Raw genomic sequence first — 43,169 nt, 5'->3', positions numbered from 1 at the left:
GGTACCGTCATGGCCTGCCATAGCGGGGGAGCCTGCCATAGCAACGGCGCTGATGGCGAGGGCGGGTACTGCGAGGAGGCGCATCTTCTTGTTCATGGGATCTATATCCTTCACTGTGCGACGAGAACGAGTCCGGATCCGGACACGCACTAACTGTGATTCGGAGCACTGCGCCGCTCGGATGGCTCCCCCAGAAAACCGATTCCTACCAGAACGTCCTGGCGCGTCGTTGTGCCTTGTTCCTGCCTGCTCACCATAAGCACGCGCGGCCCATAATAGAAAGCCTACGTATGAAATGCCGTGCTACCGGTGGCACGAAGAGAACCTCGTGTCAGGGGACTCGCGACCTCCTCCTCAGACGGTCTCAGGCATCGACCAGTTCGTACCGAGCAACTCGATCCGAGCACTTCATAGCCGGCAAGAGCACCTCTCGACCATCCACGGGAAAACCCAAAAAACGCGCGGAGTGATGGTGCGGGACGGTCTTCAAAGAACTGAGCTCCAAGGCATGAGATACCGCGATTCCGCACGGTTACCAGTGAGTAGGTTTGTGCGGGTAATTAACAGGTGCGGCCTGTACGGTCCTTCTCATCTTCACGTGCGAGTGATGATTGACCCGGTTCGCCGGGTTCGAGCGCCGACGATTATTCCTGGGACTTCCATCCCCGATGGTCGTCGGCGCTTCTTTATTTCCCTCCCGGTTGCAGGTGGAGGGATTGCGGTCTCTTACACCCGGTTATTGCCCCACAAAGCCCCATCTGGCGTCGGACGGGCTGCCACTCCTCCATGATTTCGGCACAGAATGTCGAAACAGGGGCTCCCAGACCAATCCCCGCCTGCCGGTGTGACGAATCTCATATGTCGGGGTTGTGGCATCGGTGGCTTACCTCGACAAGCCGCCGGTTCCGGTGCCTCCCTAATCGTCGGCAAGCTTGGCCGATGCCCTCACCGAAGCCACCAATCCACGAACTCTCTCGGAGGAAATGATGAAAACCACCAAGCATGCTCTACCCGCACTCGTACTTGCTGCTGCTGTTGTCATGGGATCGGCCGCCTGCTCCTCCACAGCTGAGACACCAGCGGCTGATACCGCCAGTTCCGCGGCCGCCGCCCCGACTACAGCCCCGACCGCGGCCTCGTCCGCAGCTCCCACTGCAGAGGCGTCAGCTGGTGCTGGTATGGCGGAATCCGCTGACGCCGCGCCCGCCGAGGAAGCGATGATTACGATCGCTGACTTCGAATACCAGATGCCCGACAGCATCGCTCCGGGCGCCGAGGTGACGGTCATCAACGAGGACGACGCTCCTCACACGGTCACCGCTGAGGGGGGTGGGGAGTTCGACGTGGAGGTGGGCCCCGGTGAGACGGTGACCTTCATGGCCCCTGAAGAGGCCGGGGAGTACGAGGTCATCTGCACCTATCACCCCGAAATGTCCAGCACGCTGGTCATCGGATGACACCCCGCGAAGGACCCCCGAATACCGGCGGCCACGGCACTAATCCAGTAGTTGGCCACCACCGCTCATCTATTGATGTGTCAGGACGCAGCCAAGCGAGAACCGCAGATAGGCGCCCGGCGATGCTGGTCCTGCGGATCCTCATCGCGGTCGCGCTGATCGTCAGTGCCGTCATCCACTTCCAGTTAGCTGCAGGGTTCCAGCAGGCAGCACCGGACGGGATAGGAGGCGGCAACCTCTTCCGTATCCAGGGCACCGTAGATGTCCTGGCCGCACTCTACGTACTGGTTAGAGGCACACCACGGTCTTACCTTCTTGCCGCGCTGGTGGCGCTGGCATCCCTGGCAGCGGTCCTCGCCTACCGATACATCCAGATCCCTACCATCGGGCCGATACCGTCCATGTACGAGCCTGTCTGGTACACCGCCAAGACGATCACCGCCGTCGCCGAAGGACTCGCACTCATTTTCGCCCTCACCGCGTACGCCCTCCCCCGGAAGTCACACCGCTGACCGGAAGCCACACAGCCAGGTCAAGGCCTGGCAACGAAGCGGGCAACAAGCCGTGCACGAAAGAAAGCCGAGCTCGATGCTCGAGCGGATCCCTTCAGCGGCGGGAGTCCGCCGGGACTAACTAGGAGCAGGAGGTCCGGTCCACGGTGATGTTCAGCGGGTGTGCGACGGAGTACTCACGGGCCGGGGAACTGAAACCCACCGCCACATTCTCCGCAGTGCCCCGGTCCGCTGCTTCCTCCAGGGCGACCTTCACGACGATGTCGATATGCGCGCCAGGTTCAAAGACAAACCCTTCGACCGGCACCGGTTCCACCTCGAAAGTGCTGGGCTCGGCCTCTGTCTCCGCAGGGGACGGTACCGCCTCATGCTCGGCATGAGCTGGTCCAGGAGCGGCACCATGGTTGCCATGGCCTTCCTTGTTGGCGGGCGTTACCTCGGCCGACACGACGCTCAAACCCTCAGGGGAACCGAGTTCAACGTAGGTGAACGTGAAGGTTTCCAACGTCGGGTTGTGCAACAACAGCGTGTACTGCTGAAAGCTTTTCTCCGGCTGCACCCCGCACAACGTCGCCCCGTCCTTGGTGATCCCCAACGGATCATCGCCCCAAGCGTCCCTCGCCGGCGCTCCCTCGGACGGGTTCTCATCCACGAGGGCACCTTCCTCAGACCCAGCAGCGGATTCAGTCATGGGCGCTGACGAGGATCGGTCTCCGTTCACATTCAACGGGTTCTCATCAACCGTTCCACACCCCGCACTCACTAGGGCACACACCATGACCGACAGGACGAGACCGGTCCTACGTCGTTGTGTCGAACCCACGAAAAACCTCCAACATCTCCCAAATTGCGCCCGACCGGACGGTTCTGACAGATCAATGTCCAACAGCTTAGATTCCGGCTCAATTACGGCAGGGTTGAATCTTGTTGTGCTTGTGGTTCATTCGTCGCGGGCGGTCCACCAGCTTGGGATGCCCGGCCCTGGGCACAAGCCCTTTGAATCCACCCGGGTCACCTTTCCGAAAGACAGCATGCTGACGAATGGTTAGGGTTGATATGACGGTGAGGCGGGATGATCAGTTCCTCCCGCAGCCATGCCGTACTGCTGCCGACAATCTGGAGGTCACGTAATGACGGAGATCATCGCCCACCACGGGCTGTTCAAGGACACGAACCTGCACGTCGACGACACGGGAGGCACCGGCCGTCCTGTGGTCCTCATTCATGGTTGGCCCTTATCCGGTGAGGCATTTACGGCACAGGTCCCGGCACTGCAAGCGGCCGGCTACCGTGTCATCACCTATGATCGGCGCGGTTTCGGGCGCAGCGATAAGCCCGCGAAGGGATACACCTACGACACTCTCACCGAGGACCTGCATGCCCTGCTCGAGCAGCTCGACCTGACCGACGTCACCCTCGTCGGGTTTTCCATGGGCGGGGGAGAAGTAGCGCGCTACTCCAGCAAATACGGCACTGAGAGGCTCCGCAGTGTCGTGTTCGCCTCCGCGGTCCCGCCCTACATGATGCAGACCAAGGACAACCCGGACGGCCCGCTCACCAAGGAAGCGGCCGCCGAGATGACCGCTGACCTCACCAAGGACGAAGACTCGTTCTACGACGGCTTCACCCAGGAATTCTTCTCCGTCAACGGGGAGCTGAAGGTCACCGAGACCCAGCGCCGGGAAGCACTGACCCTGTGCAAGCAGGCCGACAAAAAGGCAGCCCTGGCGTGCATGGAAGCCTTTGGCTCCACCGATTTCCGGGAGGACCTGCTCAAGGTCACCGTCCCCTCCCTGATCCTGCATGGAGACGGCGACACAACCGTTCCGTTCGAAGGCTCGGGCCAGCGCACCCACGCAGCCCTGCCAGGCAGCGACCTGCACGTCATCAAGGGCGCACCCCACGGATGCAACGTCAGCCACCCCGACGAATGGAACCAGGCCCTGATCACCTTCCTCGCCAAATAGGCATCGTGAACCGACCCGGGAGGGGGTAGGTCCTGGTGCAGCGGATGCTGCTAGCTGCTTAGAACAGCAGTGCGGCCCCGAGATGATCGGGGCCGCACCACTGACGGGCGTGTAAGCCCTTCCGGCCTTGTTATGCGCGCCTGGAGGTGTGCCGCTTGTGGTCGCGCGTGAGCAGCAATGCCAGGGCGATCATGCGGACGCCGAGGAGGAAGTGCAGCCAGTTGTCCGCACCGTAGGCCGAGGAGCAGGGCTCCGGATTCGTGTCCGGCGAAGCTGAGGTGGCCGTATTGACTGGTGATGCCGGGGATGAAACGGCGGCTCGCCGGCGCACCTGCCAGGCTTCGGCGGCGGGAGCGGGAGCGGGGACGGGGACGCAGGCGGGGACTAGGGGTTGACTGCTGCCGGGCGTCGTCATCCGATCAAGCCCGGTGACAAACACAGAGGTCACCGCGCGTGGGATGCGTCGCGGCCCTCCGGCCCTATGCGCTGCGGGCTAGGGTTGTCGGGTGCCCAAGGAAACCTTCGACCTCCGCGCGATCGCCGTGGGCGCCTACGGCCCGTCGCTGCTGTACGGGGTGTCCACGGGCGCCATCCTGCCGGTGATCGCCCTGACGGCGCGCGACCTCGGGGCGGACCTGGCGACCGCGGCCCTGGTCATCACACTGTCGGGCATCGGATCGCTCGTCACCAACGTCCCGGCCACCCTGATCGCCACGCGATTCGGGGAGCGGACAGCGCTCGTGGGAGCCGCGCTCTGGTGCGCAGCGGCGATGTTCCTTGCGCTCGCAGCGCCCACCCTGCCGGTGTTCGCCGCTGCCGTGTTCATGGTGGGCATGGCCGGTGCGGTCTTCGGCCTCGCGCGCCAGAGCTACCTCACGGAGGCGGTGCCGCCCCACTTCCGTGCTCGCGCACTGTCCACGCTGGGCGGCGTCACCCGTATCGGCGTCTTCGTGGGGCCCTTCGCCGCGGCCCTCGCCATGAGGCCGCTGGGGCTGGACGGCGCCTACTGGGTGGGGGGAGTCGCGAGCCTGGCAGCGGCAGCCCTCAGCTGGCGGGTTGCCGAACTCCCGTCCCGCGGCAGGGTCACCCCCTCCGTGCAGTCACCGATCGAAGCCGCGCTCGCGCCGCCCGCGCCGCCCGCGCCGACGGTGCGATCGGTCCTGCGCAGCCACGTCCGGGTGTTCGTAACCGTGGGTATCGGGGTGCTGCTGATAGCCGCGGTACGGGCCACACGGCAGGCAGTGCTGCCGCTCTGGGCCGAGAACATCGGGCTGGACGCCTCGACCACCGCCCTGATCTACGGGCTCTCGGGCGCCATTGACATGCTGATCTTCTACCCGTCGGGCAAGATCATGGACACGAAGGGGCGCCGGTGGATCGCGGTGCCGTGCATGATCATCATGGGCTCGGCGCTCACGCTCCTTCCCCTCACAGGGGACTCCATAGGCCTGCTCCTCGTCGCCCTGCTCATCGGCTTCGGAAACGGCATCGGATCGGGCATCGTCATGACCCTCGGCGCGGACCTGTCACCGTCACCCGGACGCCCCCAGTTCCTCGGGGTCTGGCGGCTGCTCACGGACATGGGCACCATGGGCGGGCCGGCACTCCTCTCCCTCGTGACAGCCGTGGCCACGCTCTCGGCGGGGATCTGGGCGACCGCCGTCCTCGGGTTCCTCGGCGCGGGAGTCCTCTGGTACTGGATTCCGCGGGCGGCCCCCGGGTCGGCGGAACCGGCAGCGCCGCGCCGGTAACAGGGCATCGGTTCGGCGCGATCAGCCGACGGCGTGCGGCGGGCCCCTCGTGACAGCCCGCTCCGCACCGACCTCAGTGCCGGGCGCGCCGGACGATCGCCCTCGCCACGAGGACGGCTCCCGCCGTCGCCGCCACCCACGGACCACCGACGACGATCGGGTCGAGCCACTGGTGGTTCACGTCGACGCGCCGCTTCCCGACCCGCGACGCGATGCCGTGCCGGCGTCCCTCGGCCAGCACTCCCGTCTCGGTGATCGGGTTGTCCGGACGAAGGGTCGCGAAGGATTTTGCGTGGGCACCCCAGGCATCCACGCGGTCGCCGAGGAGGAGGATGAGCCAGTGCGCGGCGCGGCCCTCTCCGTAGCGGTAGGCGTAGCGCCGGATGCTCCCGGAGACCCCTTTCAGCGGAGCGCTCGTGCCGAACACCGGGGTCAGCTGCCCGTGCTCGATCGACCGTTCGCGGCCTTCCCGCCCCTGCTGCTCGTCCGGGTAGTCCCAGTGGGCCCCCGTCCCGGCGGGGTCGAACACCTCACGGGGGTAGGACGGGCGGTCCTTCGGGTCGAGGTCCACGCCCCAGCCGGGGATCCTCGCCCGGAGTGCTTCCGGTGTCGGGATGTCCTTCGGCTTGTTCGCTATGTATGGCGTCGACGGCATGGAGGTCTCCTAGCTGGGGTTCGCGATGACGAGGGTCTTGATGCAGTTGTCGAGCTTCGCGGAGAACATGTGGTAACCCTCCGCGATGTCCTCGAGCGGGATGCGGTGCGTCACGATGTCGTTGGGCTTCAGGTAGCCGTTCTGGATGTGCTCGAACAGGCGGGGCCACTGGCGCTTCACCGGAGTCTGGTTCATGCGTAGGGTGAGCCCCTTGTTGAGCGCGTCACCGAATTTCACCGCGCTGAAGATCGGGCCGTAGGCGCCGACGACCGCCACCGTGCCGCCCTTGCGTACGGAGTCGATGGCCCAGTTGAGGGCGATTGCAGACCCTCCCTGCAGCTTGAGCTTGGTGCCCGTGACCTGCTGGATGAAGTTGCCGTCGGACTCGGCTCCCACTGCGTCGATCACGACATCGGCGCCGAGGTAGTCGGTGGTCTTCTTCATCTCGACGATGATGTCGTCGTACTCCGCGAAGTTGAAGGTCTCGGCATGGGCGAAGGTCCGCGCCTTCTCGAGCCGGTACTCGAGGTGGTCGATGACGATCACTCGCCCGGCTCCCATGAGCCAGGCGGACTTCGCCGCGTACAGGCCGACAGGTCCGGCGCCGAAGACCACCACGGTGTCACCCTCGACGATGTCACCGAGCTGTGCCCCGAAGTATCCCGTGGCGAGCGCATCCGTCAGGAGGACTGCGTCCTCACTGTCCATCCAGTCAGGGATGATCGTGGGTCCGACGTCGGCGAAGGGCACACGGACGAACTCCGCCTGTCCGCCGTCGTACCCGCCCGTCGTGTGCGAGTAGCCGTAGATGCCGCCCACCGCCGTCGCGTTCGGGTTGACGTTGTGGCAGTTCGAGTACAGGCCGCGGGCGCAGTAGTAGCAGGATCCGCAGTAGACGTTGAAGGGCACCATCACGCGGTCCCCACGCTGGAGGTTCTGGACGGAAGGGCCCACCTCCTCGACAACACCGATGAACTCGTGGCCGAAGGTGTGGCCGATCCGGGTGTCCGGCATGAGCCCGTGGTAGAGGTGGAGGTCGGAGCCGCAGATAGCCGCTGTCGTGACGCGGATGATCGCATCGTTCGGGTGCTCGATCTTCGGCATCGGTTTTTCCTCGACCCGGATCTTGTAGGGCCCGCGGTACACCATGGCTTTCATCAATCGCCTCTTTCATCGCTGGTCCGGCCAGCGTTTCACCCGCACGGTCGGCTCTTCAACGGGCGGAGCGCGGGTCGAAAGGACGTGCGGGAGCGGCGCGGGGATGTTACGGCCGCTGCTCCTGGCGCGGGGTCACGCGGGCCTGGGCGGAGAAGAGCCAACCCGCGGCCGCCACCAGGGTGAAACCCGTGCCGACGATCCACGCGAGTCCCGACCAGAAGAACAGCGGCACGCTCGCGGTCCCCGGTTCCGGGGCCGGGCCGATCGCCTGGACATAGGCGTACAGGGCGGCGCACAGCACGAGGCCGCCGAGTCCCAGGATCCAGCACAGCACCAGCCAGATCCGGGAGGATGCCCAATACGCCCCGAACCCGGCCCACCTGTTCCAGTGGTCGCCCGTGCGCATGATGACCAGACCGCCGACGAGTGTCCACGTCCCGACCACCAGAAGCGCTGCGACGACGTCCGCCGGGCGGTGCCAGAGGTTGATGAATGTCGCCGCGCCCGCGAGCACTGAGTAGGCCCCGCCCGCCGCCGCTGCGAAGGGTCGCCACCGCGGCGTCGCGATGATGAACACGGCAGCGGCAGCCGAGGCCGCGAGCGTCGTATGCCCGGACGGTAATGAATTGAATGCCAGGGTCGCAACCCCGCGGTCCGGCCGGTCGAAGACGAGGTTCTTCAGCACCTGCGTCGTCAGGTTCGAGGTGCCGATGACGGTGACGGCGATCGCCGCCGCCGCGTACCGCCGCCGCCAGAAAGCCACGAACAGGATCGCGACAGCGGCGACGACGATCGAGATCATGGGCAGGGTGTCGAGGAACCGGAGGAAGGGGAGCTGAGTATCCGGCGCTGCGACGCCCGCCTCCCGCCATGCGGACTCGTCCGCGAACTGGCCGGTGGTGGTTCGCACGAAGGCCCAGTAGGTCCAGCCGAGCGCGGACGCACAGGCCACGGCTGCGAGCACGAACAGCAACGGCGAGCGGGCTGCCCGCCGCGATCGGGGAGAGATTCGCTGCGACGTCATCCCTCCAATCGTTCCACACGTTCCTGGGGATTCCGCCACCGTCCGGGCCGGGGATGCACCCCCTGCTCCCGTAACCTGAGGTCGTGCATCCGAGTCCGACACCCCAGCCCGCCCCACCGCCCCGGCCTTCGCTCGAGGAGCTCGCTGCCTCGGCGCACGTGGTGTCGATCCCGATGCGCGTCAGGTTCCGCGGAGTGCTCGAACGCGAAGCCCTCCTCGTCCGCGGCCCTGCCGGATGGGGAGAGTTCTGCCCGTTCCTGGAGTACGACGACGCCGAGGCCTCCGCATGGCTCGCGAGTGCGGTCGAAGCGGCCTGGCAGGGTTTCCCGGCTCCGCTGCGTGACTCGGTGCCCGTGAACGCGACTGTCCCCGCCGTAGGACCGGGGGAGGTTGAAGGGGTGCTGTCCCGCTTCGGCGTGGTCCACGCCGTCAAGGTGAAGGTCGCCGAGCGCGGCCAGGTGCTGGCGGACGACGTCGCCCGCGTCTCCGAGGTCCGCGCGCTCCTGCCCGACGCGGGCATCAAGGTCGATGCCAACGGTGGATGGAGCGTCGCCGGCGCCCTCGAGGCCCTCGAGGCACTCGAGCAGTTCGACCTGCAGTACGTGGAGCAGCCGGTTGCGGACATCCCTGGGCTCCGTACCGTGCGGTCCGAGTTGCGGCGCCGGGGCAACAGGGTGCTGGTTGCCGCGGACGAGAGCGTGCGGCGCCAGGACGATCCGCTCCTCGTGGCGAGGGAGGACGCCGCCGACCTCCTCGTCATCAAGGCACCGCCCCTCGGGGGCGTCCGGAGGGCGCTCGACCTGATCGAGCGGGCCGGTCTTCCCGCCGTCGTCAGCTCGGCCTTGGACACCTCAGTCGGAATCCGCGCCGGTGTCGCCCTCGCAGCCGCCCTCCCGGACCTGCCCTATGCGTGCGGGCTCGCAACGGTGTCGCTCATGGCGGGGGACGTGAGCGAATCTTCCCTCGTTCCACAAAACGGAGAACTTCCCGTGCACGACGTCGACGTGTCTGACCGGAAGCTTCGTCAGTTCGCCGCATCGCCGGAGCGGACCCGGTGGTGGCTGGAGCGGCTGGAACGCACGCACGCAGCCCTCGAAACCTCCCGGCAGGAGCACTGATGCGACTCATTCTGCCGACCCCACTCAAAGTAAGGGGTCGATGCCGGTAGGCGTGTGCCCCTATTCTCGTTCCCTACGTTCCGTTGATGACGCAGTCAGGGCACACTTCCGCGCGAGGTGAGGGTTCGATCGCGCTGATCAGCCGGTGCGTGGGTCCTGTTGGGACACCCATGCTCGCGCGACGTGATTCAGGAACGTGGAGTAGCAGGCCTGCACTTCTTCGTCGTCCGGCTGGTCGTCGCCCGATGTCAGATCCGCTGACTGATCTGACGCTCGAGTCGCTCGAGGTCGGCCGCGACCAAGTCGATGTCCCGAGCGAACTCATCGTCGTCGAGCTCGATCTGGCGAACTGTGAAGATGATCTCGGCTCCATCGGGATGCGGCAGAACCCGGACAGGATTCGTCACCACGGTCCCGGACGGTAGCGTCACATCATGGTCGAGTACGCCAAAGCGGTTTCGTTCGACGAATCGGACCTCCACCCGGCCCATGGGGGATTCCACGATGAGCCGGTCACCATCCCGGACTACCTCGGTCCGAGCGAGCCCGGCCGCCCACTGCGGGAGGTTCCCGACATCCGATGCGTACTCGTACACGACTTCTGGCGACGCGGTGATAATTCGGCTCACGTGCTGACTCCTCATGACGGAATCATGCGCCGCACGAGATCGGGCAATCAAGTGCTCAAGGCTGCCCGATGGCTCACCCTCCGCGACTTCGAGCACTGGCGCAGCACCAAGTGCCGCCACGGACAAGATGTGCCACCATACGCGCAATTCGTCGGCACCCATCGATGATCTCGAGCACCGTGGCGTGCACTCCCGCAGCATCAGCACGACTGGATCGATGAGTCGAGCCAGGCTCACTGTCATGCCTGCTTTCGCTCAACTCGAGCGGGATCAGCCCGCTGTGCGGACCATGCTCAGGTAGCGGTGTACCGCTACCTGAGAATGGGCGCCGCCGACGACGTATGACGGGAACCTTCGTGACCAGCCTTCACCCCGAGTGGTGTCATTCGGCGGGGTATTGGGAGGCACGGAGTGTACGGGCGAGGTGTGCTGCGTTCCGGGCGAGGCCTGCGTTGGTCGACGCGACAGGGTCTGGGACCTTGTCGAGGTCGATGAAGTCCACCGTTTGCATGGCTTCTCCCACCCAGTAGGTGCCTCCTTGTGCGGGGAGGGTGAAACCGACGTCGTTGAGTCCTTGCATCATGTCCGCAATTGTCTTGTGAGCTCCGTCCTCATTGCCGACGACGGCGACGGTAGCAACCTTCCCGTACATGATCGGCCGTCCCTGGTCGTCGGTCTCGGACAGTTCCGCGTCGAGGCGTTCCATGACCTGCTGCGCGACACTGCAGGGGTGTCCCATCCAGATCGGGGTCGATAGCACGAGGATGTCCGCGGCCAGGATTTGCTCTCGGATAGCTGGCCATTCGTCCCCATCACCCATGTCCGTGAGGACACCGCGTTTGACATCGTGGTCCACAACCCGGACCAGGGACGTGTCGGCGCCTTGTCCCTTGAGTTGGTCGAGGATGTGCTGAGCCATCAGCTCACTGCTGGAGGGCGCGGGGGAGGCGGTGAGGGTGCAGACAAGAGCGAGAGCTGTGAGATCGGCCATGCGAGTCCTTTCAGAAGAGTGATACAGAGTTACCGGCGGGCCGGTAGGCGTCATTCCGACGAGTACGTGTTCTTCATGTTGCCCAGGGTCCTGCCTTGCCATGTAGGGGCAGGACCTCCATGGCAAGGATTACCCGTCCTGGTCGTTGTGGGCAAACGCCATGAGGGCTGCGGATTCCATGAAGCTGTAGCGGATCGTGAGGTAGTCAGTCACGGGTTCGTTCCCGTGGATATCCGCAGGATACGGGCTTCAGGCGAACGTAGCATCGGGCATGCGGCGGGTGTTCGTCATCGTTCTGCTCGTAAGAACGGGTCACAAAGTTCTGTTGTTGACTACCCTCAGGAGTGTTTCGGTGGTGACCCCGAGCACGAGATGGGCGATCAGGCCGCGGGCATGTGCCTGCCAGGGATAGCTGGTTGGTCCTGATGCGATGCCGAGCAAAGGTGCGACGGTTTCATCCATGACTGCGAATAGTGCCAGCCCGTAAGCCGCTCCGCCTCCTGCCCGCAGTGCCGGAACGCGATTGCGTAGAACGCCGTAGAGAGCTCCGGGTAGGACACCCAAGGCGTAGTGCACAGCGATTCCTGCCGCGTTCGGTTGCTCCGGCGGTCGTGTATGACCCATGAGCATGGCGACTTTCTGCACGGCGGCGTGTGCCACATCGACGCTTCCTGGGCGTGCGTGGTATTCCTGTTGCAGGGCCGCAGGATCTTCGTTGCTGTACATGAACCAGCCGACCCGGTCCATTACCCAAACGCCGACAGCACCAGCAGCGGCCCCGAGCATCAGGTCCGCAGCACCGATACCGCTGGATGAGTCAGTGGGAGAATTGCTGCTTGTTGCGGCTCGCTCTTCACCTGACACCGCTACGTTGCCGGACTCGGACTGGTTGCTTTCCGTCACTTGGTGTTCCCTCCAGCGTGGGTCTGCTGCAATGTGGCTTCACGCTACCTGACACTCGGTTCTCACCTATGCCCTGAACTCAGGTCGGCGCATCATTGACACCTGCACCTCACGTATCTGCCAGCTCGGCCGTCGACTGTCAGCACTCGAATGCCGAAACCCGTCCGTTTCGCTGATGTGGGGTGAGCGTGAGGCATTCCTTAGCGTGAAGGGGTCGGGGTTGTAGTTACTGGGGTGGGTGGTGGTGTTCGGTGGCGGGTTTCGGCTCGTAGTCCGAGGTAGGTGCCGGTGATAATGAGGCCGGCTCCGATGATGCCGAGGAGGTGGAGTGCTTCCTGGCCGATGCTCAGTCCTATAAGGACCGCCCAGACGGGTTCGGTGCCCATGAGGAGGCTGGCCCTGGACGCTGAAGTTTGTTGGATGGCCCAGGTCTGTACGAGGAAAGCGAACACGCTGCACGCGAGCCCGAGGTAGAGGACACCGACCCATTCTCCCGTGTCGAAGTGCTGTACGGCGTGGAGTACGCCTTGGTAGTCGGCGAGGGTATAGATGACCGCGCAGACCGCGCTTTGGATCAGGGTCAGCGTAAGCGCGCTGTATTCGCGGCCTCGGGTGAGCGCTGAGACCGCGGTGACGTGGACGGCGCGCACCAGTGCGGCGGCGAGGACGAGCATGTCCCCGACGGTAGGGGCCACGAATCCGTCCCCGGACACGAGGAGGCACACTCCGACGACCGCGACAATCCCGGCGATGAACACCATACGAGGCAGCGGGACCCGGAAGGTGATGCTCTCGGTGACGGGGGTGAACACGATGACGAGACTGATGATCAGACCCGCGTTCGTGGCACTGGTACCGGCGATCCCATGGGTCTCCAAAATGAGCACGGCGGCCTGAGTGAGACCCAGGACAACCCCGACCAGTGTTTCGCGGCGTGTGGCCCGGCGACGGTTCCACATCAACCAGATCACCACCAAGGCCACCGTAGTGATCAAGAACCGCAAGGAAAGGATGACCGCGACACCGACGGTGTCGGTAAGGGTCTTCGCCGCCAAGTAGCTGCTGCCCCACACGAGCGCGACCAGAAGCAGGAGCAGATCCACCCTGCGGGTAGCCACAATCTCGCCGAGGGCGCCTCGGTCTCCGACGGAAGAGGACCCCGGTGTCCGGGACGAGGAAAGGGAAGGCACTTCTCGAGTCTGCGGGTCATTTACTGGTAAGACGAGAGGGCACTTAATGAACTGGTGGTTTAGGATCTGCTTATGGATCTTCACCAGTTACGGTTGCTCCGCGAGTTGGGTGAACGGGGCAGCCTCGCTGCGGTGGCGCGATCCCAGCACGTGTCGGCGTCCGCTGTGTCTCAGCAGCTCTCGGCCTTGCAACGCACGGTCGAGGTTCCCCTCACAGAGCGGCGGGGCCGGAACCTCGCGTTGACCGGTGCCGGTCAGGCCTTGGCGTCAGCTGCGGTGGACATCAGCGTCGCAATGAGCTCCGCGGAGCAGGCCGTCAGCCGCTACGTGCAGGACCCGACAGCCACGGTGAGCGTCTCGGCGTTCACCAGTGCTGGTCTGACCTGGTTCGGACCTCTCCTGCGCGCCCTCTCCAGGGAAGGAGACCCGCGGCTGGTGCTCCACGACCGGGACGTAGGTCAGGACGCTTTTCCCGCCCTGGCCGCCGATTACGATCTGGTCATCGCGCACCGCCTCGAGCACAGCAGCCCGTGGCCGGACAATATTACCGCCCTACCGCTGGTGCGTGAGCCCCTGGACGTCGGTATGTCGGAAAGGCACCGGCTCGCTAGCGCCTCGAGCGTCGGTGTCGCTGACCTTCTCGATGAGGAATGGATATCCGTCCAAAACGGATTCCCGCTCGAATCAGCCCTGCAAGCCATCGCCGTGCACGCCGGTAAACCCCTCAACATCAGGCACCGCATCAACGAGTTCTTCATCGCGGCCGCGACCGTCTGCGCCGGTTCGACCATCGCACTGATGCCTCGCCACACCGCACCTCCACTATCCGGCAGTGGGATCGTCCTGAAACCGCTCCACGACCTGCCGCTTGCCAGGCACGTCGACATACTCTGCCGACCCGAAGCCCTCCACCGCGCCGCCGTCCAGAAAGTAGTCTCCACACTCCAACACCGGGCAACCAGCAAAGACTGCTGAGAGATCCTCTTATGGCCGGGCGTCGTCGGCGACTGGATTGAGGACGCTTCGCGCGGATCCAAGGTTCAACGGGGCGCTCGACCGTAGAGTCGAATCATGGGGAACAGATACGGCGGTGCACACCATCGGGGCCACAGAGATCTAGGCCGATGGGTAGGCGACATGATCCTGGCCGTATCCGCTTCGGTGCTCTTCTACTTGTTCGTGGCGCACGTGGACCATGGACAGTTGGAACTGGAACCAGAAAGCATGGCTGCAGTGTGCCTCGAAGAGAATGTCCCAGAGGAACACCTTGGCGCTCTGTCCCAAGAATCGATGTGGCCGGCCTACGGGGAGGGTCGCCTCTTTCCTCTTGGACGTACATGCACGTTCGCGATGGCAGACGGATCAGAGGTAGTAACGAGGCATACCTCATGGGCGCTGTTTGTGTTCGGGCTGGTTCCACTGACGATCACGGGCGTTGCCGGAATACGTACCCTGCCACACAGGAGAAAGCCTCACTAGACGATCGGTTACCGGGTCATGCTGCGGAGGGTGTCTTCGCTCAGCTGCGGTCTCCTGCGCGAACGAAGCCTTCGGCATTACGCTCGAGCGACTAGATGATCAATCACGGGGGTAGTTGTGCGTTTAGATGGGTTCGGCTTTTTCGTCATCCTCTTCATCATGTGGGTCGTGGTGCCGGCGGTCATCGGTTTCGTCCTATACCTGATCGTCCGACTGGGCGTGAAGGATGGAATGCGGGCTCATGATACTGGGAAGAATGAAGGAACTTCTTCCGCGGAGTAAGTCAGACTTCTTGTTCCCTTGAGGATCCACTCAAGGACGGCGTGTACTTCACTGGGTGTTGACTCACCCAGCTGCAGCGTCAGGGCTGGCGCTCAGGAGTGGTCGGGAGACTCGCGGACGATCTGCGAGTCGCGTTTCCCGACATGACTGGGCTCTCATAGAGGAACCTGCAACATATGCGGGCTTTCGCTGCAGCCTAGGCGAACCAGCCGATTGTGCAGCAGGCTGCTGCATAACTGCCGTGGGGCCACATCATGGTCCTCATCGATAAGCTCATTGATAGCTTCGTCACGCAGGCACCGCCTCGCGGGGCGATTCGCGGCGTACAGGCGGAGGTTAAGGGGTATGGATTTGGGAGAGAGGGCGCGGGCAAGATGAACGAAACTACGGCGAAGCCCGACTTCACCGACGCCGAACTGCAGTTCCTGGATTCGGTTTTCGAACTCGCAAGGGAAGGACACACCGGTGAGCTCATGAGTCTTGTGAGTTCGGGTATACCGGTGAACCTGACGAACTCTCGAGGCGACACACTGCTCATCCTCGCGGCGTACCATCGACGCGCGGACACGGTATCGGCGCTCCTCAGTGCAAGCGCGGACACCAGCCGGGTCAATGACATGGGTCAGACCGCACTCGCTGCGGCGACGTTCCGCTGCGATGCGGGCATAGTCAGCGCTCTGCTCCTAGCCGGCGCAGATCCACACCTCGGATCCCAAAGCGCGGTCGCTGTCGCCCAACAATTCGGTCTAACAGATATGGCGACCCTATTCACTTGATCGCCGGTGCAAGAACTGGGCATCGCCAGGAAGTGTTGACTGTTTCTAACCCTCAGCCCTCCCCGGCGGTAATATCCCTGCTAGTGCGCGCAGGTGGATCCGTCTACGGCAACCTGTGTGGCATGTTGGTTGCCTGATGGTCTGAAAGCTTGCTTACACATAGACCGAGGTTCCGAGCCAGTCGAATGGGGAGTTTCAATGACTGTGGAGAGTGCCGCCGCTGATCATCTCGATGTGCTGGTGTACCCGGTCGCTGATCCGAAACAGCAGCGCGGGCTCAAGTGGATCACGGCCACCGTGGCCGCCTCTCTCTGGGGGCATCCCGTCGGCGCCTCATTGAACCAAGTTGTTGTGAAGTACAAATCATCCGGCGAGGAAGCCATGCGCATCGACGGCGGGGCACCTGATGACACAGCAGTACTCGTCACTCGCATTGAACAAGACCTGGCACGGCTGCAACTCGATGAGTTCCTCGCGACATGGAGTTCATCCGCTACCTAGTCGGGCATGCCTCTACTGCAAGGCCAACGCCCGGTGGGGATCTTGCAGCGGGCACTTCCGCGTCACATAACCTCGTCAGCGTTCCACGCATCCCCAATGATGTCGAGTCGCAGAGCCGCTTTGGGTCGCCCGAAGCTTAGATACCGACGCCCGACGCCGAGGTAGCGCCTAAGACGGGGTCGCTCTTGAATAGCAACAAGGGCCAGGTCCACGATCTCCTCCACGGACTCTTCTGATACTTCTCCGCTGTCGAATGGCATGCTACCCGCAACCCCATCTGGCCCTTGGTAGACAAGGTAAAGCGACCATGGATCCAGGACGTCGATGCGCACCAGGGGCTCATCGCTGACTGTCACGGCGTGGAATGTGCCAGGTCCATAACCATGCATGCGGTCCGACTGAGGATTGAGCTTCTTCGCGCGCGCACGGTCTATGAGTAAGGCGACGAAACTATCTTGATCAAGATCTGGCGCGGAACTTATATCCATACCTCTTCGCTGTCTTGGCTTCGAACTGAACCCTAAGGCTGCCCGCTCAGGGAACCTCACCGCACTTCTCTGGCTGATCTAAGCTTCAGTGATGCGGCTTATCGCCAGTCCTAAACTGACTCAATGACTACACGGGGGGTTGCTCGGTTCTGGGATGACGAGGAAGGCTGGGGGGTCATTGACTCTCCAGCCACACCCGGAGGGAGCTGGACCCACTTCAGCTGCGTCTCAGTCGCCGGCTATCGAACACTAACTCCAGGTAGCGCCGTCTACTTCGAGTGGGAGTCCGTAGATCAAGATGGTTATGCCTACAGGACAGTGGAGGCACGAACCGCCGTAACTGACTAGCCGGTCGAGCCGACCGCAGCTGACCGTAGGGGGATTGGCTGCCGGACGGCCAGTCCCGCGGCGATGATGAGGTGCATGTCGCCTACACGGAGTAGCAACGCCAAACCCGGGGCCATTGCTGCCGGTCGACGTCATTCGATCGGCGTCCGCACCGATGGGACCGTGGTGTCCGCCGGTGACTCGCGCGCAGAGGAGTGCCAAGTGCAGGCATGGGAACGCGTTGTCGCAGTCGCGGCCGGGAATGTCCACACGGCACCGAACACGGGACGTTCCCATACCGTCGCACTCACCGCGGACGGCACACTCCTTGCGACCGGGTGGAATGGCGACGGTCAGTGCAGCGTCGACTCTTGGACAGAGGTTACCGCTGTCGCCGCAGGGTGGCGGCGAACACTCGCAGTCCTGGCGAATGGCACTGCGCGAGCCGCGGGCCGCCGAAATGAGGGAGCATGCGACATCGAGTCCTGGACCAACCTTCTCGGGGTTGCCGCGGGCGACTGGCACTCGATCGGACTCAGGAGGGATGGGACTGTCCTGGCCGTCGGCAACAACCGCCGCGGCCAGTGTGACGTCAGCGGGTGGACAGGTATTCGAGCTGTCGCCGCGGGCTATCTCCATACGGTTGCCTTGACTGAGCACGGAAGGGTCCTCGGTGTGGGTGACCGCACAGCAGGGATCAATGACCTCGCTCGTTGGAGAGACATGGTCTCGATCGCGGCGGGCAGCCACCACACAGTCGGTGTGACGGCCGAGGGGCGTGTGCTTGCTGCCGGCGACAATTCGAGAGGCCAGTGCAACGTCAGTGCTTGGCGCGATGTTGTCCAGGTCTCCGCTGGCTCCCTGCACACTCTTGCGGTGTGCACCGACGGGAGCGTTCTCGCTTCGGGAAGCAACGAGACCGGCCAATGCGACGTTGTCCATTGGTCCCTGACGGACTCATCTAGTCCGTCTCGATAGACGATCGATCACCCGGCGCTGGGTGTGAGCCCTCTAGGATCAAGGGATGATTCCTGCATCGTGGGTGGCGTACTACCGGGAAGACGACGGGGAGCTGCTCGGATATCTTGTGCCGGACGGCGAATTGTTCGTCCCAGTGACCGTGTTCGGGTACGAGCTCGGGGACGCTGTCGATGAATACAACGCGTCTCAGGTTCTAGAAAGCATCGGCCTGAGCTATTTGGCCGACACGTGGGTGTTGTCTACCGCGGACCGTAGTGAGCCAATCAACGTGCAGATTGTCGAGTCAAGCCCGGAGGCGTTGAAGGTGAAGAGCGTGGACTACGGGTGGGAGCAGAACTACGGCACGATCATCGAGCTACCCGTACCGGAACCAGGCAAGCTGCGCCGGCGCTGAGGCTCGAAACGACACTTGCCTGAATTCCGCTGAGGGATCCTTTACCGGGCCACCGGTGCTCCGAAAGCTTGGTGCCCAATGTCGGTGAACCGCCTGACTTGCACCACGGGCTCCGCTGCGTGCCGCAGGTCTTGCCATAGGTTGGGCGGATGAATTTGAAGCTGATGACAGCGGTAGTTGCCGGAGGATCTGAAATGGCACCGCGACCGTGTAGTTAGGAGGCGACTGCGGCACCGAACTGTGAGTGGTAGCAGCTTTTTCAATAAGCACAACCCCTTTCGATATGAGCCACGCAAGACTATTGACCACCTGATTTGTAATTGGTTGCCTAGGGGCGCTAGATGCGATGAGGGGATCGCCCTGCTTTCGCCTTCCAATGAAGGAGAGTCGAAATGCGTTTTCAAAAAACCAAGCTTGCAGCCGCTGCAGCGTGCTCAATGTTGGCACTGACGGCGGCACCAGCCGCGACGGCCGCTCCGGTCGAGGACCTGCGTGCAACGCAGCTGACCTCCGATTTTGAATCGCAGGATTGCACGCAGCAGGTACTCGCCATCGCCTCGAAGAAGGGAATCAGGCTCATCGCGAATGAGAGTGTAGGAGCGGTCTGAATCCGCCGGCTTCGAGGAGCGATCTGGCGACGTAGTGCGTGAGGTTCCGGAAGCCGAGGGCGGAACCGCGAAGGTGCTCGAGCCGGCCGTTGATGGCCTCCGTTGGGCCGTTGCTCGTTCCGGGGCGGTCGAAGAACGCGAGGATGTCCGCGGCGCGCTGCTTCAGCGTGCGGCCGAGGCGACGGATCTCTTTGAGCAGCGCGGGGACGCCGTTGCTGACAGAGTCGATCACCGCCCGCATCATCTCCTTCGCCTTGTTCTTGTCGGGTTCGCGGTAGGCGGCGACGATGCGCTGGTAGATGCCCCAGGTCGCTTCGACCTCGACGTGCTCCTCGGCGGCGAACACCGCGTCGAGCCGCGCGGTCTGTTTCTTGGTGAGGAAGCTCGCGCCGGTGTGGAGGGTGCGGCGGACCCCGTAGAGCGGGTCGCCGGCGTGACCGCGGTGCCCGAGTGTGTCTTGCTGGACGCGCTGCCGGGTCCGGTCGAGCGCGTCGCCGGCCAGGCGGACGACGTGGAACGGGTCCATCACCGGGACCGCGTCGGGGAGCTCTTCGGCCGCGGCGGTCTTGAACCCGGAGAACCCGTCCATCGCGACCACCTCGATCCGGCTCGACCACTCCGCAGGCCGGGCGGCGAGCCACTCCTTGAACACCTGCTTCGAGCGGCCCTCGACCATGTCCAGCAGCCTGGCCGGGCCCGTCTTGTTCCTCGCGGGGGTGAGGTCGATGATCACGGTCACGTACTTCTCGCCAAACCGTGTGTGACGCCAGACGTGCTCATCGACACCGATCGTGGTGACCCCGTCGAACCTCGCCGGGTCGTCGATCAGGCGACGCTTGCCTTCGGCGATGATCGCGGTGTTCGCGGTATGCCACGACACCCCGAGCCCTGCTGCGGCGCGGGAGACGGTGAGGTGGTCGACCACGATCGCCGTGAGTGCCCACCCGATCCCGCCGCGGGAGATCTTCTCCCTCGGCGCCGCCGCCTTCGACGTGTCCTGCCGCCAGGTCCGGCGGCAGTGCGTGCACCGGTAGCGGCGCACCCGGACCAGCAGCGTCGTCGGCCGATGCCCGAACGGCTCATGCGCCAGCGGCCGCGTCACCGTGTCACGCGGCACGCCCTCCGCGCCGCACTTCCGACACCACGGGTCGTCCTCGACGACGCGGCACTCCAGCACCGCCCGATCAGCCTCGAGCAGCTGCCCGACGGCTTGAAGGCCGAGCTCGTCGAGACGGCAGAACGCGGTCAGGTCAGGGGTCACGAACGTAGGGTGGTGCAAGTCGAGGTCTTCCGGCGGATGGTGAGCGTGAGAACTTCCATCCTGGAAGACCTCGACGCCTATCCGCGAACCAGCCGGCGGTCCCGGGCTACACCCTCAACTGCGAAGAGCCGGGAATCAGCGAGCAGGAAGCGGCCCGCGAGGCTGACAAAATGTGCAACGCAACTGTCACCGTCGAAGTGTCGGATCCCAAGCTGGTGTCAGTGCCCGAGGCCAAGCGCGAAGCGGCATCGCTCGGTCTGGACGCTGCTGAGACGCAGGAACTCGTGAGTGCGGCCGCCGCCCAGCAGATCAACACGCACAACTGGACTCACACCTACTGGGGTGGATCGATTGTCGAGAAGCACGTGGGCAGAACATTCTTCAATGGAACCCATGCCTGGATCGCCTCCGCTGGCAGCCCTGGGTACCATGTATGCCACTCTGAAGGTAGCTGGGCGGCGGGCTTCAGCATCACCCAGCACGAGTGCACTCAGCCCGGGGCATCGTCGTCGGTGGACGCCCACTACCGGTTCGATGTGAGCGCCGCCTATCAAGGTAGCCCCGTGTCGTTCACTGTTGGCCTCCACTGGGTCTGCGACCGGTTCGGCAACTACAGTGCTTACCAGGTTGGCGGGTAGGGATGAAACAATGATGGAATGAGTGAGCCAATAGAATCAACTGCTGACGACAATCCACAGCATCTCTTTAGTCGCATTGATCTAATGTTTTTCGGATCTATGCTGCTCGTATTTTTGTCTTATCCCCTCCTGCCGGGGCTACCGCTGCTGCCAGCAGCTGCTGCAATGGCAACCAGGGTAAGGGCTTCGAGGTGGCGAGTGGTGACACTTTGGGTAACCGCCGGGATTCTCGCGTTGATTGTTATCACTCCTTTCATCATCGGGCTATTCGATCTAACTTTCGTCGAAGTAAATTGAGCCGCCATCGTCGAATTAGACGACGAACTTGAAAAGACGGATGGGTGAACTAAGTCTGTTCATCCATCCGTCTTTTTGGGGCCCCACCAGAGTCAAGTGCTTCTACCTCTGCATAGAGGCATCTCAGCATGGGTCAGCGTTGATCTTGCACCCGCGATTGGGCCAGGCGGGCTGACCGCACAGGCCGCCAGCTCGGCGGTCACTCCACCATCCCTTCGCGAAACCGCACGCGCATGTGGCGTCTCGGCCACGGCTGTCTACCGCTACTTCCCATCGCAGCAGGCATTACTCCTGGCCGTCGCGGGTGAGAGCCTTGCCGACCTCGAGGCCGCCGTCGACGAGCATGGGTCAGCCGGCGCGCCACCCACAGACCGCTTGGAAGCGCTACGCGCGATGGCCATCGCGTACGCGACGTGGGCCGTCGCCAACCCGGGGGCGTATCAGCTGCTCTTCGAAGGGCGCGACCTCCTCGAGAACCCGACGACGATAGACGCCGGCGTGGACCGCTTGCAAGGGCGGCTCGAAGACCGGCTCCGCGGACTGCCTGCAGGCGGCAGAAACGAGACGGTGCAGGCGGAGCTGCTCTGGATCGCGCTGCACGGTCTGGTCGTCACTCGGATCCGCAAAGCGCATCACGCGTGGCGACGAGAGGTAACAGAGGACGCACTGCTCCTCGTGGACGCTTTCACCGCCTGAAACCGCTTAGAGGGTTCGCGGTGTGATGATGCGGAAATCCCTTCCCATCAACCCCGCTTGTCCGGTGGACCATCCTGACTCGTGAACGGTTGAACGAAAAATGCATCCGTGGGTGCTTCATTGAGCATCGTCGTGTCATGGTGCGCATAGGAGCGATCGTCCTCAACGTCTCTAACGCCGGTCGAGCGGGGGAGTTCTGGAGTCACGCCTTGGGCTATCAACGCGGGGGCAACCCTGATTTCCTACAGCCGCGCGATGGCTGCGGACCACGGTTGCATCTCGACGAGACGGACCGCACCCATCTTGATCCTTGGGCAGCGAGCGAAGCTGAGCAGCTTGCTGAAGTGAACCGTCTTGAGTTACTTGGCGCCACACGTGTCGAGTGGGAGTATCCCGAGGGTGCGGACTTCGTGGTACTTGCAGACCCAGATGGCAACCTGTTCTGCGTGATCAATACCGAGGCTTGACCAAGTCCGCAGGACGAGACGTCCTCTTTGCCTATTTAGCAGTCCACAAGGGAATCCTCTACTGAACCGTAAGAACATCGACGATGAGGGCGCCTTCCGACGTCGTGATCTGCTGCTGAGGTCGAAGTCGAGGTCGAGGCATTCCGGGCTGGAGAGCTCCCGCCAGGCCGAGGTCACGCGCGCGCTGGACAGGGCCGCGGTGATCGGCATCCGATCAATCCCAATCAGCTGATCGAGCTTGAGCCCGGTGAGCGCGGCGATGTCGCGGATCGGTACCTGGAAGGTCCGGAACGGGCCCAGCGGTGGTGCGTCATCCCCGACAGTGCCGGGCTTTGGCACGTCGTCCAGTTCAGCGAGCTTCGGGGTCTGGTCAACGACGTACCCGGTCGCCGCCAATGCGCCTTCCTGCAGGAAGACGGCGATCTCGAAATACCGCAGCGGGTTCTCCACGCCCCGGTACACGGGGTCGACGTCGCTGAAAATCGGACCCGTGAACACGATCAGGCGCCGCCCGTTGTCTGCGGCGTTCTCGAGCAGGTACGACTCCAAGCCAAGCCAGAGCTCCAGGCCCTGGTTGAACTTCGCGGCCTGCGGGGCAGCGTTGGTGTAGTGGAAGGTGTCCTCGTTGGCCTGCTGTGCCTCGGTGCGGGTGTCGCCCCACACAGCGGACGCTCGGCGCCCGAGGTGTCCGCGGTCGATGTCGTTGCGTGCGTAGGCTCGCTCCCCTGTCTGCTGGTCCTCGGGCAGCCGTGGATCCAACCGCCAGTCGATGCCGGACCGGTCCACCCGCGCACGAGTGTATGGACTGGTACGGCGAGTACTGGTGGACACCGAGCTCAGCGCCGAGGTTACCCAGGACGTGTTCCTGGCGCTGCTGCGCACAGATGCGGCTCTCTATCATCCGTCCAGAGGCAATCCCATGTCCTGGTTGATGACCCTCGCTCACGTAAGGCAGTCGATAAGGTCCGCTCCGAGGAATCCCGGCACGTCCGGGACCTGCACTGGGGATTGCGTTACCAGAATGTCAACTACGACCAAGTTATTGAAGCAGTGATTAACAACGAGGACACCGCCTCCATCAGGGCGTGCTTGAAGACGCTGTCGCCGGCTCAACGCGAGGCCATTCACCTTGCCTACTACTGCGGCCTTACCTATGCCGACGTCGCCCACCGGCTCGGCATACCGATACCCACGGCGAAAACTCGCATCAGGGACGGCCTCAAAAAACTCAGCTCCTGCATCGGAACCGCAACATCCCCATGGAACAGATGCCTAGGCACGAGCTTTATAACTGCTCTCAGCTCAGCGCGGCAACAAGTATGAAGTGACCCTGCAGAAGCAGCGGCAGGACCCCGACTTCAAGTGGGCAACCCGAGAAGTAGGCAGGGCATCCGACTCGAGTGACGGTCCAGTACTCAGACGCGAGCGGTCAGACTGTTGTCATGAACCGCACACGTGTGAAGGACTGGGTAGTCGGCGCTACCGCGATGATACTCGTCCTCGTAGTCGCAGTTGGGACCCTATGGTGGCTGGCCAGCAATCCGGCCGACAGGGAGAAGGTAGTGACTGGGACCCCGGCGCCGGGGGGTTCCGGGCAGACGCGGGACGCTGAGCTTCCACAGAACCTGCCGAATGACGAACTTTGGTTCTCTGACCTTGTGTTGAAGGCCGGGACAGTGATGACAGAGGGTTCGACATTGCGCGATGTTCAGGCCGCGGGGCAGGGCGTGATGACGACGCCGGACGGGCTTAACGCTGCGTGGCTCACCGTGGACGCGACCGTGCCATTCGACGTCGTGGCTCAGGAACTTGGTACAGGAACGGTGGTCAGGGCCGCCGAGGACGGTCAGGCCACCGTGATTCGAACGGTCGAAGTCCTCGGCCGTGAGCTGGACGTCGTCGCAACGGGTACGGTCACGGTCGAGGCCGGGAGGCTCGTTGTCGAGCCTCAGTCCATCGATTTCGGCGGACCCGAGCTGCTTTCCGGCGCCACCGCCGCGGTCATACGCGGGCTCGTCACCATTGAACATGATATCGAGGGTTTGCCCGAGGGCCTCGTGCTCGAAGACGTCACCGTTCACAGTGACGGGTTCCGTGCCACCCTTCAGGGAGAGGACATCAGCTTCGCCCGGTAAGGTCTCGATCTCGTACCGCTGGTGAATGTTTATGAATCCTTCAGCCGCGAGGAAGACGCCGGGCCAGAAGCTCACAGGCGGCCGAAAACGGATCGAATGATGGCGAAAGATCCCATAGCAAATCGTGCGCTTAAGGCGATTCGAGGTGAGCACGTGGACATCGGCGGGGTGGTACTGGAGGGCCTTCAGGCTGCCGTCGAGTCCTGTCGATTCCTGCGGATCGTGGTCCAGGCCCGCCACGACGAACAACCCGCCGACGAGGAGCAGCGCGACGCCTTTCGTCACGTGCCCCACGACGCCGAGGAACTCGATGACGCGCCCGCCGTTGATGTCATCGAACGCCTGGAGGTCGCAGCACCCTCGCCGAGGCATTGGGTCCCGATCGGCCACGATGGCACTAGGCGGATTCGTACCCTGGCTTCACTTGCGGCTGGGTTGCTTGAGGGGCGTCATGCGCTTCGCGAGAAAGGCTCCCTGCTAGGTCTCAGGAAGCAGAGAGCCTTGTGAGCATCATGGACGCTCACTAGCCAGCGTTCTCGCCGCACGGTCCGGGGGAACCGGGAAGGCGTGGCTGTTCTCAGAGTCGGGGCTCCACGACGATTGGTCAAGAGCAATGTTCCAACTGGTCGTGAGTTGCGCTTCCACCTGGGGGACGGGCACTGCCCGGCCCCGTCAGAGGTCCGCGTACATCTCATTAACAGCTAAGGCGAGCAGGTCACGGTCCACAGGCTGCAACGGCATGAGGCCGTGCAGGTATGCGTCGACTTCGAGTTCTTCAGCGGCCCCGCCGAGGCTGAAGTAGTACAACCACAACGCACTAAGGGTGATACCAGCTCGCTGGATTGCATTGGCGAGGCCAACGTAGTCCGGTTCATCAGGGTTCCCCTGATCCACAGGTACCCACCACCTGTTCGCTCTCGATTCTGGCTCATCGTGTAGAACAACCATAGGCACACCGGTCCCGGCTGCGCATGAAAAGTATGCTCGAGAACAAGCGTCACAAGTAGCACTTGAGGGGAGGCCTTTTCGCTTACGAGCTGACCAGACCTTGGACGCTGCGCTGTCCCCCAGAGACTCGCATGTGCGATGTGCGATGTGCGATGTGCGGCTAGGCGACAGGGAGGAAGGAAGCGGTGAGAGGTGAAAAGTGGGAAGCAGCCGGCCCCGTTCCGAAGGGGGTCAAAGACAAGCTGGCTGCTTCACAGCAAACGCTACCCGCGGTTACTCATCCCGGCACCTCTGGCGGAAGCATCGTTCAGTCATTCCTTCGGTTTCGAGCAACCCAGATTCGTGCAACGCGTGCAGGCGCCGGAACTCAACCTCGTCCAGATCCGCTCCGTTCGGGCTCAGGGCCGCGTCTGTGTCGAACGCGCTGCCGGAATCGGTGTCTGCCGAGGAGGCAGCCCCGGTGAAGCTGGTGGCGTAGGTGCTGTGATCTCCGGCCGGTGGGACGGTGAAGTCGTATGCGTCGGGGGAGAGGCTGAGGGAGCGGAGGTAGTCCCCGTACCCGGAGAGGGACGCAGCGTCCTCATTGCTGTAATGGGCGCCGTCCGCCGTGGACCCTGTGCTGTCCAGCAGCTCATTGATCGCTTGGGCGAGCAAGTCCCGCTGCGCCGCTGGGAGCATCACCAGGCCGCACAGATACCCCTGAACCTCGAACTCGTCCGCGTCGCCGGTGAGGCCGAAGTACGTCATGAAGACGTCCTCGTGATGTAGACCGGCTGCTCGCACTGTCTGAATCGCGCTCCACTGCTGCACATACTCATTCAGCACAACTGAACCTCCACCACCGTCATCACTCATGTTCTGCAAGCGAACGAACGAACCTGATTCCCCTACCGATCAAGAGTAGGGACCGGCGCGCTTCATGTCGCCCATTTTCGAAGCGTTCGGCCAACTACGAACCCTCGCTGGACACAGCAACGTAGTCTAGCGATCAAACGCACCGAACCCGTTCGACGGGGTGATGATCAGCCGGAACAGTGCAGGCGTATGGCTCCCCTCGCGATGGGCACACTTGAGGGGCGCCACAATTGTGGCGCCCCTTTCGTGTCGTGCGGTCTGTGAGTTGGGTTTATTGGAGGTGGCGTCCGGCGCGGTCGGTGCCGTCCGTGGTGTCGCCGTCAGCGTCGAGGAGTTCGATCTTTTCCTTGCGGACGTCATCGGTGACGGTCTGCTGCTCGGTGACTGTTTCCTTGTCGAGGCGGACGCGTTCGACGGGAACGGCTTCCTTTTCGACGACGGGGCGCTCGGCGTGCAGGATGACTTCGTGCTCCTCCTCACTGATGGCAGGCCCATCGAGGGCGTCTCCGACGTTGGTGCCGGTGATGGGTTCGCGCTCGATACGTACCTCTTCGCGGGATACGGGAACTGTTGTGGTGACGTTCTCGGTTACGACGTACTTGCGCAGGCGGGCCTTGCCGACCTGGCGGCGTTCGGTGCCGACGTGGAGCTCCTCCTCGGAGCGGGTCATTGCATCGTCGGTGGTCGGGCCGGACGTGTCATGGCCGACCGTCCCGGTACGGTCGTAATCCGTGGTGCCGGCTGTGGTTCCGGTTGTAGTGGTGTCGGTGTAGTCGGTTGTTCCGGTGTGGCCGGCGATACCGTAGTGGCGGTACAGGCGGTCTTCCTCTTCGGGGCTGAGGTTCCCGTCGGATTCGATGCGGGGTGCGTCCTTGACCTGGTCCTTGGTGTATCCGATCGTCACGTCGTTCCCGGTGACGTTCGCGCCCTGCAGGGGTGCGAAGGACTCGTGGGTGCCGAAGAGGCCGGTCTTGACGGTGACCCAGCTAGGGTCGCCGGTCTGGTCGTCGAGGTATACCTGGCCGACCGAACCGATCTTCGCGCCGTGGGAGTCCAGGACGTGGCTACGGCCGGAGAGGAGAGTGTCGATGTTGTTCTGCGTGATCATATGGTGCTCCTTCTATATCGGGGACCGGGTGTAGTGCCCGGTTCCTGGTAGTGAGTATCAGCCCGTCCGCCGCCTTGCTTGCGGGAAGAGCGCTGGAAGCTATTAACACTGGCTAAAGTTTTTGACCCGTGTTAAAGCCCAGTTGCTAGGGCCCGTCGCTAGGGGCCGGTGAGTCCTGTCTGATGGTCGATGCCGATCTGGTCGACCTTGCGGTGGAAGTGCATGCCGGCCTTGCCGCCGAGGATCGCTCCGATCAGCGGTACGAGGACGGCGATGGCCAGGCCGATGAGGCCGGAGGCGGTGAGAAGGCTGCCGTCGACGGGGATGCGGGGGGCTCCGCCGATGTTGGACAGGAGGTTGAACTGGCTGCCGGCAAGAGCTCCGAGGATCGCGACGACAATCGCGATGATGATGCCCCACAGCCACACGGCGATGCCCTGCTTGACGCCGTCGAAGCGTGCCATGCGGCCGGCGACGTAGCCGCCGCAGTAGTAGGACAGGAACAGGACGATCGCGAGCACGATCCCGCTGGCTATGCCGAGTGTGTCTGCGTTCTGGGTGGCCTGGTTCGCAGCATCCTGCGCTCCGTCGGTGTTCGCAGCCCCTACCCCGACGCCGATCGCGGTTGCCAAGGCGCCGAGGATCACGGTGAGCCCGATGGCTGTCAGCCAGCCGAAGAAGGCCGAACCGAACTTGATGCCGCCGAAGGCTTCCTTCTCAGCAGCGACGACGTCGTGGCGTCGCTGTTTCGGGGTGCTGGCCCCGGAGATGTTGTCTGCCATGTCATGTCCTTCTCATCAGGGATTGCGAGTGTGGTCTACAGCTAGCGTTCATCCCCCGGGCAGGTGAGCCAGTACCTTCCCGAGGGGAACGCCCCCACCACGACAGTACCTAAGTAAACTTATAATAAGTACCCTTGCGTTCTTCGGTGCAAGTGTTTTACGGTGCAACTTGCAACTGCTGGTGGTGCTGGGGGCGCCCTTATAACCGGCTTCCCCTCACTCACATCCAGGAGTACCGATGGAAGAAACACTCAGAAGCGGTCTTGCGACCGTGGTCGAGTTCGTACCGAAACTCGCCCTGTTCCTCGTCATCCTCATCGTCGGCCTGATTGTCGCGAAGGTTATCTCCAGGGCACTGGACAAGCTGCTTGAGAAAGTCGGCTTCGACCGTGCCGTCGAGCGCGGCGGGGTGAAGAAAGCCCTCTCGCAGTCCAAGCTCGACGCCAGCGACATCGTGTCGAAGATTGTCTACTACTTCCTGGTCCTGTTCGTCCTGCAGTTCGCGTTCGGCGTCTTCGGGCCCAACCCGGTCAGTGACCTGCTCGCCGGGATCATCGCGTTCCTACCGAAGATCATCGTCGCGATCGTCATCGTCGTCATCGCAGCAGCCATCGCCGCCGCAGTGAAGTCACTGATTCAGAACGCCCTCGGCGGCCTGTCCTACGGCAAGATCCTCGCGAACATCGCAAGTGTCTTCATTCTCGGTATCGGCATCATCGCCGCCCTGAACCAGGTTGAGATCGCGACCACGGTCACCACTCCGATCCTCATCGCCGTCCTGGCTGCAATCGTCGGTGTCATCGTCGTCGGCGTCGGTGGCGGGCTCATCGGGCCCATGTCCCGCCGCTGGGAGGGCTACCTCAACAAGGCCGAGCAGGAAGCCCCCAAGATCGCCGCCCAGGCCAGCGCCGCCCCGTCGGCCGATCAGCAACTCCAGGACAAAGTCCGCCAAGCCAAATCAGGGCAAACCCCGTCAGGGCAAACCCCGTCAGGGCAAACCACCAGTTGGCCCAACGACGGCGCACACCGCATCTAACCATCCCGCACCGCGGCCTGACTCTCTCCCCTGCATGCCTTAACAGTCGCGAGTGGGAGGCCAGCGAAACGCATGACCGAAGGTATGACGGAAGGGTATCGCCTATCAGGGCGGTACCCCTTCCGCACCCCACATGGGGCACCTAATGCCCCTCAGGAACGTGAAGAGTTTCACGGCGGAGAAGTGAAGGCCAGAACTTCAGATCAGGAGGGAGAGCGCGGTGGCTCTATCGGCGGAGGAACACCGCAAGTGGGTCGAGCTCCAACACCAGCTGGCTGCGGAGGCTCCAGGGTTGGCAAAGCTCACTACGGGACGCAGGGCCGGTGTGGTGGTGGGCTTTTTCGTTGTGCTGGTCGCATTCACGGCGGTGATTTTTGCGGTAGTCGTGAAGATCCCGCTAATCGGTGTTCTCGGATTCATCCTCATGATCATTGGCGGAACACGGTTCCGTCCCTTCAGCCTGATGAACCAGCGACCCAGGGGATCGGCCCGGACAGGCGGGGGCGTCACGCGATGAAACCGGATTACTGGTCCTCCCTGCAGCTATTGTCAGTCGCCGCTAGGGCCGTTCAACGGGAATCAGCCGCCTACCTCAAAGTCTTCGGGCTGCCCCAGCTGGGTTTCTACATCCTCGAGTACCTCAATGAGCGAAGCCCGATGCTGCAGTCCGAACTCGCCCGCCTCGTCGTCGTCCGCTCTCAAACCATCGGCACAGTCCTGACCACGCTCGAGAAGAACCAGTGGGTTACCCGTCAGCGCGGCCTGACTCACAATCAGGTAGCCGTCAGCATCACCAAGCAAGGCCGGGCACTGCTCGCCGCCGCGCAGGAACGCCTCCAAACACTCCAGCTACCCGCAGACATCGAAGCCCTTCGCCCTATCTTCGCCACGATCATCAGCCGCGCCGCGCAGCAACCGGAGTCATGACCTCTCTGTCCAGCCGCGCGGCGCTTGCACTTGTGAGCCCCGGTGTTGATCCGTCACCCGCTGCGGTGGTTCAGCTGGCAGCCGGGGCGAACCAGTCCTGAACGACGGCGATGTCCGTGCGCTGGTAGCCATCGATGTACCGGCAGATCGTGTTGAATCCGTAGGAGCTCACGGCCACAAGGTATCCGTTCAGGAAGACCGGTCCGCCGGAGTCCCCGAAGCAGGTGCCTCCACCGCCGCGCGGGTCGTTCGGGTTGCCCTGCAGCTGCAGAGTCTGCGTGCCGAGCTTTTGTCCGGGAGATGTTGTGGCCCGGCGGAGCAGGGGGAAGTTCATGGGCTCGGGCTTCTGCGCTCCGGCGTCGGGCTTGCGGACCTCTGCGCCATATCCGACAACCTCGAAGGTCGTCTTGCTCAGCAAGGGTGCCTGGTACTGGTCGAGGTATCCTACCGGCGCGAGCTCGGCGGGGGCGATGCCGACCGCGGGGGCATCCAGCACGATCACGGCGACGTCCGCCCGAGCGGTGACGGGCGCCGTATCCGAGTAGTCGGGGTGTGCGGTCGACGTGCCGGACAGGGCGCCTGCTGCGGCAAGGTCCTGGTCCGTGTAGCCGACAGTGGGGTTGGACGCGCGGGGGATCGCCACAGGAGGAGCATCCCCGATCACGGACTCAAAAGTCACGAAGGATTCCCCTACGGTCCCGGAGACGCAGTGAGCTGCCGTGAGGAGAGTAGTGGGGCTAATCAATGTCGCAGAACAGCGCTGCAGGGACCCTGACGAGCTGTAGGTGAAGATCAAGGCGACATTAGGGTGAGCGTCACCGTCCGGCTCTCCTCGGGTGATGGCTGTGGCAGGCGATATGCCTGCCGCGAGGAGGGCGAGCGTGGCGGTAACGGCGAGAGCACGACGGATGAGCTTCATGGGAGAGACCTTTCGAGCGAACAGGGGTAACTGGCCGAGCCTACAGGTGGAAGCGGTTTCGCCATCAACCTGGCTGGCTTGCGCTGGACGCGCCGCTGAGCCACCGGCCTCGATGGGCTTGCGCCCCGCGTGGGGGGCAGGCAATGCGGCCAAGGACTGAACCGGAAAAGGCGTGGGTCTAGCCCCTGGCCCCTGTACCTGGAGGTTCGGCATGCATGGGAACCGCCTCCTGCCTGGAATCGGACGAACTCATCTGGCTTCCAGCATCGCTCAGGTACTCCAGTGCTCGGGACGGGGGGCCTGTGCAGAGCTTCTGGTGGGGGTGTGGAAACCAGTGTTATTAGACCACGCCCTCGCACGAGCATTGACCACCCGAGCATTGGCCACCCGAGCACCGACCGCCCGAACGCAGTCCCCACACGAGCGCTGGAACTGAGGCTCCTAGCCAGGCCGGTAATCGGTCGGGTCAGATCAGGAGGGCGACACTGAGTGCCAACGCGCCGATACCGATCAGGAACGTGCTGGAGGCCAGGACAGCCACGGGCCATGCCCCTTGTACGCTCGACGGGTGTGGTCTCTGGTGGCGGTAAAACGCGGTGTATCGGCAGTGGGATGTCCACCACACTGCTGCCGATCCCATCACACCGGCGATGCCGATGGCCGCCCACACCGGGTGTCCGAGCAGTACTGGAAGCAACCGGGCCGCCACGAGGGCCCCCAATCCCACGGACAGCGCGGTTCGGCGCCAGGCCAGTGCTGTCCGTTCAGGTTGCAGACCCGCATCGTACAGCGGGTGGCTCTCACTCATGCAAGGACAAGGCTCAGCAGGATGCAGAGCCCAGAGACGCACACAAGGCCAGCCACGATTGCACCCGACAAGGAACGGGGAAGGGGTTGCTCGTGCCGCAGCGCCCTCTCCGTCGCGAACCAGCCAGCCCATGCCTGAACAGAGGCGAGGATGCCTGCCCCGATGAGCAAAAAGGACGCCGCCAGGCGGAGTCCAGAGTGAAGGGCGAGTCCGAGCACTTCAAGGGCCACTCCGCCGGCCACCAGTGCCAGGGCGGTGCGGATCCACGCCAGGAAGGTCCGTTCGTTCGCAAGCGAAAAACGCGCATCCGGGTCCTCACCGGAATCGAACAACCTTCTCGGGAACCGCGGGTCCGGCATGTGAAGGTCTCCGACCGTTGGAGGGTGGCGATCTTCGCCAGCATAACCCCCGCAGGACGGTCCCGTCGCTAAATAAGTACAGGGGCTCACAGCCAGATAGCACTCCTCTGATGTAGGTTCCTCCGCCCGGACTGGTTTGCGCGCAAAAGGAGATGGAGTGGAGGGCCCAGGCCGCGTTCAGGAGTGTGCCAGGGATAAGTGGGCAGGTGCCTTGAACGAAGTCCAGTACCGGATAGGTGAAAGCCCCGCGCTCAGGGCTATGACCGCAGGCGAGGTCATCGTGGTTGACGACGGGACAACGGACCAGCGATGGCAGGAGTACGTCAACCTCACAGCACCCCTGGGATATGCGTCCATGCTCGCGGCACCCTTGATACTCGGAGGTGAGGGAACCGCAGCACTGGTGTTCTACGCTTCCCCCACCGGCTACTTCACCCCGGAACGACAGCACATGATCGACGTGTTCGTGCGGCAGGCCGAACGGGCCCTGGGAATGTCCATGCGCGTCGCCCGGCATCGCGATGAATCAGATGACCTACGATCGGCGATGAAGCCCCGGACCAGCATCGACATCGCGGTAGGCATCATCGCCCAGAACCGGTGCACCTAGGAGGAAGCTTTCAACCTCCTCAAGGCTCCGGCAGGGGCAGTTCTTCCCACCCCTGCTGGACACAGGAATCATCAGCTTCGTTGGTCATAACCACGGCTGGACAAACGACGCACCAGCGCCAGTCGTTCCCCCAAGGCCTGCACTATGCGCGTGTAGGGGCTAATCGATAGGGTCGTGGCAGCAGCACGGTTACCCTCCAGGGACATCGACGGCCTGTGGGCGCGCTAGTCAGTCGGCTTATTTCTTCGTTAGGGTGATTTGTGTAGGACGGCAGGACTGGAAGGGGTCAGTAATCTCAGGGTCACAACGATCCACCATTGGCATCACCGTACGCACGGTGGTGCAGCTTGTGCTGACCTTGTCGCTGCTGGTGTCCTTTACGACGTCAGCAGCCGCAGCTATGTGCCTGCAGATGAGTCATTACAGTTCACAGGCCGGTATGCGTATGTCCGCAGACGTCACGGGCCTCCCTGTCCGGGAGACTCCAGGGCCTGCCAGCGGGACTGTTGCAGGTGACACGCTTGAGAACCTGAGATCAGTGCATCCCTGTTGTGAGCAACAGGTCAGTACGCCGCAGGGGGTTATGCCTGCGAAAGGGGCGGCACTGAGTGAGCAGGGAGTCGGCTCCGCCCTGGATGTCACATCCTTTTCGACGCATGCCGGCTCATTGCCTCCCTGGGTGTCCCATGCCTGGCAGGAGAAACGCGACCACCTCACCCCGTCGCTGACTGCCCTATCGATCAGTCGGACATAAGCCCGCCCGACCGGGCACCTCGCAACAGGAACACAGACCTTACCGCGGCTTCACGTCGCCCATGTCCGGTTATCTGCGCGCCCGGACAGAAGAAGTAAGCGCAGCCCTTGTGGCCGACTCTTGTGCCTTGAGCACTCTTGTTGCCACACCCTGAACAAGGAGACAACCTCATGACACACCACGTGACATCCATGCTCGATACATACCCCAAGGATCTGGGGGCAGTGGACCGGGCCAAACTCGCAGAGTGCATCCGAGCCTGCTTCGAGTGTGCCCAGACCTGCACCGCCTGTGCCGATGCCTGCCTCAGTGAGGACATGGTCGCAGAGCTCACCAAGTGCATCCGAACCAACCTGGACTGCGCTGATATCTGCGCGACCACGGGTAACGTCCTGTCCCGCCACACCGGGTATGACGCGAATATCACGCGAAGCATCGTGGAGGCCTGCCGTGCCGCGTGCAAAGCCTGCGCAGATGAGTGTGAACAGCACGCCGAGATGCATGATCACTGCCGGATCTGCGCCGAAGCGTGCCGTCGATGCGAGAAGGCCTGCGAGGAGTTGCTCTCCGTCCTCGGCTAGTCCTCACGTTCCTGGCACTCCTACTTGCCAGAGCGCACTGAGAGGCATCCATTAGCCCACCTGTTGATCCTCAGAGAATCTGCAGGCGCCTGATGCAGTCCCGGGCCCCACCAGGTGTGGCCCGGGACTGACACGGTGACAGAACCTACAAGAAAGACTGGCGTGAAAAAAGAAGAGACGTCGAAAGAAGATCAGAAGCTGTCATTGGTTGGATCTGTGGCCCTCGGTACGGGAGTGATGATCGGAGCCGGGATATTCGCCTTGGTCGGACAGGTCGCCGAACTGGCCGGTGGCTGGGTTCCATGGGCGTTTCTAGCTGGCGCGGTTGTGGTCGCCTTCAGCTCGTACTCTTATACGCGCTACTCGGCGGCGAACCCGTCGTCCGGCGGTATCGCGATGCTCCTCAAAGCCGCGTATGGTCCCGGCGTCGTCGCGGGTTCCTTCTCCCTGTTCATGTACGTGTCGATGATCATGGCCGAAAGCCTGCTCGGGCGAACCTTCGGCACCTACCTTCTCAGAGCTTTCGGGATGCAGTCCTCGGCACTATGGGTGCCCATTCTGGCCGTGCTTGCCATAGCTGCCGCAGCGCTGGTGAATCTGGTCGGTAACCAGTGGGTGGAACGTTCAGCGACCATCACCGCGGCCCTGAAAATCATCGGCATAGCCGTTCTTGCTGTTGGTGGGATCCTTGCCGCTGGTGTTTCCTCGTTGGGCCGGTTGTTCTCGACGGCCCAGCGGACTCCACCCGAATCTGGTCTCCTCGGTTTCCTGGCCGGGGTCACTCTCTGCATCCTCGCCTACAAGGGCTTCACCACGATCACGAACCAGGGTGCTGACCTCCGCCGTCCTGAGCGCAACATCGGCCGCTCCATCATGATCTCCATCGGCCTATGCACGGTGCTCTATCTCCTGATCACGGTAGCCGTCACCGGAAGTCTCACCGTCCCGCAGATCGTGGAGGCCAGGGATTACGCTCTCGCCGAAGCAGCCGAGCCCGCCTTCGGATCATCGGGCGTGATGCTCACCGTCATCATCGCCGTCATTGCAACACTCTCTGGACTGGTCGCGAGCCTGTTCTCTGTTTCCAAGCTCTACGACATGCTCCGCGATATGGGTCAAGCCCCAGGACTGCCAGGCCATGGAACGCACCAGTCCCTGTTCATCACAGCCGGGCTGGCGATCATTATGGCCGCCTTCTTCGACCTCTCGCAGATCGCTTCGCTCGGCGCGATCCTCTACCTCCTTATGGATATTGCCATCCATTGGGGCATCATCCGGCACCTTAGGAACGAGACGGGCGCCAAGCCCTGGGTTCCGGGTGTCGCGATCGTGCTCGACGCTGCGGTCCTGATTCCCTTCCTGCTTCTCAAAGCACAGTCGGACCCGATCACGTTGGTCATCACCGCAGTGGTCGCCATCGTCATCATCGCCATGCAGTGGGCGATAGTGCGCCATCATGACCGAGCTTCGGCCTGACTCCCCCACGTGAGGTCAGGAACAAGCCCGTTCGTGGGGACCTCATCAGGTCCGATGGAAGGAGTTTGATATGACGTGGATTTTCACCGCACTGGGATTCATCATCATCGGAGTCGGGCTCAGAGACGTCTTCCACACCCTGCTCCATCCCAGCGGCCAAGGAGGGTTGACCAAAGCCGCTATGAACAGCACCTGGAAAATCTTCAAGCCGCTAGGGCTGAAGGCAGTATCCCTGGCCGGGCCCCTCGGTATCGTGGCAGTGATTGTGCTGTGGGCGGCACTGCAGGTCCTCGGGTGGGCACTGGTGTACTACCCCCACGTTCCGCAGGGTTTCACGTACTCCGACGGAATCACTCCCTCCCGATACCCCGACTTCATCGAAGCGCTCTATGTCTCAACTGTCACACTGTCGACCCTCGGCTTCGGAGACGTCATCGCAACCGACCCCTGGATTAGGGCGCTATCACCTGTCGAAGCTTTGATAGGTTTTGCCCTGCTCACGGCCGCAGTGTCATGGTTTCTGCAGCTATACCCTGCCCTCGCCCGCCGTCGGGCCCTCGCACTTCGCCTCACCGTCCTCCGGGATGCAATGTACCTCCAACACCTGTCTGAGTTCACACCCGAGACGACCAGCCGCGTCCTCGACAGCATCACCGACGGCATCATCCAAACCCGGGTAGACCTCACACAAACCAGCGAGTCATACTACTTCCGCGAATCGACGGCCGCAGCATCGCTGGCCACGTCTCTCTCCTACGCGGTAGCACTCAGCAAACTCGCCAAGGACCTAACAAACCCTGAAGTACGGGCATCAGGGTTGGCGCTACACAACTCCCTTCAAGACCTCAGCGCCCTCATGGGTAACACCCTGGGAATCAAAGGTTTATCCACTGACGACACGTTCCGGTCGTACGCGTCGGACCACAAATACGACTACCAGCCATAGGGCACATGCTCGAGACCGGAAGAAATATCTCTCATAAGAGCTTCTGTCCCAACGCTGCCCCCGACCCGGGCCGCTCCCCCCACTAGGTGTACTGACCGGGCACGTTAGTTGAAGGGGCCGTGAGCAGGTTCAGGATCGTTGCAGTCGGGCCCTATGGCGCCTGACGGCATCCCTGCTTCCGCACTGAGGCGAGCAGTACCGCTGGGTGCCGTTGCGGGATACGTCCACGACGACGTTTTTGCACGGGTCCGCGGCGCAACGCCCAAGTCGAGCTCATGTCCCACACCAACGCTGCCCTCACCCCGCGCCACCGGCTGAAAGTCGCCCAACTCGTCGTAGACGAGAACTGGTTTGTCAGCGAGGTTGCCGCCCGCTTCCAGGTTTCTTGGCTCACCGTCAAACGTTGGGCCGACCGCTACCGTGCAAACGAGTCGATGCAGGACCGCTCCTCTCGGCCTCACTGCTCGCCGAACAAGACCGGTGAGAAGACCACCCGGCGCTGCATCAGTCTGCGTCTTCGATTGTGCGAGGGTCCCGTGCAACTCGCCTACCGCCTGGACCTCGCGCCCTCGACAGTTCATCGCATTCTCGCCCCGGTCCGCCTAAACCGCCTGTCACACGTTGACCGAGCCACCGGGAAACCCATCCGCCGCTACGAGCATGACCACCCCGGATCCATGCTTTATGTCGATGTGAAAAAGCTCGGCAACATCCCTGACGGCGGCTGGTGGCGCTTCGTCGGACGGAGTCAGGGCGAGAAGAACCGCACGGCAACACCGGACAAGCAGCGCAACAAACACGGCAACCCGCTGATGGGCACGGCCCACGTTCACACGGTGATCGACGACTATTCACGCGTCGCCTACGCCGAGATTCACGACGACGAGACCGCCGTTACCGCCAGCGCCGTCCTGGTCCGAGCTGTCGAGTGGTTCGACCAGCGCGGCGTCACCGTAGCGCGAGTCCTATCCGACAACGGCGGTGCCTACCGCTCACACCTATGGCGAGACACCTGCGCGGCACTCAGCATCAAGCACAAACGCACTCGCCCCTACCGGCCGCAGACCAACGGCAAGATCGAGCGATTTCACCGAACCCTTGCCGATGGTTGGGCGTACGCCCGCTGCTACACGTCCGAGGCTCAACGACGCGAACAGCTGGGCGACTGGCTGCACTACTACAACCACCACCGCCCGCATTCAGCCTGTGAAAACCGACCACCGTTCTCAAGATTGACCAACGTCCCCGGTCAGTACAACTAGGGCGAGGGACGTTCCCCGGGAATATCCCAGCGGCGGCTGATCAATGGATGGTCAGGCTGAACAGGCGTGCAACATCGATCAGGTGGGGATCGGTCTTCTCGATCGTGGTCTGTTCGTGAATGAAGGTTTCGGTGCCAGCGAAGATGGCCCAGCATTCCTCGCTGTCGAGTTTGGAGACGTATCAGATGCCTGAGTAGTTGTAGAGCCCTTCGTCGTCGAGCGAGGAGTACGCCCAGCGTGCTATCTCGCGGGTGAGGAGACGGTTCATGCCGCGCATATCGGGCACGTCGAGTGTTTCTACTCCCAAAGGTTCGAGCTGCTCACCGATTTGACCGAGGATGTGCCGGCGGGTTTCGAGATTCTCAAGGTCGATGAAGGATGCGGGGTTCGTGGTGCCGACCGTGAAGAGGCGGCGTTCGTCCCGCCAGGACGCTGGGATGCTGTTGGGCGGCATGAAACCATTGGGATCATCTCGCACGAGGGCCGCCATTTTGGGGGACACTCTCTTGCCGGCGAGGGTTTCCAAGTAGGAGCCGCGCGGGCTGGTGGCGCAGTACAAAACTCCTCCGCCGGGCACATCGAAGCGATTGCCGGCATCAGGAAGGAGTGCATCGTCTGGGGCTATCTCGGAAAAACGCTGTCCAGAGGGGATGAGGGCGACTCGCCATACCCTGTCGGGAATCTCGACCGTCCTGGGTGCGAGCGAGTCGCCCAGCTCCATGCCTTACCCTCCTGCCCGGTACGCACGGGCTGCGGCCATTGCTTCACGGGTCCGGTTCTCAGCGATCGCTTCAGCAGGCGACATGTCATCAAGCTGTCCGTTCATTCCCATGAACCACGCCCGCACGGTGTGTGGTGACTGTGGGGCCTGAGGATCATGGGCGAGGAACATGAAGATCTGGTAGGCCGCCCTGATGCGCCGTTCCACATCGAGGGACTTCGGTAGTTGTTTGGAAGCCATCCACCGCGTGACGGTCTGACGGTCTTTGCCTGCGATGAGCTGTGTCAGGGCTGGGCCCAGGTTGTCGTTAAGCACGGTGACCATGTCACTAAACCTGGTCTCGAACTCGTGTCCTGGCGATCCTGTGGCGTTGCCGCGGCCGTGCCGTGTCCTCGTGGTTACTCCGTCGCCCATGGTGGTCCTTCTATCGCGGTGTCGTGGTGGCTCAACTACTGGTTTTCTATATATATATGTAACGAGCACCAAACGACATATGTTCCGATGCTCGTATAAATCGGTTCTGATACTTGTGCAGACGAGAAACCATCGGAAACAGCACTATACGGGCTGGCTGCGTAGCGTCACTCTCCGCTCCAAGCACCCAGGGAGACTGTGCACATCCACTGCTTGCTGGAGGTGAGTTACCCCGTGTCGGTGACGCAGGGGTTGTGTGCAGGCGGGCCTCTGGTTCCTGCTGTTCACCTGGGTGCGCGACAAGCAGCGGAGCGTGGGGAAGCTTGTGCCGTGTCCCTGTGTGCAGGAGGCCAATCAACCTGGGGAACGAGCCGTCGTCTTCTGGGACAAGGACTCCTGTAATGGCCTGAGCCGGAGCTTTGGTTGTTCACATGATGCGGCCCGAGGATGTCAGGTGACAAGGATGAAGGTTGTCAGGGCAGTCATGGTGGCGAGAGTAAGGAGGATGACGCCGAGCATGATGGCTCTGCGGTGTTGTTGCCGGTGGTGCTGTCGTTCGGCTTCGGCGGCCCTCGCCGCTTGAAGGCGTTGTTCCGCTGCGTGTGCGCGGGCTGCCTTGCGCTTGTCCGTTGCCATTGTGTCAGGCGCCGTCGGCGTCGATGACGGTGGTGAAGGTCATGCCGTTGTCGACCGACTTCTCCAATCCGTTCTCTGTCGTTACCCAGACTTCGGTGCCGCTGGCCGTCCGTTTCGTGGTGATCGCTGAGGGCTGGGCAGAGACCTTTCCGACCTGCTCCCAGGTGATACCGGCATCTGTGCTGGTTAGGACGTCACCGGTGGGAAGGATGCCGATGATGTCCGAGTCGTCGGTGACGGCGGCTATCAGGATGACGGGGGCATCGGGTTCCTTCGTCCATGTCCTCCCTGCGTCCTCGGACCGGTAAATGCCGTCTTCGGTGGTTGCGACCGCGAGCTTCGTGGCAGGGTTCCCAGCGAGGGTGTAGGGACTGATCTGGGTGGTCGCGTCGGTCCAGGAGCTCCCGTCCTTGCTAACCCGCAGGATGCCGTCGAACCCGATGATTCCCTGGTAGGTGGTGGTCAGGGTGTGGAAGTCAGACTCGCCACCGCGAGCGACCTGCGACCAGGTGAGCCCATCGGTGGAGCTGATCAGTCCGACAGGGTTAGGCAGGTCGACGCCGGGACCTGGGTGGCCGGAAGCGAAGTAGGTTCCGTCGCTACCGACGGTGAAGCCCATCAGGTCAATGGTCTGCCCCATGGGTTCGGCGGACTCACCGTTGACCGTGAAAAGGCCCTCGTGGGAGGCGATCAGCACCGATTGAGTGTCAGGATCCACCGCCAACCCATGAACATGGGAGGGATACGGCTGTGCTGATATGGCCGACCCTGCACCGTCATCACCGGCCGCCGAGCCGGCTGCCGTTTCAGCTGTTGAGTCGGTAGACGACGTGCACGCCACAGTCCCCAACGTCAGGGCGAGGGAGACCCCGGCCAGGGTGCACCGGCGCCAGGTACGGGGCACACGACCCGCAGCAAGGAAAGCAGCGGAGGAATGAGTGGGGGAAGGAGTGGGGGAAGGAGTGGGGGAAGGCATGGGGTGATATATCCGATCATAGGTGCGTCCCTGCTGGTGCTGCCGTCAGTGCTCGGTGTACTCGGTGTTTTTTGGGTACACCGAGCTGTCCGGGGTGTTCCAGGGAAATGCGTAGGGCGTGGGCAACACGCGACGGGCAGGAATGCCAGTGAGACGCGCAAGGGTGCGGTTGGTGTCCCGCTAGGGGTGGGTTTAGGTCAGGAAACTTGGGCCCGAAAAGGGCCACCGGAATGAAGCAGCTCGGGGATGTCACCAGCCGGCCTGCCGGGACCCGCCGCCATGGTGGTGGCAGCGATCCCCGGTTCAGGGTCCGGCGGTCGAGGTATCAGCAAGCAGTTGGTAAATCAGCTGGGTTGCCGTGCCTTTGTAATGAGGGGTGTGATGTCAGTGCTGCTCGAGCAGGGCCGTCATTTCCTCGATTTCGGCCTGCTGGGTTTCCACGATGGTCTCGGCCATCTGAATCGCCTCGGGGAACATGCCGTCCTCGATTTCCTGCTGGGCCATCTGCACGGCCCCGCGGTGGTGGGCGGTCATCGACTCCAGGAACAGGGTTTCGGCTTCAGCGCTTTCAGCAGTGCCAAGCGCCGCCATGTCCTCGTCGCTCATCATGCCCTCCATCGACCCCATGTCGCCCCCGTCGCCCATGGAACCCATGTCGTGGCCTTCCGTGCCGCTCTCGGGCTCCTCGGGCTGGCCCCAGGCTTCCAGCCAGGTGGTGAGCTGCTCGATCTCGGGTTCCTGGGCGGCAGCGATGCGGGTCGCGAGGTCGGTCACCGCAGGGTCGATGCCCTCCTTGTCGAGGAGCATGTTGCTCATCCCAACGGCCTGCCGGTGGTGGGGAAGCATCATCTGCGCGAACATCACGTCCGCGTCATTGTGCTCACCCATGTCCTCGGAAGATGCGCTGGAGGTGGCTTCAGTCGTGGCCCCCGCCGAGGCGCTCGGGGTGGCCTCCGCTGCGGCGGAGCTTTCTTCGCCCATGTCCATGCCTTCCATACCGCCGCCCGAGGACGAACCACAGGCGGACAGGGTGATGAGAGCGGCGGCGGACAGGGCGGTAAGTGATGCGAAACGGTGCTTCATGAGAACAGTCCTTCGGTATGTGAATACACGGGTTCAGGAAAATGATCGGTCGGTGTTCCCACGACGTCGGCTGCCTTTGTGCATCCTCTGGCGCCACTCATACCGTCCGTGCGCAAAGTTCGCATCGAGCGGGAGGCTGTACCGATGGAGAGGCGGTACCTGAGTGGTGTTGAGGCGGGGGGCCGGTCATTATAGTGCCGGCAAGTGCACAAGCGTATGAGGCGGGAAGGGGCCTCCCCGTGTTTATGTGCGACTGATCGAGAGCTGAACCAAGGAAACTGTTTGTGCCCTGAAAGGGAACATGAAGGCCAGTGATGGGGGGGCGCGACGGATCAGGGTGCCGCGTAGGAGCGCGGAGCGAAGCCCCAGGAAACCCGCGAGGCCAATGATCAGCAGCGCGATCATGCACATGGCGTCCATCATGGAGTGCCCGTTCGGGCAGGTCAGCTCACACAGGGAGCCGTCGGCAGAGCCATGGCCGTCGAAGGAGGAGGTGACCATCACCGCTGCTAGACCTGCTGCTGAGGCTGTTACTGGGACGGGCGGTTCGGCCGTCATCAAGGTTCCGGTGGCTTCCGAAGCGGTGGGTGCGGAAGCCACGGTGTGAGTCGGAGCAGTGTGGGTGGAAGCCGTGTGGCCTGCTGGCTCACCGGTGGTCGGGCTGATCCATAGATGCATCGCCAGTATGCCGACCAAAAGAGCCAGAAGCCGGAGGGTCCACGTCAAGGACACGAGGGTTCCGGTTGCGGCGGATCGCTGGGATCGAGGAACGGTGAGCAGCAGATCTTTCACTGTGTGTTCGTCCCTCCCCTCATTCTTCAGCAATCCTTCAACTCAAAATAATACCCGGGTGGGGTACGCCCTCAGAGCCGGGATCAGGTTTGACGTTCACAACAACAGTAGGGGCCCGGCACCCAATGTGGCCAAGCGGCGGGTTCCTGCCGGAGCCCCGCTCGTATGCCCTTTGTGTCCGGAAGCTGGTCGGTGTATGCCAGTGCGGCCTGTTCTGCCCGCTACCTGCCCAACAGTCTGCAGGCACTGGTGGTGCCCCGGGGTAAGCCCTATCGCTACGGCCTTCCCCCCGGTGCCCGCCGCTTTTCACGGATGCTGAGTGCGGGCGGGGACACCGGTGGGATCGGCGGCGGTGGGTTAGGTAGCGATGGAACCGGCGGGGTGCTAGACCGTGGTGCTGATCCGATCCGGGTCGAGGTCGATCCGACGCAGCAGCTGCGCGTTCAGGGCCACCACGATCGTGGAGACACTCATGAGGACCGCGCCGGCGG

At 63.0% G+C, this 43,169-nt stretch carries 51 protein-coding genes and 2 pseudogenes; 28 read left to right on the top strand and 25 right to left on the bottom strand.

The window, feature by feature from the left end; all coding sequences use genetic code 11:
* The first annotated feature begins 986 nt into the window (after window positions 1–986).
* Window positions 987–1,457 (top strand): cupredoxin domain-containing protein, encoded by a 471-nt coding sequence (locus CXQ96_RS16015; RefSeq protein WP_219816160.1) that lies wholly within the window; start codon window positions 987–989, stop codon window positions 1,455–1,457.
* Window positions 1,458–1,579: 122 nt separating this feature from the next.
* Window positions 1,580–1,969 carry a hypothetical protein gene (locus CXQ96_RS16010; protein ID WP_104118996.1) on the top strand — a complete coding sequence of 130 codons (390 nt, stop codon included), beginning with the start codon at window positions 1,580–1,582 and terminating at the stop codon, window positions 1,967–1,969.
* 121 nt (window positions 1,970–2,090) lie between these two features.
* On the opposite strand, the gene CXQ96_RS16005 is transcribed toward CXQ96_RS16010, so the two are convergent.
* A complete protein-coding gene (locus CXQ96_RS16005; RefSeq protein WP_104118995.1) occupies window positions 2,091–2,621 on the bottom strand; it encodes a hypothetical protein in 531 nt (176 codons plus the stop codon).
* Window positions 2,622–3,099: 478 nt separating this feature from the next.
* On the opposite strand from CXQ96_RS16005, the gene CXQ96_RS16000 reads away from it, so the two are divergent.
* Complete coding sequence (locus CXQ96_RS16000; protein WP_104118994.1) at window positions 3,100–3,936, top strand: alpha/beta fold hydrolase; 837 nt, start codon at window positions 3,100–3,102, stop codon at window positions 3,934–3,936.
* Window positions 3,937–4,066: 130 nt separating this feature from the next.
* Here the strand turns inward: CXQ96_RS16000 and CXQ96_RS15995 are convergent.
* Window positions 4,067–4,274, bottom strand: a pseudogene (locus tag CXQ96_RS15995) (hypothetical protein).
* Between the two features lie 168 nt (window positions 4,275–4,442).
* On the opposite strand from CXQ96_RS15995, the gene CXQ96_RS15990 reads away from it, so the two are divergent.
* Window positions 4,443–5,687, top strand: a complete 1,245-nt coding sequence (locus tag CXQ96_RS15990) for an MFS transporter (protein ID WP_104118993.1) — start codon at window positions 4,443–4,445, stop codon at window positions 5,685–5,687.
* Between the two features lie 73 nt (window positions 5,688–5,760).
* On the opposite strand, the gene CXQ96_RS15985 is transcribed toward CXQ96_RS15990, so the two are convergent.
* From CXQ96_RS15985 to CXQ96_RS15975, 3 genes are all read right to left on the bottom strand, one after another.
* Window positions 5,761–6,342, bottom strand: a complete 582-nt coding sequence (locus tag CXQ96_RS15985; protein WP_104118992.1) for a hypothetical protein — start codon at window positions 6,340–6,342, stop codon at window positions 5,761–5,763.
* Window positions 6,343–6,351: 9 nt separating this feature from the next.
* The gene (locus CXQ96_RS15980) at window positions 6,352–7,500 is read right to left on the bottom strand and encodes a zinc-dependent alcohol dehydrogenase (protein WP_104118991.1); all 1,149 of its coding nucleotides are present in this window, start codon (window positions 7,498–7,500) and stop codon (window positions 6,352–6,354) included.
* Between the two features lie 106 nt (window positions 7,501–7,606).
* Window positions 7,607–8,524 (bottom strand): phosphatase PAP2 family protein, encoded by a 918-nt coding sequence (locus CXQ96_RS15975; RefSeq protein ID WP_104118990.1) that lies wholly within the window; start codon window positions 8,522–8,524, stop codon window positions 7,607–7,609.
* A gap of 83 nt (window positions 8,525–8,607) precedes the next feature.
* Here CXQ96_RS15975 and CXQ96_RS15970 point away from each other — a divergent pair, with 83 nt between their 5' ends.
* A complete protein-coding gene (locus CXQ96_RS15970) occupies window positions 8,608–9,642 on the top strand; it encodes an o-succinylbenzoate synthase (RefSeq protein ID WP_104118989.1) in 1,035 nt (344 codons plus the stop codon).
* 248 nt (window positions 9,643–9,890) lie between these two features.
* On the opposite strand, the gene CXQ96_RS15965 is transcribed toward CXQ96_RS15970, so the two are convergent.
* From CXQ96_RS15965 to CXQ96_RS15945, 4 genes are all read right to left on the bottom strand, one after another.
* Window positions 9,891–10,271: an SRPBCC family protein gene (locus CXQ96_RS15965; RefSeq protein ID WP_104118988.1), complete on the bottom strand. Its 381-nt coding sequence runs from the start codon at window positions 10,269–10,271 to the stop codon at window positions 9,891–9,893.
* A 382-nt stretch (window positions 10,272–10,653) separates the two neighbouring features.
* Entirely contained in the window at window positions 10,654–11,262 is a 609-nt protein-coding gene (locus CXQ96_RS15955) for a flavodoxin family protein (RefSeq protein ID WP_104118987.1), read from the bottom strand.
* Between the two features lie 312 nt (window positions 11,263–11,574).
* Window positions 11,575–12,165: a DUF1440 domain-containing protein gene (locus CXQ96_RS15950; protein ID WP_219816159.1), complete on the bottom strand. Its 591-nt coding sequence runs from the start codon at window positions 12,163–12,165 to the stop codon at window positions 11,575–11,577.
* A gap of 200 nt (window positions 12,166–12,365) precedes the next feature.
* Window positions 12,366–13,355, bottom strand: coding sequence for a DMT family transporter (locus CXQ96_RS15945; RefSeq protein ID WP_219816158.1), 990 nt, complete (start codon window positions 13,353–13,355; stop codon window positions 12,366–12,368).
* Between the two features lie 72 nt (window positions 13,356–13,427).
* Here CXQ96_RS15945 and CXQ96_RS15940 point away from each other — a divergent pair, with 72 nt between their 5' ends.
* The 3 genes from CXQ96_RS15940 to CXQ96_RS15930 all read left to right on the top strand — a co-directional run bounded on the left by CXQ96_RS15940 (window position 13,428) and on the right by CXQ96_RS15930 (window position 16,393).
* Window positions 13,428–14,330 (top strand): LysR family transcriptional regulator, encoded by a 903-nt coding sequence (locus tag CXQ96_RS15940; RefSeq protein WP_104118986.1) that lies wholly within the window; start codon window positions 13,428–13,430, stop codon window positions 14,328–14,330.
* A 1,040-nt stretch (window positions 14,331–15,370) separates the two neighbouring features.
* The gene (locus CXQ96_RS15935) at window positions 15,371–15,892 is read left to right on the top strand and encodes an ankyrin repeat domain-containing protein (protein ID WP_258059159.1); all 522 of its coding nucleotides are present in this window, start codon (window positions 15,371–15,373) and stop codon (window positions 15,890–15,892) included.
* Window positions 15,893–16,090: 198 nt separating this feature from the next.
* A complete protein-coding gene (locus tag CXQ96_RS15930) occupies window positions 16,091–16,393 on the top strand; it encodes a hypothetical protein (protein WP_104118985.1) in 303 nt (100 codons plus the stop codon).
* Window positions 16,394–16,455: 62 nt separating this feature from the next.
* Here the strand turns inward: CXQ96_RS15930 and CXQ96_RS15925 are convergent, their stop codons facing one another.
* Window positions 16,456–16,749, bottom strand: a complete 294-nt coding sequence (locus CXQ96_RS15925; RefSeq protein ID WP_146070916.1) for a hypothetical protein — start codon at window positions 16,747–16,749, stop codon at window positions 16,456–16,458.
* A gap of 543 nt (window positions 16,750–17,292) precedes the next feature.
* Here CXQ96_RS15925 and CXQ96_RS15915 point away from each other — a divergent pair.
* From CXQ96_RS15915 to CXQ96_RS18155, 3 genes are all read left to right on the top strand, one after another.
* Window positions 17,293–18,186 (top strand): chromosome condensation regulator, encoded by an 894-nt coding sequence (locus tag CXQ96_RS15915; RefSeq protein ID WP_308662995.1) that lies wholly within the window; start codon window positions 17,293–17,295, stop codon window positions 18,184–18,186.
* 46 nt (window positions 18,187–18,232) lie between these two features.
* Window positions 18,233–18,583: a hypothetical protein gene (locus CXQ96_RS15910; RefSeq protein WP_104118981.1), complete on the top strand. Its 351-nt coding sequence runs from the start codon at window positions 18,233–18,235 to the stop codon at window positions 18,581–18,583.
* A gap of 392 nt (window positions 18,584–18,975) precedes the next feature.
* On the top strand, window positions 18,976–19,191 hold the full coding sequence (locus CXQ96_RS18155) for a hypothetical protein (protein ID WP_146070915.1): 216 nt from the start codon (window positions 18,976–18,978) through the stop codon (window positions 19,189–19,191).
* Here CXQ96_RS18155 and CXQ96_RS15905 read toward each other — a convergent pair.
* Complete coding sequence (locus tag CXQ96_RS15905; RefSeq protein ID WP_104118980.1) at window positions 19,160–20,470, bottom strand: ISL3-like element ISPfr18 family transposase; 1,311 nt, start codon at window positions 20,468–20,470, stop codon at window positions 19,160–19,162. The two genes, CXQ96_RS18155 and CXQ96_RS15905, sit on opposite strands and share 32 nt — an antisense overlap.
* Before the next feature lie 152 nt (window positions 20,471–20,622).
* Between CXQ96_RS15905 and CXQ96_RS15900 the strand changes: the two genes are divergently transcribed.
* The 4 genes from CXQ96_RS15900 (at window position 20,623) to CXQ96_RS15890 (ending at window position 22,550) form a co-directional block, all read left to right on the top strand.
* Window positions 20,623–21,090 (top strand): hypothetical protein, encoded by a 468-nt coding sequence (locus tag CXQ96_RS15900; protein WP_104118979.1) that lies wholly within the window; start codon window positions 20,623–20,625, stop codon window positions 21,088–21,090.
* A gap of 18 nt (window positions 21,091–21,108) precedes the next feature.
* Entirely contained in the window at window positions 21,109–21,387 is a 279-nt protein-coding gene (locus tag CXQ96_RS18150) for a hypothetical protein (protein ID WP_146070914.1), read from the top strand.
* A 96-nt stretch (window positions 21,388–21,483) separates the two neighbouring features.
* The gene (locus tag CXQ96_RS15895; RefSeq protein WP_181036510.1) at window positions 21,484–22,083 is read left to right on the top strand and encodes a TetR/AcrR family transcriptional regulator; all 600 of its coding nucleotides are present in this window, start codon (window positions 21,484–21,486) and stop codon (window positions 22,081–22,083) included.
* A gap of 137 nt (window positions 22,084–22,220) precedes the next feature.
* Window positions 22,221–22,550 (top strand): VOC family protein, encoded by a 330-nt coding sequence (locus CXQ96_RS15890; protein WP_104118977.1) that lies wholly within the window; start codon window positions 22,221–22,223, stop codon window positions 22,548–22,550.
* On the opposite strand, the gene CXQ96_RS15885 is transcribed toward CXQ96_RS15890, so the two are convergent.
* Complete coding sequence (locus CXQ96_RS15885) at window positions 22,443–23,432, bottom strand: DNA/RNA non-specific endonuclease (RefSeq protein ID WP_104118976.1); 990 nt, start codon at window positions 23,430–23,432, stop codon at window positions 22,443–22,445. The genes CXQ96_RS15890 and CXQ96_RS15885 overlap by 108 nt on opposite strands.
* Here CXQ96_RS15885 and CXQ96_RS19125 point away from each other — a divergent pair.
* From CXQ96_RS19125 to CXQ96_RS15865, 4 genes are all read left to right on the top strand, one after another.
* Window positions 23,320–23,604 carry a sigma factor gene (locus CXQ96_RS19125; RefSeq protein ID WP_104118999.1) on the top strand — a complete coding sequence of 95 codons (285 nt, stop codon included), beginning with the start codon at window positions 23,320–23,322 and terminating at the stop codon, window positions 23,602–23,604. The two genes, CXQ96_RS15885 and CXQ96_RS19125, sit on opposite strands and share 113 nt — an antisense overlap.
* A complete protein-coding gene (locus CXQ96_RS19120; RefSeq protein ID WP_181036509.1) occupies window positions 23,601–23,873 on the top strand; it encodes a sigma factor-like helix-turn-helix DNA-binding protein in 273 nt (90 codons plus the stop codon). The genes CXQ96_RS19125 and CXQ96_RS19120 overlap by 4 nt, the downstream gene beginning before the upstream one ends.
* 119 nt (window positions 23,874–23,992) lie before the next feature.
* On the top strand, window positions 23,993–24,685 hold the full coding sequence (locus CXQ96_RS15870) for an LmeA family phospholipid-binding protein (protein ID WP_104118997.1): 693 nt from the start codon (window positions 23,993–23,995) through the stop codon (window positions 24,683–24,685).
* Between the two features lie 99 nt (window positions 24,686–24,784).
* The gene (locus CXQ96_RS15865) at window positions 24,785–25,192 is read left to right on the top strand and encodes a hypothetical protein (protein ID WP_146070913.1); all 408 of its coding nucleotides are present in this window, start codon (window positions 24,785–24,787) and stop codon (window positions 25,190–25,192) included.
* Window positions 25,193–25,357: 165 nt separating this feature from the next.
* Here CXQ96_RS15865 and CXQ96_RS15860 read toward each other — a convergent pair whose 3' ends face one another.
* From CXQ96_RS15860 to CXQ96_RS15845, 4 genes are all read right to left on the bottom strand, one after another.
* Window positions 25,358–25,633, bottom strand: a complete 276-nt coding sequence (locus CXQ96_RS15860; RefSeq protein ID WP_146070912.1) for a hypothetical protein — start codon at window positions 25,631–25,633, stop codon at window positions 25,358–25,360.
* Window positions 25,634–25,906: 273 nt separating this feature from the next.
* Entirely contained in the window at window positions 25,907–26,458 is a 552-nt protein-coding gene (locus tag CXQ96_RS15855) for a hypothetical protein (RefSeq protein ID WP_104118973.1), read from the bottom strand.
* Between the two features lie 301 nt (window positions 26,459–26,759).
* Window positions 26,760–27,596 (bottom strand): YsnF/AvaK domain-containing protein, encoded by an 837-nt coding sequence (locus tag CXQ96_RS15850; RefSeq protein WP_104118972.1) that lies wholly within the window; start codon window positions 27,594–27,596, stop codon window positions 26,760–26,762.
* Between the two features lie 158 nt (window positions 27,597–27,754).
* Window positions 27,755–28,378 (bottom strand): hypothetical protein, encoded by a 624-nt coding sequence (locus tag CXQ96_RS15845; RefSeq protein ID WP_104118971.1) that lies wholly within the window; start codon window positions 28,376–28,378, stop codon window positions 27,755–27,757.
* A 238-nt stretch (window positions 28,379–28,616) separates the two neighbouring features.
* Here CXQ96_RS15845 and CXQ96_RS15840 point away from each other — a divergent pair, with 238 nt between their 5' ends.
* The 3 genes from CXQ96_RS15840 to CXQ96_RS15830 all read left to right on the top strand — a co-directional run bounded on the left by CXQ96_RS15840 (window position 28,617) and on the right by CXQ96_RS15830 (window position 30,341).
* Window positions 28,617–29,414: a hypothetical protein gene (locus CXQ96_RS15840; RefSeq protein WP_104118970.1), complete on the top strand. Its 798-nt coding sequence runs from the start codon at window positions 28,617–28,619 to the stop codon at window positions 29,412–29,414.
* Window positions 29,415–29,634: 220 nt separating this feature from the next.
* A complete protein-coding gene (locus tag CXQ96_RS19115) occupies window positions 29,635–29,931 on the top strand; it encodes a DUF3040 domain-containing protein (protein WP_181036508.1) in 297 nt (98 codons plus the stop codon).
* Window positions 29,932–29,960: 29 nt separating this feature from the next.
* Window positions 29,961–30,341, top strand: coding sequence for a MarR family winged helix-turn-helix transcriptional regulator (locus CXQ96_RS15830; protein WP_181036507.1), 381 nt, complete (start codon window positions 29,961–29,963; stop codon window positions 30,339–30,341).
* A gap of 70 nt (window positions 30,342–30,411) precedes the next feature.
* Here CXQ96_RS15830 and CXQ96_RS15825 read toward each other — a convergent pair whose 3' ends face one another.
* The 3 genes from CXQ96_RS15825 to CXQ96_RS15815 form a co-directional block, all read right to left on the bottom strand.
* Complete coding sequence (locus CXQ96_RS15825) at window positions 30,412–31,260, bottom strand: trypsin-like serine protease (RefSeq protein ID WP_104118967.1); 849 nt, start codon at window positions 31,258–31,260, stop codon at window positions 30,412–30,414.
* A 466-nt stretch (window positions 31,261–31,726) separates the two neighbouring features.
* The gene (locus tag CXQ96_RS15820) at window positions 31,727–32,068 is read right to left on the bottom strand and encodes a DUF202 domain-containing protein (RefSeq protein WP_104118966.1); all 342 of its coding nucleotides are present in this window, start codon (window positions 32,066–32,068) and stop codon (window positions 31,727–31,729) included.
* Complete coding sequence (locus CXQ96_RS15815) at window positions 32,065–32,427, bottom strand: YidH family protein (protein ID WP_104118965.1); 363 nt, start codon at window positions 32,425–32,427, stop codon at window positions 32,065–32,067. Before CXQ96_RS15815 ends, CXQ96_RS15820 begins: the two co-directional genes overlap by 4 nt.
* Window positions 32,428–32,638: 211 nt before the next feature.
* Between CXQ96_RS15815 and CXQ96_RS15810 the strand changes: the two genes are divergently transcribed.
* The 4 genes from CXQ96_RS15810 to CXQ96_RS15795 all read left to right on the top strand — a co-directional run bounded on the left by CXQ96_RS15810 (window position 32,639) and on the right by CXQ96_RS15795 (window position 36,794).
* Window positions 32,639–33,037, top strand: coding sequence for a GAF domain-containing protein (locus CXQ96_RS15810; protein ID WP_181036506.1), 399 nt, complete (start codon window positions 32,639–32,641; stop codon window positions 33,035–33,037).
* 924 nt (window positions 33,038–33,961) lie between these two features.
* Window positions 33,962–34,372, top strand: a complete 411-nt coding sequence (locus CXQ96_RS15805; RefSeq protein WP_104118963.1) for a four-helix bundle copper-binding protein — start codon at window positions 33,962–33,964, stop codon at window positions 34,370–34,372.
* 162 nt (window positions 34,373–34,534) lie between these two features.
* A complete protein-coding gene (locus CXQ96_RS15800) occupies window positions 34,535–35,848 on the top strand; it encodes an APC family permease (RefSeq protein ID WP_104118962.1) in 1,314 nt (437 codons plus the stop codon).
* 70 nt (window positions 35,849–35,918) lie between these two features.
* Window positions 35,919–36,794, top strand: coding sequence for a potassium channel family protein (locus CXQ96_RS15795; protein ID WP_104118961.1), 876 nt, complete (start codon window positions 35,919–35,921; stop codon window positions 36,792–36,794).
* Between the two features lie 129 nt (window positions 36,795–36,923).
* Here the strand turns inward: CXQ96_RS15795 and CXQ96_RS15790 are convergent.
* Window positions 36,924–37,064, bottom strand: a pseudogene (locus CXQ96_RS15790) (CGNR zinc finger domain-containing protein); the annotation flags it as partial.
* 5 nt (window positions 37,065–37,069) lie between these two features.
* On the opposite strand from CXQ96_RS15790, the gene CXQ96_RS15785 reads away from it, so the two are divergent.
* A complete protein-coding gene (locus CXQ96_RS15785; RefSeq protein WP_104118959.1) occupies window positions 37,070–38,056 on the top strand; it encodes an IS481 family transposase in 987 nt (328 codons plus the stop codon).
* Between the two features lie 181 nt (window positions 38,057–38,237).
* On the opposite strand, the gene CXQ96_RS15780 is transcribed toward CXQ96_RS15785, so the two are convergent.
* The 5 genes from CXQ96_RS15780 to CXQ96_RS15760 all read right to left on the bottom strand — a co-directional run bounded on the left by CXQ96_RS15780 (window position 38,238) and on the right by CXQ96_RS15760 (window position 41,886).
* The gene (locus CXQ96_RS15780) at window positions 38,238–38,777 is read right to left on the bottom strand and encodes an RES domain-containing protein (RefSeq protein WP_104118958.1); all 540 of its coding nucleotides are present in this window, start codon (window positions 38,775–38,777) and stop codon (window positions 38,238–38,240) included.
* Between the two features lie 3 nt (window positions 38,778–38,780).
* The gene (locus tag CXQ96_RS15775) at window positions 38,781–39,101 is read right to left on the bottom strand and encodes a hypothetical protein (protein WP_104118957.1); all 321 of its coding nucleotides are present in this window, start codon (window positions 39,099–39,101) and stop codon (window positions 38,781–38,783) included.
* A 540-nt stretch (window positions 39,102–39,641) separates the two neighbouring features.
* On the bottom strand, window positions 39,642–39,827 hold the full coding sequence (locus CXQ96_RS15770) for a hypothetical protein (protein WP_104118956.1): 186 nt from the start codon (window positions 39,825–39,827) through the stop codon (window positions 39,642–39,644).
* A gap of 4 nt (window positions 39,828–39,831) precedes the next feature.
* A complete protein-coding gene (locus CXQ96_RS15765) occupies window positions 39,832–40,803 on the bottom strand; it encodes a F510_1955 family glycosylhydrolase (RefSeq protein ID WP_368783654.1) in 972 nt (323 codons plus the stop codon).
* A gap of 384 nt (window positions 40,804–41,187) precedes the next feature.
* Window positions 41,188–41,886 (bottom strand): DUF305 domain-containing protein, encoded by a 699-nt coding sequence (locus CXQ96_RS15760; protein WP_104118954.1) that lies wholly within the window; start codon window positions 41,884–41,886, stop codon window positions 41,188–41,190.
* Window positions 41,887–42,271: 385 nt separating this feature from the next.
* On the opposite strand from CXQ96_RS15760, the gene CXQ96_RS18145 reads away from it, so the two are divergent.
* Complete coding sequence (locus CXQ96_RS18145) at window positions 42,272–42,493, top strand: hypothetical protein (RefSeq protein ID WP_146070910.1); 222 nt, start codon at window positions 42,272–42,274, stop codon at window positions 42,491–42,493.
* Window positions 42,494–43,169: the final 676 nt, after the last annotated feature.

Origin of the sequence: Arthrobacter sp. B1805 (assembly GCF_002929745.1) — a bacterium.
In the GTDB taxonomy this organism is placed as follows: Bacteria; Actinomycetota; Actinomycetes; order Actinomycetales; family Micrococcaceae; genus Arthrobacter_D.
This window is presented reverse-complemented; position numbering and strand designations above follow the sequence as displayed.

Excerpts from the sequence above, each read along its gene's own strand:
- CXQ96_RS16015 (WP_219816160.1), top strand. The coding sequence starts at position 987 with ATGAAAACCACCAAGCATGCTCTACCCGCACTCGTACTTGCTGCTGCT.
- CXQ96_RS16010 (WP_104118996.1), top strand. The coding sequence starts at position 1,580 with ATGCTGGTCCTGCGGATCCTCATCGCGGTCGCGCTGATCGTCAGTGCC.
- CXQ96_RS16000 (WP_104118994.1), top strand. The coding sequence starts at position 3,100 with ATGACGGAGATCATCGCCCACCACGGGCTGTTCAAGGACACGAACCTG.
- CXQ96_RS15985 (WP_104118992.1), bottom strand. The coding sequence starts at position 6,342 with ATGCCGTCGACGCCATACATAGCGAACAAGCCGAAGGACATCCCGACA.
- CXQ96_RS15980 (WP_104118991.1), bottom strand. The coding sequence starts at position 7,500 with ATGAAAGCCATGGTGTACCGCGGGCCCTACAAGATCCGGGTCGAGGAA.
- CXQ96_RS15975 (WP_104118990.1), bottom strand. The coding sequence starts at position 8,524 with ATGACGTCGCAGCGAATCTCTCCCCGATCGCGGCGGGCAGCCCGCTCG.
- CXQ96_RS15955 (WP_104118987.1), bottom strand. The coding sequence starts at position 11,262 with ATGGCCGATCTCACAGCTCTCGCTCTTGTCTGCACCCTCACCGCCTCC.
- CXQ96_RS15940 (WP_104118986.1), top strand. The coding sequence starts at position 13,428 with ATGGATCTTCACCAGTTACGGTTGCTCCGCGAGTTGGGTGAACGGGGC.
- CXQ96_RS15935 (WP_258059159.1), top strand. The coding sequence starts at position 15,371 with ATGGTCCTCATCGATAAGCTCATTGATAGCTTCGTCACGCAGGCACCG.
- CXQ96_RS15930 (WP_104118985.1), top strand. The coding sequence starts at position 16,091 with ATGACTGTGGAGAGTGCCGCCGCTGATCATCTCGATGTGCTGGTGTAC.
- CXQ96_RS15915 (WP_308662995.1), top strand. The coding sequence starts at position 17,293 with ATGATGAGGTGCATGTCGCCTACACGGAGTAGCAACGCCAAACCCGGG.
- CXQ96_RS15910 (WP_104118981.1), top strand. The coding sequence starts at position 18,233 with ATGATTCCTGCATCGTGGGTGGCGTACTACCGGGAAGACGACGGGGAG.
- CXQ96_RS18155 (WP_146070915.1), top strand. The coding sequence starts at position 18,976 with ATGCGTTTTCAAAAAACCAAGCTTGCAGCCGCTGCAGCGTGCTCAATG.
- CXQ96_RS15900 (WP_104118979.1), top strand. The coding sequence starts at position 20,623 with ATGTGCAACGCAACTGTCACCGTCGAAGTGTCGGATCCCAAGCTGGTG.
- CXQ96_RS18150 (WP_146070914.1), top strand. The coding sequence starts at position 21,109 with ATGAGTGAGCCAATAGAATCAACTGCTGACGACAATCCACAGCATCTC.
- CXQ96_RS15890 (WP_104118977.1), top strand. The coding sequence starts at position 22,221 with ATGGTGCGCATAGGAGCGATCGTCCTCAACGTCTCTAACGCCGGTCGA.
- CXQ96_RS19125 (WP_104118999.1), top strand. The coding sequence starts at position 23,320 with ATGCCGGACCGGTCCACCCGCGCACGAGTGTATGGACTGGTACGGCGA.
- CXQ96_RS15870 (WP_104118997.1), top strand. The coding sequence starts at position 23,993 with ATGAACCGCACACGTGTGAAGGACTGGGTAGTCGGCGCTACCGCGATG.
- CXQ96_RS15865 (WP_146070913.1), top strand. The coding sequence starts at position 24,785 with ATGGCGAAAGATCCCATAGCAAATCGTGCGCTTAAGGCGATTCGAGGT.
- CXQ96_RS15860 (WP_146070912.1), bottom strand. The coding sequence starts at position 25,633 with ATGGTTGTTCTACACGATGAGCCAGAATCGAGAGCGAACAGGTGGTGG.
- CXQ96_RS15850 (WP_104118972.1), bottom strand. The coding sequence starts at position 27,596 with ATGATCACGCAGAACAACATCGACACTCTCCTCTCCGGCCGTAGCCAC.
- CXQ96_RS15845 (WP_104118971.1), bottom strand. The coding sequence starts at position 28,378 with ATGGCAGACAACATCTCCGGGGCCAGCACCCCGAAACAGCGACGCCAC.
- CXQ96_RS15840 (WP_104118970.1), top strand. The coding sequence starts at position 28,617 with ATGGAAGAAACACTCAGAAGCGGTCTTGCGACCGTGGTCGAGTTCGTA.
- CXQ96_RS15825 (WP_104118967.1), bottom strand. The coding sequence starts at position 31,260 with ATGAAGCTCATCCGTCGTGCTCTCGCCGTTACCGCCACGCTCGCCCTC.
- CXQ96_RS15820 (WP_104118966.1), bottom strand. The coding sequence starts at position 32,068 with ATGAGTGAGAGCCACCCGCTGTACGATGCGGGTCTGCAACCTGAACGG.
- CXQ96_RS15815 (WP_104118965.1), bottom strand. The coding sequence starts at position 32,427 with ATGCCGGACCCGCGGTTCCCGAGAAGGTTGTTCGATTCCGGTGAGGAC.
- CXQ96_RS15805 (WP_104118963.1), top strand. The coding sequence starts at position 33,962 with ATGACACACCACGTGACATCCATGCTCGATACATACCCCAAGGATCTG.
- CXQ96_RS15795 (WP_104118961.1), top strand. The coding sequence starts at position 35,919 with ATGACGTGGATTTTCACCGCACTGGGATTCATCATCATCGGAGTCGGG.
- CXQ96_RS15785 (WP_104118959.1), top strand. The coding sequence starts at position 37,070 with ATGTCCCACACCAACGCTGCCCTCACCCCGCGCCACCGGCTGAAAGTC.
- CXQ96_RS15780 (WP_104118958.1), bottom strand. The coding sequence starts at position 38,777 with ATGGAGCTGGGCGACTCGCTCGCACCCAGGACGGTCGAGATTCCCGAC.
- CXQ96_RS15775 (WP_104118957.1), bottom strand. The coding sequence starts at position 39,101 with ATGGTCACCGTGCTTAACGACAACCTGGGCCCAGCCCTGACACAGCTC.
- CXQ96_RS15770 (WP_104118956.1), bottom strand. The coding sequence starts at position 39,827 with ATGGCAACGGACAAGCGCAAGGCAGCCCGCGCACACGCAGCGGAACAA.
- CXQ96_RS15765 (WP_368783654.1), bottom strand. The coding sequence starts at position 40,803 with ATGCCTTCCCCCACTCCTTCCCCCACTCCTTCCCCCACTCATTCCTCC.
- CXQ96_RS15760 (WP_104118954.1), bottom strand. The coding sequence starts at position 41,886 with ATGAAGCACCGTTTCGCATCACTTACCGCCCTGTCCGCCGCCGCTCTC.
- CXQ96_RS18145 (WP_146070910.1), top strand. The coding sequence starts at position 42,272 with ATGATCAGCAGCGCGATCATGCACATGGCGTCCATCATGGAGTGCCCG.